Source organism: Aeromonas sp. R7-1 (assembly GCF_040908115.1).
GTDB classification, from domain to species: domain Bacteria; phylum Pseudomonadota; class Gammaproteobacteria; order Enterobacterales; family Aeromonadaceae; genus Aeromonas; species Aeromonas caviae.
Genome location: NZ_JBFODD010000058.1, coordinates 1 through 54,876 on the forward strand (window position 1 = coordinate 1; position 54,876 = coordinate 54,876).

Sequence of the window (54,876 nt, forward strand, 5' to 3'; positions counted from 1 at the left end):
AAGATGGTGGAGGGAGAAGGATTCGAACCTTCGAAGGCAGAGCCGTCAGATTTACAGTCTGATCCCTTTGGCCGCTCGGGAACCCCTCCACGGGGTATTTTCCTGATTTTTCACTTACTTGACGCACTTGAATGGTGGAGGGAGAAGGATTCGAACCTTCGAAGGCAGAGCCGTCAGATTTACAGTCTGATCCCTTTGGCCGCTCGGGAACCCCTCCCCAAGTGCGAGGCCGCATACTACCAGATCCGGCAAGGTTGTGAACCCCTTGGCCGCATTCTGACGACAAAAAAGTGTCAAGTGGTCATTTTTTGATATGTTTCGCTCAAAATTCACACTTTTCAATGACTTTTATGTCGCTGCCGAAACGGCGAGGGGGCGTGGTGGGGCTGGCAGCCAGGAGCCACGGGGCTCCTGGCGGATCATGGGGAGCGGGCGCTCGCTCAGGCGTCGGCGGGGCGGGCCTGCTGGCAACCCTGCACCGCATGGGCGATGAGTTCGAGGGCGCTCTGCTCGCAGGGGGGCAGCACCTCGTCGCAACTCGCGATCGGGGTGACGCGATCCCCCCACTTGATGAGGGCGGCGCCCCAGGTCAGCCCGGCCCCGAAGGCGGCGGTCAGCAGGTAGCTGTTCGGCTTGACCCGACCCTGCTCCAGCGCCTCGCACAGGGCGATGGGCACAGTGGCGGCGGAGGTGTTGCCGTACTGCTCTATGTTGACCATCACCTTCTCCATGGGGGCGTTCATCCGCTTGGCCAGGGTCTCGATGATGCGCACGTTCGCCTGGTGCGGCACGATGAGGTCGACCTGCTCGGGGGCGATGCCCGCCTGGGCCAGTACGGTGCCGGTGGCTTCGCCCATGCCGCGCACGGCGCGCTTGAAGATCTCCTGCCCCTCGAAGTTGAAGGTGAAGAGGCCGTCAATGTCGTCGAAACGCACCCGATCCGTACCGAAGTTCGGCACGTGCAGTATCTCCCGCGCTTCGCTGTCACAACCGAGCTTGCTGGCAATCAGGCCGCTCTCCTGCTTGCTCGCCTCGATGATGACGGCGCCGGCGCCATCCCCGAACAGCACGGCGGTGTCGCGCTTGGCCCAGTCCAGCAACTGGGTCAATCGCTCGGCACCGATCACCAGCACCCTTTGCATCATGCCGGTCTGCACCAGGGAGGTGGCGACCGAGAGGGCATAGACGAAGCCGGTGCAGGCGGCGTTGAGGTCGAACACCGCTGCCTTGTGGGCGCCGAGGGCCTGCTGCACGGCGGAGGCACCATTGGGGACCAGCGTGCCCGGTGTGGCGGTCGCGAGGATGATGCCATCGAGGGCGGCGGCGTCCAGACCTGCGCACGCCAGGGCGCGACGGGCGGCCAGGGTGGCGAGCGCCTGGGTGCTGACATGGGAGACCCGGCGGGCCTTGATGCCGGTGCGCGGGTAGATCCACTCGTCCGAGGTATCCATGATGGTGCCGAGGTCATCGTTGGTCAGCGAGGCGGGGGGCAGGCATTTTCCCCACCCGGTGATAGTGGCGTATGTCATCTTGTCGTCGCTTGTCGTGATGGCCGCCCTGGGGCGGAAAGTGGCGAAATTATGCCGCACGGGGCGTTCACTGTCATCCTGCGGTCCCCCCAGTGTAAGGGGAGTGGCGGGAGCAAGACCGTGATTTTGCTTAAATTTCCGCTTCTCCTTGCCGTAAGATGAAGGCCCGATCCCGGCGACCCCTTCCCGAGGTGACTCCTGTGCACAAAGCGAATCTCAATCTCTTGCCCACCCTCAAGGTGCTGCTGGAGACCCGCAATATCAGCCGGGCGGCGGAGCTGCTGAACCTGAGCCAGCCCTCCATCAGCAAGCAGCTCGGCCAGCTTCGCAGCGAGTTTGGCGACGAGCTGCTGGTGCGGGAAGGGCAGCGCTGGCTGCTGACCCCGCGGGCCGAGGCCCTGGCGGCCCAGCTTGCCGATTCCCTCGGTGCCCTGGAGCGGCTCTACGAGGCGCCGGAATTTGCCCCCGAGCGCTGCGAGCGGGTGTTTCGGCTCGCCTCCTCCGACTACGTGGCCCAGCACATCCTGCCGGACATCTGTGCGGCCCTGGCGAGGGCCGCCCCCCGGGCGGCACTGGAGTACAGCCTGTGGGACAAGCGCCAGTTGCCCCAGCTCTGGCAATCGGAGCTGGACATGGTCTCCACCATCACGGAGCTGGTGCCGGACCAGATCCGCGGCCTGCATCAGGGGGAGGACAGGCTGGTGGTGCTGATGGGGCGCCATCACCCGCTCTCTGGCATGGCGCTCAGCCTGGAGGATTACCTTGCATGGCCCCACCTGCAGGTGAGCGGGGGCGGGGACAAGGACAGCCCGGTGGAGCAGGTGCTGGCCCCCCGCGGGCTCTCCCGGCGCTGGTTTGCCCGGGTGCCTTTCTTCCAGGCCGCGGTGGAGGTGCTGCTGCGCACAGACTGTCTGATGACCACCCCGGCCCATATCGCCTGGCAGCTCTCCCGGGAACATGCCCTGAGTTTTTGCGATCTCCCCTTCGCCACCCGGGTCCAGCAGTATCATCTGCTGTGGCACCAGCGCCACCACCTGGATCCGGCTCACCGCTGGTTCCGCGAGCTGGCCTATCCCTTCCTGCGGGATCACCTGCAATTCACCCTGGGGGAGAGTCGCAAGCAGTTGGCCCGAGGGCCGCAGGTGAGCCGCTGATGGCAGCGGGTTGTGCCACTCTATAACCACTGGCTATGGGCTCTATTCATAACTTTCACTTCTGGCATAGCGAGCCACCCCCTACCCTGCTCCCGGGTGACAACAATCGACACGAAGGAAGAGAAGGTATGGAGCTGACGAGTTGGCTGGCGCTGGCCGCCATTTGCGTGATGGGGGCCATCAGCCCGGGGCCGAGCCTGGCACTGATCATCCGCAATACGGTGCAGGGAGGGCAGGGCCACGGGGTCGCCACGGCGCTGGGACACGGCCTGGGAGTCGGTATCTATGCGCTGATCACGGCCCTCGGCCTCGCCATCCTGATCACCCAGACCCCACTGCTGTTCGATCTCATCCGCTACGGCGGCGCGGCGTTCCTCGCCTGGCTCGGGATCAAGGCGTTGCTGGCCAGGCCCGCAGGGGGTGAGGCGGGCAAGGAGGAGGGGCACCCGCCACGGGGACGTCAAGGGGCGTTCGAGGGCTTTATGGTGGCCTTCTTGAACCCCCAGCTCGCCATCTTCTTTATCGCCCTGTTCAGCCAGTTCGTGCATGCCGACACCGGCTGGCGTGAGGGGGGCATCATGATGCTGACCGCAGGCGGCATCGATGCGCTCTGGTATGTGCTGGTGGCCCTGGTGCTCTCTCGCGGGCCCGTACTCGCCTGGCTCAAGGCCAAATCCACCGTGATCGACAAGGTGAGCGGCCTGGTGCTGCTGGGGCTGGCCCTCAAGGTCGTTATCTAGCTCCGCGTCGGGTGCCTGCGTAGTCGGCACACTCTCAGGGCCGGGGGATGAGGGGGCCGCCAGATGTCTTTGTACCGGGTCAATCCTGCATTCTGCGGTGATCTTAAGCGGGATCAAGGCGGGGGGCGGGGAGTCTGGCTAGAGTGGCGGCCATTTGCAGCCCTTCGAACCGGACGTTATGCGCGATCAGAACCATCACAACCGCCTGGAGTTGCTGGCCCCGGCCAAGAACCTCGCCTATGGCATCGAGGCCATCAACCACGGCGCCGATGCCGTCTACATGGGGGGTCCCGCCTTCGGTGCCCGCAGCGCAGCGGGCAACAGCCTTGAGGATATCGAGGCTCTTGCCCGCCATGCCCACCGCTTCGGCGCCCAGGTCTTCGTCGCCTTCAATACCCTGCTGCACGACCACGAGCTGGAGCAGGCCCGGCGCCTGACCCACCAGATCTACCAGGCGGGCGCCGATGCGCTGATCGTGCAGGACATGGGGCTGCTAGCGCTTGATTTGCCCCCCATCGCGCTGCACGCCAGCACCCAGACCGACAACCGCACCCCGGAAAAGGTGACGTTTCTGCAGGACGTGGGCTTCTCCCAGGTGGTGCTGGCCCGCGAGCTCTCCCTTGCGCAGATCCGCGAGATAAGCGCCGCCACGAGCGTGCAGCTGGAGTTCTTCATCCACGGCGCCTTGTGCGTCTCCTACAGCGGCCAGTGCAACATCAGCCACGCCCGCACCGGCCGCAGCGCGAACCGCGGCGAGTGCGCCCAGCTCTGTCGGCTGCCCTGTTCCCTGCAAACGCCAGGGGGGGAGGTGCTGGTGGAAAACAGCCACCTGCTCTCCTTGAAAGACATGGATCAGACCGACAACCTGGAGGCGCTGATCGCCGCAGGGATCCGCTCCTTCAAGATTGAAGGGCGCCTCAAGGGGCTCGACTACGTCAAGAACGTCACCGCCTGGTATCGCCAGAAGCTGGACACCATCTTGGCGAGCCGCCCCGATCTGGTGGCCGCTTCCGCCGGTCGTTGCAGCTACACCTTTACGCCGGATCCCAAGAAGAGTTTCAACCGGGGCAGCACCGACTACTTCCTCCATGGCCGACAGCCAGGCATCGACTCGCCGCGCAGCCCGAAATACGTCGGGGAGCCGCTCGGGCGCGTCACCAGCGTGACCCGCGATGGCATCGAGATCGACGGCCAGGCCGTTGCCCTCAACAACGGCGATGGCCTCGGCTTCTTCAAGCCGGGGGGCGAGCTGGTGGGGATGCGCCTCAATAAAGTGGAAGAGAAGGCACAGAGCAAGCGGTTACTCCTGTCGGAACCCATGCCCGGTCTCAAGGTGGGCACCGAGATCTTTCGCAACCACGATCAGGCCTTCAGCAAGCAGCTCGAAAAAGGGAGCGCGGATCGCCGCATCCGGGTCGATATGCGGCTATCGGAGTGCGACGAGGGACTGCGGCTCGAACTTGTGGACGAGCAGGGCATTGGTGCCGCCGTCACGCTCCCCTGCGACCAGCAGCCGGCCGACAACCCGGAACGGGCGCTGCAACAGGCCAGGGAGCAGCTCGGCAAACTCGGCAACACCCTGTTTGTGGCGCGCCAGATTGAGTTGGCATTCACTCGCCCGCTATTTATTGCGGCTTCACAGCTTAACGGCTTGCGCCGGGAGGGGATCGCCGCCCTGGAAGCGGCCCGTCTGGCTGCCTACCGGCGACCCGAGCGGCGCATTCCCCTGCGAGGCGCCGTTTATCCCCAGCATCGGCTCTCCTACCTCGGCAACGTGCTGAACAGCGCGGCGGAGCAGTTCTTTCGCGAACACGGGGTGGGGAGCATCGCCCCCGCGTATGAGGCGAACAAGGAGGAGCGGGAAGTGGTGCTGATGACAACGAAGCACTGCATCCGCTACAGCCAGCAGCTCTGTCCCAAGGAGGTGCCCGGTCTCAAGGCCGAGCCCCTGGAGCTCAAGATGGGCAAGGAGAGTTTCCGCCTGCGTTTTGACTGCCATCGCTGCGAGATGCAGGTGATGGGCAGCCTGAAGAGAGGATGATTGCCCGAGTGGGCATGGGGCTGGAGCGGATTTGATGGCAGTATGGGGCGCGGCCTTGTCACGGATATCCCGTGGTGAGGCGCCTTCCCCCAGCCTTCTTCTGACAAAGGATCCGTCATGAACATCCATGCACTGCCGTTTTGCACCACGAACTGGGCCGAGGTCCCGCCGACCGAACACAAGGGAGAGCGCGGCGTCGCACGCTGGCATACCCGGCAGTTCGGGGAGCTGCGGGTGCGAATGGTGGAGTACTCCCCCGGGTATCTGGCGGATCACTGGTGCAGCAAGGGCCATGTGCTGCTCTGCCTCGAAGGGGAGCTGCACACCGAGTTGCAGGATGGCCGCGTCTTCACCCTGACGCCGGGCATGAGCTACCAGGTGGCGGACAACGCCGAACCCCATCGCTCCTACACCGAACTGGGCGCTCGCCTCTTTATCGTCGACTGAGCCGCCCTCTTTCCCGCTTTCCCCTTGCGCTTCAGGAACTTGCCATGCTTGAACTCAGACCCAACTGCGAGTGCTGTGACCGGGATCTGCCCGCCGACACGGCGACGGCCTACATCTGCTCCTTCGAGTGCACCTTCTGCGCCGAGTGCAACGATCAGTATCTGCACCTGACCTGCCCCAACTGTGGCGGCGAGCTGGTCAGGCGCCCGCGCCGCCCGGCGGCCAAGCTGGTGAACAATCCCGCCTCCCTCCAGCGTGTCTTCAATCCGGCTCTGAAAGCGGCGCTGGGCAAGGGGGGCTAGGGCCCTCCCTTCATGGGAAGGGCTGGGCTGGCAACTGGCTCGCCCCGGTGGCTCTTGACCTTCTCCCGGCGGCAGCCCCTATCAAGGGGGCTCACACCAAAGGAGCAAAAGATGACGGAGCGATTCGAAGGAGAAGGGGCGAAGGCCTATGACAGCCGCATCCCCCTGCTGGTGCCAGGCTACGAGCTGCTGCACCAGCTTTGTGCCTCCCGGCTGATGGCCGCGCTGGGCCAGGAGGCCCGGGTGCTGCTGGTGGGGGTGGGCACGGGCAGCGAGTTGCTGCTGCTTGGCCGTCTCTGCCCCCGCTGGACCTTTGTGGCCCAAGATATCTCGGCGGACATGCTGGCCCAGGCCAGGGTGCGGGCCGAGCAGGCGGGCATGGGGGAGAGGGTGTGCTGGCACCTGGGCGCATTGCCTGTGGTGAATAAGCCTTGCGATGGTGCACTCTGTCTGCTGGTGCTGCATTTTCTGGCGCAAGATGCCAAAGCCGCGCTATTGGGTGATATTTATAGCCAGCTCAATCCTGGCGCTCCCCTGCTGCTGGCGGATCTGATGGCACCAACGGACCCGCTCGAGCGCAAGGCCATGGGGTTGCAAGCCGCCCTCGCCGGTTTGCCGCTTCCTGCCTGCGAGCAGATGGTGCGCCGCCTCGGAGAGGACTTCACCTCCCTGGACGAGGGACAGACCCGGCGCCTCTTGCAAGGGGCCGGTTTCGCGGCGGCGCACCGCTTCTTTCAGGCGCTGGGGTTTCACGGCTGGCTGGCGCAGCGGCAGTGAGCCCTGGCCGGGTGGCGCCGGATCAACGAGAGGCCCTCTCCAGCGTCAGCAGTGCCTGCTTGATGGGCAGGCCTCCCGCATAGCCGGTGAGGCTGCCATTCTGGCCGATCACCCGGTGGCAGGGGATGATGATGGAGAGCGGATTGCGACCGTTCGCGGCACCCACCGCCCGCACCGCGTTTGGCTTGCCGATGGTGCGGGCGATGTCGCCGTAGCTGCGGGTCTCCCCGTAGGGGATGTCGCACAGCGCCTGCCACACCGCTTGCTGAAACGCCGTGCCCCTGGGGGCGAGCGGCAGGGTGAAGCGCTGCAACCGGCCCGCGAAGTAGTCCCGAAACTCGGCGAGGAAGGGGGCGAGCGCCTCGCCGTCCTGCTGCCAGTCCTGCATGTCGGGCAGCGGCCGCAGTCCGGCCAGGAAATCCACATGGACCAGGCCGCGCTCGTCGATGGCGACCAGCAGTTCGCCCTGGTCGGTGGGCATCATGTCATAGCGGATCATGGGCTCTTCTCCTCGTCTTGAGTCTGTGTTGGCCGGGTGAGCAGCTCTGGTTGTTCACTCATGGCGTGCCACAGCCAGCTCGCGGCATAGGCGCGCCACGGTTGCCAGGGGGCGCTGCGCGCTGTCACCTCTTTCACCGGCAGCTTGTCACCGCCCCCCAGCGCCTTTTGCAGCACGAGATCCGAGGCGGGGAAGGCGTCCGTGTCGAGCCCGCAGCGCAGCCGCCAGTAAGCGACCGTCCAGGGACCTATGCCCGGCAGCGCGAGCAGTTGCTCGTCGCTTGCCGTGGCGAGGGTGAGTGCGCCGCTTGCGAGCGCCGAGGCCAGCCCTTGCAGGGTGCGGATGCGGCTGCCCGGCATGCCGATGCCGTCGAGATCCAGCTCGCACAGCTGGGTCGGGGTGGGCAGCTGCGCGGTGCCGAACTGCGCCAGGGTGCGCGCCACCAGGCGCCCCATGATGGTGATGGCACCCTTGACCGACACCTGCTGGCCGACGATGGCGCGCAGCATCACCTCGTATTCATCCCACCCCCCCGGCAGCCGCACTCCGGGCCATCGTCCCTGGATGCCGGCGAGCAGCGGATCCTGCCCCAGGTGTTCGCCGATGCGGCTCATGTCGGCGTCGAGATCCCACATGCGGCGCACGCGGTACAGGATGTCCGGCAGCGCACCCGGCGGCAGATCCCGCACCGTGAGTCTGAGCCTCTCCCCCTCGACGGGCTCGATGCGGATGAGCCCCTCCTGCTCGCCGACCCGGTGACGGCGTTCGTAACCGTGCTCATCCACCCGCTCCAGCCCCGGAATGGCGCGCAACCGGTAGAACGCGAGCATGGCCTGGACGTCGAACGGCGGGCGATACAGCAGGTGCAGTTGCAGGCTCGATTGCGGCGCCGCCTCGCCAGTCCCCCCTTCCTGCTTGCGCAGGGCGCCCGGTGTCATCCCATACGCCTGCAGCCAGGCGTCGTTGAAGCGACGAATGCTCGCAAAGCCTGCGGCAAACGCCACGTCCGTGATGGGCAGGCGCGTTTCCGTCAGCAGCCGTTTCGCAAGCAGCAGGCGGCGCGTCTGCTCCACCTGTTTCGGCGAGGCACCGAGGTGTTGCTCGAACTGGCGCCTCAGGGTGCGCTCCGTGATCCCGGCCTGCGTTGCAAGGGAACCCAGGCTGTGCTCCGCCAGCTCGCCGCGCTCGATGCGCGCCAGCACCTGGGCGACGAGCGGTGGCAGATCGCCGCTCTGGGCCGGTGCGAGCTCGGGGCGACAGCGCAGGCAGGGGCGTAGCCCGTGCTGCTCCGCCGCCGCCGCGAAACGAAAATAGCGCACATTGTGCTCATGCGGTGCCCGCGCCGGACACACGGGGCGGCAATAGATGCCGGTGGAGAGCACCCCGGTGAAGAAGCGACCATCGAAGCGCGCGTCTCGCGCGAGGCGTGCGGCGTGGCACTGCTCCCGGGTGAGACCCGGGATGATCTCGTCCCGTTGGGATGAATGCGGGGGCTCTGTGGTCATGGCATGGCTCGGGTTGCTGTGGGCATGTCCCAGAGACTAAGCGGGGGCGAGAGGGGTGACTAGCCAAAAACGGACAGGAATAGCAAAAATAGTTGGGCAGGGGAAAAACGGGCGCGAGATGAGTCGCGCCCGGGAGCGGTTATTTCAGATAGCGCTGTTCGAGGTGTTTGCGCAGCCACTGGGGATTGAGCGCCTCACCGGTCGCGCGGCGAATGAGCTCGTCCGTGCCGTGCAGGCTGCCCTGGGACCAGATATGGCGACCGAGCCAGCCAAAGATCTCCGGCAGGCGGCCGGATTCTACGAGCGTGCCCATGTCGCCGAGCTCACGCTCGAGTGCAAAGCGCAGCTGCGCCGCGTACATGGCGCCGAGCGTGTAGCTCGGGAAGTAGCCAAACGAGCCGTCCGTCCAGTGGATGTCCTGCATGCAGCCGTTCTGGTAATTGCCCTTCGTGGACAAGCCGAGCCACTGCTGCATCTTCGCGTCCCACAGCTCGGGGATGTCCGCGACCTCGATGCGCCCTTCCATCAAGTCCCGCTCCAGCTCGTAGCGCAGGATGACGTGGGCCGGGTAGGTGACTTCGTCCGCATCGACGCGGATAAAGCCGGGCTCGACCCTGTTGTACAGCTTCTCGAGGTTCGCCGGTGCGAGCGCATCCTCTGCCCCGAAGTGTGCGCGGATGCGCGGTGCAATCTGTGCAAGGAACGCGGGGTGATGGCCGAGTTGCATCTCGCAGAACAGGCTCTGGCTCTCGTGAATGCCCATGGAGCGCGCCTCGGCCACCGGCTGGCCGAGCAGTGCGCGCGGCAGGCCCTGCTCGTAACGCGCGTGGCCCGTCTCGTGGATGATGCCCATCAGGCTGGAGACGAACTCCTGCTCGTTGTAGCGCGTGGTGATGCGCACGTCCGTCGGCACGCCGCCGCAGAACGGGTGGCTGCTCACGTCGAGCCGGCCGTGGGCGAAATCAAAGCCGAGCAGTCCCATCACCTCCTGACCGAGCGCCTGCTGCGTTGGGATCGGGAAGGGGCCTTGCGGGGTGAGGATGGTCTCGATTTTCTGCCGCTCGCTCACGGTCTGGATGAGGCCGGGCAGCCAGCTCGTCAGATCGCCGAAGATCTGATCCAGCCTCGCGCTCGTCATGCCGGGCTCGTACAGCGCCAGCATGGCGTCATAGGGGCGCACCCCGAGCGCGTCGGCGCGCAGGCGAGCCGCCTCCCGCGACAGCCGCACCACCTCATCGAGGTTCGGGGCAAAACCTGCCCAGTCGTTCTCCTTGCGCTGGCGACGCCAGGCGTGCTCGCATTTGCTGCCGGCCAGGGAAAGCGCTTCCACCAGCGCCCCCGGCAGCAGGCTTGCATCCTGCCACTGGCGCTTGATCTCCCGCAGGTTCGCACGCTGGTGCTCGTCCAGCGGCTCGCTCTCTGCCTTGGCAATCCACTCCCCAAGCTCGGGGGCGGTGCGCTTGCCGTGGATCAGCACGCCGAGCTCCGCCATCGCTTCGGCGCGGGCCTCGTTGCCCCCCTCCGGCATCATGGCGGCCTGATCCCAGCCGCAGATGGCGGAGAGGTGGGAGAGGCGGTGCAGTTGTTGCTGATGTTGTTCGAGTTTCTGGTATGACATGGGATTGTCCTTGTTATCGTCCCTGATGATATGCACCCCGTACCTGGCATGATCGGGGCCGCCCGATGCTAGCACTGCCATCCACCCTGGTGCCACCCTCAGGCAGTCAGCCGAGGCGCTTCTGGTGCCGTTCGCGGTTTTCCGCCTTCTTGCGCTCGCTCTTGCGCAGCAATACGTAGAGCGCACCGCTGCCGCCGTGGCGGCGCTCGGCGCTGTGCATGGCCATCACCGAAGGCAACTGTGGCAGCCAGGCGCTGACATGGCTCTTGAGCAGGGCACGCGGGGTGCTGCGCTCCCCCTTGCCGTGCAGGATCAGCAGGCAGCGGATATCCCGCACTTCGCATTCGGCAATGAACTGTACCAAGGCGATACGGGCCTCGTTGAGCGTCTTGTGGTGCAGGTCGAGGGAGCCTTGCAGCTCGTATTTGCCAAGGCGCAGCTTCTTGTAGACCCCCTCCTGCACGCCGTCACGCTTGAAGCCGACGATGGCATGGGGGTCCAGCATCTCGACTGCTTCCGTGCCAAGGTGATCCAGGGTGAGTTGTTCGGCGGTGGCGGCTTCCCGGCGCGCGAGTTGCGCCTCGGTGGGCTGGCTGTTGCCCGCAACAGGGGCGATATGGTCGCTGCGAAGGGGCCGCACGTCGGCCACTTCCTGCAGGAACAGTGAGAGTTCGTCGTTATGAGACACGGCAGGCTCCCCGCATGAAAATGAGGGAGCCAGTATAGCGGGCCTTGGTGGGCCTTAGAATGGCAACGCTCGCGGGCCCCGGCCCTGCCGGGGAGGGCGGTCTGAGCGAGCCTGGTTATTGCCCCTCTTTGGGCGGCTCTGCGTGCATCACCTTGTAGATGAAATAGACCGCATAGGCGCTGATGAGCAGGAAGGTGCCGAAAATCACCAGCATGGACATCAGCCCCACGCTGTTGCCAAACATCAGGTTCATCCAGAATTCCATCTCGTTCACTCCTGTCACTGGGCGGTGACAGGCATGATAGATACCTCTTCAGGAGGGAGGAGATGATCTCGATCAACTCCCTCTCTGGTTATTTAATCGACAGTAAATTCTGTGAGCCGACGCGCATCCGGCGCGTCAGGTCGCCGGACTGGACGCTATTTTGCCTTCTCCAGGGTCGGTTCGGTGAGGGGCGTGATGCGCCAGCCCTGCTGCTCCAGCAGGGCGAGCAGCCCGTGCTCGCCGTAAAGATGCAGGGCCCCTACCACGATAAAGCTCTCGTTCGGCAGGCTGGGCCACTTCTTGACCCAGTTGCGGTTGCGCTCCGCCAGCAGGGTCTGTTCCAGCCAGGCTTGCAGCTTGGGCGGCGCCATCTCCTCCCTGAGCAGATTGATGAGGGTGGCCTCGTCCCCGTTCTGCCAGGCGGTCATCACGGCGTCGAACCCCTGCTGGATGTCGGGCAGCTCGTCCAGGGTGCTCTCCAGCATCAGGGTCTGGTTGTCGCCGACGCTCGCGAGATAGCCGAGTTGCTCCAGCAGGGTCTCCAGCCCGACGATGGGCTTGCCGCCGTCGTTCGCCCGCTTGGCGAAGTGTTGGTCGATACCGTATTCACCGCGATAGCCGGTGCGCTCCAGGGCCGCCTGGGTCAGGGTAATGGCCGCAAACCAGGGACGCAGCGGGGCCAGCATGCTCTCGTTCAGACCGTTCTGGCCCGCGGCGATGAGGGTGCGACGGTAGAGGTCGATGGGCAGGTGATCCTTGAGGGTCTTGCCGTCGACGAGCCGGGTGATGGCGCCCATCTCCTGCCACTGCTCCTGGCTGATGTGGGTCATGTCCACCTCCATCACCAGGGCGCGGCTCTGCTGCCAGGCGCGCTCCACCGGGTCCGGCAGGGGATAGAGAGAGGGTTTGCCCGCATGGATGGACCCCAGCAGCCAGTGCTGTTCGTTGCCCTTGTTGATGCGGTAGAAGGCCGGATCGGCCATGGCATGGAGCGGCAGCAGCAGGCAGAGCAGGAAGGAGAGCAGCGTGGGATGGAATCTCATGAGGCACCTTATGTGAGCGGGATGAGTGCTCTATGATAAGTCCTCATTTGTCACAGCCAAGAGGTTTCCCATGCCCCACCTTCGTTTTCGGGCAGTTTCTGTCGACACCCTGCAGCGGATAAGCGCCCCCCTGATGGCGGACCTCTGCGCCCTGACCGGTGGCAAGCCGGAGTTCGTCACCCTGGAGTGCGTGCCGAGCCAGTGGGTACGAGATGGCCAGCCCGAAGCCGGTTTTCCCTTCGTGGAGCTGGTCTGGTTCGAGCGACCGCAGGAGATGCAGGATGCCGCCGCCGCCCTCATCACCCGCCACCTGAAAGGGGTGCTGGGGGAGCAGACCTATGTGGTGGTGCAGGTGCTGCCCATCGTCAAGAGTCACTACTACAGCAACGGCCAGCACTATTGAGCGGGCATCGTTGCTAAGACAGGTGCATGTCAAGAGGAGGGCCGCCGAGGGCCCCTTTTATCAGGCGGATTTGATCAGCAGCTTGTCAAGCCAGCGGCTTGGCAGCAGGCGGCGCAGCACGGTAAACAATTTGGTCGGGAAGGTGACCGGGTAGCGGTGCCTGGGACGCTTGCTCGTGAGCGCATGCAGTAACGGCGGGATGCAGGCCTCGCTTGGCAGGGTGTAGCCCCGGGCACCCCCTTCACGCTCCAGCCTGGCCAGCGTCTGGGCATAGGCGTCCTGATGGCGGCTGGTGGCGGGATCTATGTGGCGCAGGAAGGCCTCCCGGGCATTGGCGCGAAACCGGGTGTCGATGGGGCCAGGTTCGATCAGGCTGATGTGCACGCCGCTGCCCGCGAGTTCCAGGCGCAGGGTGTCGGTATAGCCTTCCAGCGCGAACTTGCTGGCGTTGTAGGCGCCACGATACTTCATGGCCACCAGGCCAAGCACCGAGCTGTTCTGCACGATGCGCCCCTCGCCTGCCGCCAGCATGGGGGGCAATATCTGGCGAATGAGATGATGCCAGCCAAAGAGGTTGGTCTCGAACTGCTCGCGCAGCGCCTCGGTGGGCAGATCTTCCAGCGCACCGGGCTGGCCGTAGGCACCGTTGTTGAAGAGGCCGTAGAGGCGCCCTTCTGCCAGGGCCAGCGCCTCTGCCGCCCCTCGCTCTATGCTGGCGCTGTCCGCCAGATCCAGTTGCACCGCCAACAGACTCTGCTGCTGCAGCAGGGCCACATCCTCGGCCTTGCGGGCGGAAGCGATGACGGTGAAGCCCCGGGCGCCGAGCTTTCTTGCGGCGGCGAGGCCGATGCCGCTGGAGCAGCCGGTGACGAGCACGAAGGGATGGGGCATGAGCATGGTCCTGATTGACGGCCGGCAGGTGGCCCGAAGTTGGCATGGTAGCGTGGTGCCACCAAAAACAAAACCGGGCCAGAGGCCCGGTTTTCGGTCACGTCAGATGCCTGATTACATGATGGTGAACGGCATGATGATGTGGAACTTGACGTCATGCTCGGAGCTGAACATGTTCGGGTAGTACCAGCTGCCCTTGTCGTCCTGTTCGTTGTTGTAGTCGGTGTAGTGCAGCTTGAACAGGGTGCCCTTCAGCTTGCCATCCTGCACTGTGTACATGACGTCGAAGTTGGCTGCCCACTCTTTGCCGCCTTCCAGGGACTTGTCGCCGTTGTTGGCATCCCAGCCGTAGGCACCGGAGACACCCACGCCCCAGCCCGGTGCACCCACCAGATCATCCAGGGAACGAGTCACGCCGAAGAACAGGGCTTTCTCGTCGTTGTGGTTCCAGTCGGAGCGGGAATCCCACCAGATTTCGTTCGCGCCCTGGGAGTTGCCGTAGCCGCGGGTCAGACGGGGCAGGTAGTTGCCCAGATCCCCTTCAGCCTTGGTCCACAGGCCTTCCAGACGGAAGCCATAGGGACCGGCTGCCCAGCTGGCGGTCAGGGCTTGTTGCCAGGCCAGGCCGTCATAGTCGCTGTTCTCGGTGTCGGAACCGTAGAACTGGTAGCTGGTGTTCAGGCCACCCAGTACGTCGAACTTGTGGGCCAGCTTGAAGTGGTAGCTGTCCATGTAGCCTTCGGACTGACCGAAGCCGGCTGTGACGGCAGTGCCGTTCTCGAAGGTGTAGCGAGCGGCCAGACCGTGGATGTAGTCGATCTTGTTCGCATCGGTGAAGGGATCGCTGGCATAGGGGCTGCTCTTGGAGAAGCCGGTGGTGTTCTTGAACCAGGGAGCCTTGTACTCGTCGGCGATGGCGTAGGTCAGGTAGAGGCCGCCGAAGGTGCCTTCGATCTGGCCACCACGGTAGGTACCGGGTTGATAGGACCAGTTGACGCCGAGGATGCCGGGGACATAGAGCTGGGTGTAACCACCCTTGGCGGTGACGGCGTCACCGAACTTGAATTTCAGGGCGGCGTTGGAGAGGCTGAAGCCGTTCTCGGGAACGCCGTCACCACCTGAACCCCACTTGTCGCCCCAGAAGGAGAACTCGTTCTCTTCGTTGACGCCATTGCTCTCGTCAACGGCCAGGTCGTAGGCACCGAAGCCACCCACGTCGACGCCGACCACACCCCATGCATAGCCGGAGTTGAAGTTCAGGGCTGCCTGGGTGGTGGCATGGCTCAGGTTGGAGTGGTATTTGCCATCCTGACCCGGACCGGCCTGGACGCGATCACGCTCACGCTGGAAGTAGAACAGGCCACCGGTGAGCTTGCCTTCGTCGATGAAGGCACTGTAGGACTTGCCGTATTCCGGGCTCATCATGTCTTGAGCGGCGAACGCCATGCCGGGTGCGACCAGTGCCGCGACCACGGCAGCACTCAACGCGGCGCGCTTGAAGATCACTTTTTCCATTTGTTATTGCTCCTGATTTTATGGACTTAGCTTTTTTATCCGGCAGCCGGGTAGGCACCCGCCGCTCGGTATTGGCATTGCAATCAACACCCCGAAGGGCAAAAAAATGGTTCTCTGTCGTGCCCTTGTGCCTGATGCCTTGGCGCATCGGTCGGGGCTATCTGCATCGTTACAGTCGTTATTTTTTGGCTGTCGATCCTTGGCGATCTGACATCACCAAGAGTACGTTCGCGGTGCGAAATATCAATGTAAAGTTCCCGGCAAGTTTCAAAAATATGACCGAGTGCAAATAATCATGATTCTTGGTGTGGGCACTCCCAGGCCACTCATGTCGGCAATGACAGCGCTTTCATGGTGATTTCACCGTTCTCCTGCGCAGATCTTGCCGTCAAGGCAGAACTTTCTTTGTTAACCCGGTGGCAACATATAATTTTGTATCACAAAAAAAGATGGACCCGGCCGGATGCCCACTGTCGTGAGCGTGAGCCGTCGCCCCGACAGACAGGGGGACCTGGGATGTGAAAGGGGTGAGGGAGCCTGTGACTGAATGGATGAGGCAATCCGTCATTGGCCGTGAGGACATGACGGGAGTATCAGGAGAAGGGTTGCGGCAAGGCCGTACTGCGGGCAGGTAGACAGGGAACGCGCCCCGGGTCTGGTGCGAACCAGACCCGGGGGTTATCAGGCTTGGCTCAGGATCCGGGGGATCTGCTGGGCCTGGTGGTGTATGTGCTCCGAGACCTGCACCGAGAGGCGGCTGCCCTGGCGTGCGTGCTGGCTGATGCGACCAATGAGGGCGGCGAAGCTCGCCAGCCTGTGTTCCTGGCTCTTGGCATTGTCGGCGCCCTGCAGGGCGATGACGGCGGTGCTGCGCGCCATCTCCCGCACCGTAAGGGTGGTCTGGCGCAGCTGCTCCGCCTGCTGGCGCTGCTCGGCGGCCTCTGCGGTGATGCGGGCCAGCACGGTGGCGAGCTGATCCCCCGCCTGGGTGAGGCTGGCAAGGATCTCGGTGATCTGGCCGAGGGAGCGCTGGGTGTCGGCGGAGAGGTGGCGCACCTCGTCGGCTACCACCGCGAAGCCGCGTCCCTGCTCCCCGGCCCTGGCCGCCTCGATGGCGGCGTTGAGGGCCAGCAGGTTGGTCTGCTGGGAGATATGGCCGATGACGTCGACGATGGCAGTCACGTCCTCCACCGAGCGGGTCAGCTGGGCCAGGGCGCCGCTGCTCTCGTCGATGGCGAGCCCGGTCTGGGCGGTAGCCGTCAGCATGCCCCCGACCAGCCGCTCGCTCTGGCTCATGGAGTGTTCATTGTGCTGGGCGTGCTGGGCGATTTCGGCGGCGACCTGGTGCACCTCGCTGGCGAGCTGGTTGAGCTCCTGCATCATGGTGTCACTCTCGTCCACCGCCTGCTCCGTGGTGCGGGTGCTGTGATGGATCTCCTGCACCTGGTTGACCATCCCTTGCAGACTTTGCGACACCGCCGATAGCTGGCCCTCTTTCTGCTGCTGATCCTGTTGCAGGCGCTGTATCAGGCGGTTGTAGCTCGCGACGATGTCCGCCAGCTCGTTGCGCTCGCGCCCCGGTGTCAGCAGCTGGGCCTGACCCGTGGCGTCGAGCTGCAGGAAGGCTGCCCGCAGTTGCAGCAGGGGCCTGACCAGCCAGCGACGCTGCACCAGGGCGAACAGCAGGGCCACCACGACCAGGCAGAGCGCCAGCACGCCGAGTACGGTGGCCAGCTCCCGGTTCATGGTCTGACGGGCGGCGGCGAGTTGTTCGCCCAATTGCTCCCCCGCTTGCAGCAGCTGGGTGATGTCCTGCTGCACCATCTGACGAGCGGCCTGCTGCTGTTGCAGCGCCTTGCGGCTGTTTTCCAGCTCCTGGGGATAGCGCTTGAGCAGGGAGGTCAGCTCGGCTTTGGGCTGATCCCCGAGCTCCTTGCGTATCGGCTCTCCCAGGGTGAATTCGTCGGCCGGTGCCTCCTCGAAAAGTGCCAGGCTCGGCAGGGCGGCCAGGGAGTCTGCCTGCTTTTGCAGGGCAGCCAGCTCGAATTGCAGCCCTTCGAGGCGCTTGGCGCTCGCCTGCTCCATGTAGTTCTGGCGCTGGTGGGCGAGGGAGGGGAGGGCGGTCAGGATGTCGGCCGCCCCCTGGCGATACTGCTCGGCAAGGGCCGGATCCCGCCCGGCGGCAGCCCCCTGCTGGCCGTAACGGAGCAAGGCTTTGGCCTGGGTGGTCAACTCGTTCTCGGCATTTTGCAGCAACCACTGGCTGTTGCCGGAGAGCTTGCCCGCTGCCAGATAGTCGCCGTCAATGCGGGTTTTCATCTGCTCAAGCCGGGCGTTTAGCGGCTGGGTCTGGGGATCCTCCAGGCGGGACAGCAGGGCCAGCGCCTGCTGGCGCACTCCCTGGGCCTGGGCCAGCAACAGGGGATCCCCGCTGCCGAGATAGTCGCGAAGCGCCCCCTGCAGCGGACCGCTCAGTTGCTGTTGCAGGCGCTCCTGCAAACGCTGGGCTTGGGCCGAGTGGTTGAATTGTTGCCAGCCATGATAGAGCGCGGTGGCCTGAACACCGGCCACCAGCAGCAAGACGAGGGAAGAGAGGGAGGCAAAATGGGCAATTTTCACATCAGATTCCTGCTTGAATCACGCAATGGGCGCGAGCTTAATCAGGTCTGATGGCGTTTTTATGACAGTGGCCGTGCCAGCTCCCGTTGACTTGGGCTCTTCACCAGCAGGCCGAGCAGGGCGCCGCCCATGATGAGCCCCCCCGCCAGCAGATGGCGCGGGGTGAGCGCCTCGCCGTTGAGCCAGACCAGCAGCAGGGTGCTCAGCAAGGGAGTGAGGTAGGCGAGCGCGCCGATGCGGCGCGGATCCCCGTCCCGCAGCGCCAGATACCAGGTGACGAAGGCCGCCCCCATGGGGCCGAGGGCCAGCCCGATGATGAGGCCCCAGTCACCTGCCGGGATGCGGGCCACCGGCAGCGGTCCCTCCAGCATCCATGCCAGCAGCAGGGCCAGGAGCCCTGCCGGCAGGCAGGCGGCGGCCGTGACCACGGCAGGAGCGGGAGGCAGGCGGCGGGAGAGCACCGAATAGGCGCCCCAGACGATGGCGGCGCCGAGGGCCAGCAGGTAGCCGGGCAGATGGGCCTGTTGCAACTGCAGGTGACCATCGACCATCACCAGTACCGATCCCGCGAGACCCAGGGCCCCGGCCAGCAGATGGTGCAGGCTCAGGGGATGACCCGGCAGCAGCAAGGGGGTGAACAGTATGATGCACAGCGGCCAGAGGTAGTTGATGAGGTTTGCCTCCAGCACGGGGGCGTGGCGAAAGCTTGTGAACAGCAGCAGGTGATAGAGCAGCAGGGCGGTGATGGTCACCAGCCAGGTGAGGGGGCTGGCGCGCCACTGGCGCCAGAATGGCAGGGTGCCCGCCCCGCAGAACAGCAGCACCAGCCCCACCAGCACCAGCGGCGAGACGCTGGTGATCCGGGAGGTGAGCGCGGCGAGGGAGGCCCACAACAAGATGGTGAGCAGGGCAAAACCGGTGGACTTGTCCCACCAGGAAGACGCAGGCATCCAACACTCCTTTGCAAGATGAATGAACGAAAAAGAGGGCCAGTCTAGCAGACTGGCCCTCGTCACACAGCGTTGCCGTGACGGTGCGGGTTATGACTCCCGGCTCGGGACGGCCCCTGCCGACGGAGCCAGGGACTGCCCCTTGACGTACCAGACGATGAGGGCCAGCACCAGCAGCGGCAGCACGGGGTCGAACCAGGTGCCGCCGGAGCCGAACAGCAGGTTCAGCAGAGCGACGCCGGTGCCGCCGATGGCCCAGGCGATGGTGGTCGGGATGGACCAGACGATCATCTGCTGCTTGACGTCGGAGATCCCCATCATGCGGTTGACCACCCAGAACAGGCTGTCGTTGAAGTAGCCGAAGAAGAGCGACCCCATGGTGGCGGCCTGGGCGGCCAGCAGCATGTTGACCCCGGGGATCTGCGCCAGGATGGGGGCGGAGATGGAGGCCGCCGTCACCATGGCCACGGTGCCGGACCCCTGGATGAGGCGCACCAGGGTCGCCACGATGAAGGGGATCAGTATGGGGGAGATGGGCAATTGGGCGATCTGCTCGGCGAGCTGCTGACCTGCGCCGCTGTCGCGCAGCACGGCCCCCAGCGCCCCACCGGCACCGGTCACCAGCAGTATGATGCCGGCGGATTGCAGCCCCTCTTCCAGGCGGGCGGCGGTGGCGTGCCTGTCCATGTGCGGGACCAGGGTATAGACCGCCAGCAGCACGCTGATGGCCAGCGCGATGATGGGGGTGCCGATGAAGTTGATGCCCTGCACCAGGGGGTTCGCCATCAGGCCGTCCATCCCCTCCAGGGTGGCCAGGGTGGTGAAGATGGCCTTGACGAAGATGAGCACAATGGGCACCAGGATTGGCAGCAGCGACAGGGTCAGGCTCGGCAGGGTCTTGCCCTCCTTCTCCTTGAGGTACTGCTCATAGGTGGCTTGCAGCTCGTCCGGGGTCTGAGCGGCCTGGGCACCGAACTCGGGGTACTTCTTGTCGAGCCACTGGGCGTAGAAGACGATGCCGAGCACGCAGGGGATGGCCAGGGCCATGCCGGTCAGCAGCATGGCGCCGATGTCCACGCCAAACAGGCCTGCAACCCCCAGCGGACCTGGGGTCGGCGGCACGGTATGGTGGGTTACCACCAGGCCGCCCGCGAGCGCCACCCCCAGGGTGAGCAGGGAGCGCTTGCCGCTTTTCGCCAGCGCCTTGGCCACCGGATAGAGGATGACGAAGGCGGAATCCACGAAGATGGGGATGCTGACGATGTAGCCCGTGATGGCCAGGGCCCACTCCTCGCGGCGCTTGCCGAGCCACTTGATGAAGCTGTAGGCGATCTGTTCGGCGGCGCCGGAGACCTCAAGCAGGCGACCCATCATGACCCCGAGGCCGATGACGATGCCGATGCTGCCGAGGGTGGAGCCAAAGCCCTGGGTGATCACGGTGAGGGTCTTGTCGATGCTCATGCCGCCGGTGATCCCGGCGATGCAGGCCGCCGCCAGCATGGCGATCAGGGCGTGCACCCGGGTACGGATGACCAGGAACACCAGCACGAAGACCGCGATGATGAGACCGATGATGGGGGTTGGGATGTCGCTCATGATGCCTCCTGCATGTCATGGGTGATGAAACTGTCGATGATGTCGGCAAACGTCCTGTCTGCCGCGAAGCCGAGGGCGCAGGCCCGCTGGTTGTCGATGCGTCCCGGCCAGCTCGCCACGATGCGCTCGATGGCCGGATCGGCGGCAAACTGCACCCGATCCCGGGCCGCCTGGCCACCGACCCGGGCGAGGGCCTCCAGCATCTCGCCGACGGTCACGCTGATGCCGGGCAGGTTGATGCTGCGGGCGTCACCGGTGGCGGGAAGTCTGGCCGCCAGCAGGAAGTTCGCGACCACGGTGGCGGGGCTGGAGAGCCAGAGGCGCAGATCCGGGCTCACCGGGCAGATGGCGCTCTCCCCTTGCAGCGGCTCGCGGATGATGCTGCTGACAAAGGAGGAGGCGGCGCGGTTCGGTTTGCCCGGCCGCACGCAGATGGTGGGCAGGCGCAATACCAGACCGTCGACGAAGCCCTTGCGGCTGTAGTCGTTGACCAGCAGTTCCCCCATGGCCTTCTGGGCGCCGTAGGAGGAGGTGGGGGTGAGCGCCGTGCCGTCATTCACCAGCTCCGGCAGCGGGCCGCCATAGACGGCGAGCGAGCTGGTGAAGACGAAGCGGATGCCCGGCCGGGCATGGCGGCACGCCTCCAGCAGGGTGCGGGTGGTGTCCAGGTTGACCTGCCAGCCCAGATCGAAGTCCTGCTCCGCGTGGCTGCTGACGATGGCGGCCAGGTGGTAGACCACGGCGGTCCGCTCGCTGATGAGGGACTCGGCGACACCGGGTTCGGTGAGGTCGGCCCGGAGACAGCGAACCCTGGGGTCCGGCAGGGGGGATTGCGGCTGCTGGATGTCCACCAGCAGCAGCTCGGTGAAGGGGTGGGGGCCTTGCAGCAGGGCCCGGGCCAGTTTCTGGCCCAGGAAGCCACCGCCGCCGGTGATGATGATCTGCATCTTGTTATCCTCAGACTCGTTCATGTTCAGGGTCGTTATTGTTGTGTCAACCAGCCCAGCCCTTCCCGGGTGCCGGCTCTGGGGTTGTATTCGCAGCCAATCCAGTCGTGGTAGCCCGCCTGCGCCAGCACCTTGAACAGGTGGGGGTAAGCGATCTCCCCCTCGTCAGGCTCGTGGCGATCCGGCACCGAGGCGATCTGGACGTGGCCGATGGCCGGGCCCAGCTTGCCGATGAGACGGGTGAGATCCCCGTCCATGATCTGGGCGTGATAGAGGTCGAGCTGCACCCCCACGTTGGGTCTGTCTATCTCCTGCACCAGGGCCAGGGCGTCGAGCTGGTGGGCCAGGAAGTAGCCGGGTACATCCCGATCGTTGAGCGGCTCCAGCAGTACCTTGATGCCGTCTTCGGCCAGGAAGTCGGCGGCGAAGCGGATGTTGTCGATCAGGGTCTGGCGGTGGGCCGAGAGGCTATGAGCAGGGTCCACGATGCCGCTCATGGCGTGTACCTTGGTGCAGCCGAGCGCCAGGGCATAGTCACGCACGCTTGGCAGGTGGCCGCGAAACTCCGCTTCCCGCCCCGGGATGGCGGCCATGCCGCGCTCCCCTGCCGACCAGTTGCCCGGCGGCATGTTGAACAGGGCCTGGGAGAGCCCCTGCTCGCGCAAGCGGCGGCCCAGCTCTGCGGCCGGCCACTCGTAGGGGAAGAGGAACTCCACCGCTTCGAAGCCTGCGTCGCGGGCGGCGGCGAAGCGCTCCAGGAACGGCACCTCGGTAAACAGCATGGTGAGATTGGCGGCAAACTTGCTCATGGTTTCATCCTCCTCAATTCATCAATTTCGGGTTCGCTCAGGTAGCGGATGGCGTGGCCATGAAGCATCAGTGCCAGGCGCGCCGTCTCCTCCAGCTCTTCCATGTTGTTGACCGCATCCACCAGATCCTTGCCCGTCACCACGGGGCCGTGGTTGGCAAGCAGGAAGGCGTTGCCTTCGGGGGCGCGGCGCCCCAGCTCCTCGGCGATGCGGGCATCCCCCGGTTTGTAGTAGGGGATGAGCGGCAACTGGCCGACCCGCATCACGTAGTAGGGGGTGAAGGGGCGGATGACGTTGGCCGGATCCAGCCCCTCCAGACAGGAGAGGGCGGTCAGGTGGGTGCAGTGCAGGTGCACTACGGCCCGGCAGTCCGGATTGTTGTGGTAGATGGCGAGGTGGAAGGCCACCTCCTTGGAGGGGCGATCACCTCCCAGGTGTTCCCCCTGCAGGTTGACGTGAGAGAGCCTGTCGGCGCTGAGCCGTCCCAGGCAGGAGCCGGTCGGGGTGGCGATCAGGGTACCGTCCGGCAGCAGGGCGGAGAGGTTGCCGGCGCCCCCGGTGGCATAACCGCGCTGGAAGAGGGAGGCCCCCAGCATCACCATGGTGTCGCGCAGTGCCTGTTCAGTCATGGAAGTACTCCTGAGCCTTGTCGAAGAAGTCGTCGCTCCCGAAATTGCCGGACTTGAGGGCCAGCGAGAGGGGGGCGTCGATGGCCCGCACCCAGGGCACACCGGGGGCGATCTGCGGGCCTATGTGGAACGCCTTGACGCCGAGAGCCTGGGTGACCCGGCTCGAGGTCTCGCCACCGGCGATGATGAAGCGGTCCACGCCGGCGCCTTGCAGCAGTTGGGCGAGGCGGGCAAAGCAGTGTTCCACCGCGTCGCTGGCCGTCTGCTGGCCGTGGGTTTCCTGAATGCGGGCCAGCTCAACCGGGCTGGTGGTGGCGTAGACCAGCGGCGCCGGTGTCCGGGGCTGGTCCAGTACCCAGCGCGCCAGCTCGGCCGGGTAGTCGGCATCCTCGAGGCAGCGCACCACATCCAGCGCCAGGGCAGGAGCGTGCTGGCGATAGCGGGCCACCTGACGGTTGGTCATCTCTGAGCAGGAGCCCGACAGCACCGCGGCGCGGGTGCCTCTGGGCCAGCCCGCTTCGCGGGCACCCTGCTGATCGCCGCTGCCAAGCTGACGGGCCAGGCCGATGGCGAGGCCGGATCCGCCGGTCACCAGGGGCATGTCGAGGGCGGCGGTGGCGATGTCCAGCAGGTGCTGCTCGGTCAGGGTGTCGACCACGGCGTAGCGCACGCCAGCTTGTGTTAGCTGCTCAAAGGCATCGGCAATGGCGCCGGGACCCTGTGCGATGGTATTGAACGGCACCAGACCGGCGCGGCCCTGGGCCTGCCCCTCCATCAGCCGCAGCAGGTTGCTGTCGGTCATGGGGGTGATGGGGTGATGGCGCATGCCGGACTCGGCCAGCGGCTGGGTGCCGACGAAGAGGTTGCCCTGATAGACGGTGCGACCGTTCACCGGCAGGGCCGGACAGATCAGGGTAAAGCTCTGGCCAAGCGCCGCCAGCAGGGCGTCGGTGACGGGGCCGATATTACCCGCCGCCGTGCTGTCGAAGGTGGAGCAGTACTTCTGGTAGATGCGCGGGCAGCCGCGGGCCTTGAGCCAGTCGAGGGCCGCCAGGGAGTCGCGCACCGCTTCGTCCGCGGGGCAGGAGCGGCTCTTGAGGCTGATCACCACGGCATCGACCGGGGGCAGATCCCCGTCATGCTCCGGCACGCCGGCGAGTTGCAGGGTGGAGAGGCCGTTCTCCACCAAGAAACCGGCGATGTCGGTGGCGCCGGTGAAGTCGTCTGCGATGACACCGAGTTTCATGCTTGCTCCTCCTGACCCGGCAGCTGGATGCCGGAGAAGATCTTGATGACGGCGCTGTCATCTTCCTGGCCGTACCCTGCGTTGCTGGCGCCGAGGAACATGTTCAGCGCCGTGCTCGCGAGCGGCAGCGGGAAGCGCAGCGCCTTGGCGGTGTCCGCCACCAGGGTGAGATCCTTGACGAAGATGTCCACTGCGGAGCGGGCCTGGTAGTCACCGGCCAGCACCCGGGGCATGCGGTTTTCAAACATCCAGGAGTTGCCGGCGGCATGGGTCACCACGTCATACATGAGATCCAGGGACACGCCGGCCCGACTGGCCAGGGCCATGGCTTCGGCGGCCACCGCGATGTGCACCCCGGCCAGCAGCTGGTGGATGATCTTGACCGTGCTGCCCTGGCCCGGCTCGCTGCCGACCCGGTAGACCTTGCCGGCCACCGCATCCAGCACCGGGGCCAGCTTGTCGAAGGCGGCGTCGGAGCCTGCGGCCATCACCGTCATTTCGCCGGCATCGGCCTTGATGGCACCACCGGATACCGGCGCATCCAGCATCGGCAACCCCATCAGCGCCAGCTCGGCAGCCAGGGCGCTCGCCTCTTCGGCCGCTATGGTGGAAGAGACCATGATGGCAGTGCCCGGTTTGAGGTGGCGAGCCAGCCCCGCTTCGCCGAGCAGGATGCGGCGCACCTGGGTGGCGTTGACCACCAGCAACAGCACGGCATCGAGCGTCTCCGCCAGGGGCCTGGCATCGGCCATGACGGCGGCGGCACCGGCCTGCTGCAACTGGCCGCGGGCCTGTTCGCTGAGGTCGATGCCATAGGTGGTGAGCCCGGCCCGAAGGCAGGAACGGGCGGCGCCCATGCCCATGGCGCCCAGGCCGATGACCGCAACATGATAGGGAGTGCTCATCTCGTGATTCCTCGATTACGACTGATGAGCAGATAGTAGAGGCTTGCGGCGATGAAATATCAGGCAGCCGTCACAAAAAATAACTTACCGCATGTTAATTTTTGTTATTTAAGAGGGTTTGGATTCTTTTGGGTCAAGTTTTGGCGCTAACTTTGTGAATAAATGTGATTTGTGAGCCCGTTTCAGGTTATTTATCATTTTTTCCCAGGTCGCTGGGGTAGAATGGCACCTTCCTTTTCCCGAGGCGCGAGGCAAGATGATTCCCGTAGAGCGACAGCAACGTATCCTGCAACTGCTGGCAGAGCGCGGCGTGGTCAGCATAGTGGAGCTGACCGACTGGCTGCAGGTCTCCCACATGACCATCAGGCGCGACATCCAGAAGCTGGAGGAGCAGGGGCGGGTACTCTCTGTCTCCGGCGGGGTCAGCCTCTCCCAGCGGATCAAGAGCGAGCCCTCACACGCCGCCAAGCGCAGCCTGATGCAGGGGGCCAAGCTGGCCATTGCCCGGCTCGCCGCCGCCCAGGTGAGCGAGGGGAGCACCGTCTATCTGGACGCCGGTACCACCTCCCTGGAGCTGGCCCGGGAGCTGGCGCTTCGGGAAGACTTGATGATAGTGACCAACGACTTCATGGTCTGCGCCTACCTCATCGAGCACGGCCGCTGCCGCCTCTATCACACCGGGGGTCAGGTCATTCGCGAGAACCAGTCCTGTGCCGGGGAGGCCACCGCCCACTTCCTGCGCAACCTCCATCTGGACATCGCCTTCCTGTCAGCCTCCTCCTGGGACAGTCAGGGGATCTCCACCCCGAGCGAACAGAAGGTGCCGGTGAAGCGGGCCGTGGTGGAGTCGGCGGCGACCCGCATCCTCATCTGCGATTCGTCCAAATATGGCAAGGTGGGGACTTTCAACGTGGTGAGCTGGGATGCGATCGATCAGGTGATCACCGACGAGCAACTGCCCCAGAGCGCCCGCGAGGCATTGGCACAGCACGGGGTCAGGGTGACTATGGCGCCGCTGGCCAGTCTGGTGGCCAGCGCCGAACAGGGGTAAGGAAAGGGACGACAGGGGGCGAACCATGGCGCCACCCGGCCGGGATCAGCGACCCTCTGCGGCCGGTGCGTCCGTCAGCTTGGCGGAGCCCTGGATCACCTCCCCCGCCTTCTCGATGTCCCGTCCCATCCCGTGGATGGTGTTGCAGCCCAGCAACCAGAGGCTGGTGCACAGCACCAGCAGCATGCGATTCGTCTTCATCCTTGCTCCTTTCATGCTATGGGGTCAGTTTGAGCAGGCGCCCCTGGCCTGAATCCGTCAACAGGTAGAGGGCGCCGTCGGGGCCCTCCTTGACGGTACGGATCCGCTCCCCCAGATCGGTCAGCAGCCGCTCTGCCGAGACTATCTTGTCTCCGTCGAGGTGCAGGCGCAACAAGGCCTGACCGCGCAGGGCGCCGACCAGCAGATCCCCCTGCCACTCCCTGAACAGGTTCCCCTGATAAAAGGCCATGCCCGAGGGGGCGATGGAGGGCACCCAGATCCAGCGCGGTGCCGTCATGCCCGGCGCGCTCTGGCCCACGCCAATCTTGCCGCCCCCGTACTCCTCGCCAAAGGTCACTCTGGGCCAGCCGTAGTTGTGGCCTGGCAGGATGAGGTTGACCTCGTCCCCGCCCTGGGGGCCGTGCTCGTGAGTCCAGAACTGCTGGCTGCCCGGACGCAGGGCCGCCCCCTGCATGTTGCGATGGCCCAGGCTCCAGATCTCCGGCAGGGCCCCCGGCGTCTTGACGAAGGGGTTGTCGGCGGGGACCCGGCCATCCTTGTGCAGGCGCACCGTCTTGCCGAGGTGGTTGTCCAGCGTCTGGGCCCGCTCCCGCTCGCTGTAGCGATCCCCCAGGGTGATGAAGAGATAGCCATCCTCCGTCAGCACCAGGCGAGAGCCGAAATGGGCGCCGCCAGCCACCTTGGGCTCTTGGCGAAACAGCAGTTGCCAGTCGACGAGGGCCTCTTTTTGCAGCCGGGCCCGGGCCACGGCGGTGCCGGCGCCTCCGTCCCCCGGCTCGCTGTAGCTGAGATAGAGCCAGCCATCGCTGTCCAGGGCGAGATCGAGCAGACCCCCCTGACCCGTGGCGGCGAGGGGCGGCAGGCCGGAGACCACATGGCGGTTGCCACCCGCATCGATGCGCAGCAGGCGCCCAGGGCGCTCGCTGACGAGGTAGCCGCCATCCGGCAGGAAGGCGAGCCCCCAGGGGTGGCGTAGCTCCCCCGCCACCGGGGTCAGGGTCAGCGCCCGCACCGGGAGCACCAGGCAGACAAGCAGCAGGGCAAACAGTCGCAACATGGGGGCCTCCTCGCTCGGCCAGACCTGAATGTCGCTGAAGTATAGGGGAGGCAAACGGGAAAACGTGAGCAACAACAAGCCATTGGATGATACCGGCAGCGCCTGTTGTCCCTTGGGGTTGGAAGGGAAAGGGGGTGAGCCAGGGCTCACCCCGTCTGGCTAGAAGAGGGCTGGCACGATGCGAAGCGGGTGATCCGATGGTTTGACTTTGCCTATCTTGCGCTTGGGCAACTTCACCGGCTCGGCTGGCAGCGCCTCGTAGGGGATGTGTGCCAGCAGGTGGGAGATGATGTTGAGGCGCACCCGTTTCTTGTCCTCGGAGTGGGCCACGAACCAGGGGGCCCAGGCGGTGTCGGTGGCGATGAACATGGCATCCCGCGCCCGGGTGTAATCATCCCAGCGATCGAAGGACTTGATGTCCATGGGGGAGAGCTTCCAGATCTTGCGGCCATCGTCGATGCGATCCCGCAGCCGCCTCTCTTGCTCTTGTGGGGTCACCTCCAGCCAGTACTTCAGCAGAATGATGCCAGAGTCCACCAGGGCTTTTTCCACCATGGGGGTGCCAGCCAGGAATTTGTCGCTCGCCTCCTCGCTGCAAAAGCCCATGATGCGCTCCACCCCGGCCCGGTTGTACCAGCTGCGATCGAAGATGACGATCTCCCCCGCCGCCGGCAGATGGGGGATGTAGCGCTGGAAGTAGAGCTGGCTCTTCTCCCGCTCCGTGGGGGCGGGCAGTGCGACGACCCGAAAGACCCGGGGGCTGACCCGCTCGGTGATCGCCTTGATGGTGCCCCCCTTGCCGGCCCCGTCGCGCCCCTCGAAGACGATGCAGACCTTGAGCCCCTTGTGCACCACCCACTGCTGCAGCCTGACCAGCTCCACGTGCAAGAGGCGCAGCGCCTTTTCGTATGCCTTGTTGCCAAGGGGCTTTTGCGCCTCGGCCACGACCGGTTCTTCCGTTCTGGATTTTCGTTTGCTGCCCATGATGTCCTTCTCTGTGTCTCGGCGAATGGAGGGCCGTCCTGCCGGACGGCGCCCTTCAAGGGTAGATGACGGTGTGCCGCCACCGGGAGTGGCAACTACAGGGGGATGGCCGGGATCATCTTTGGTGGGGCTCGCGGGGTTGTTGGTGGCAGTGAGACATTGAAGAGGGGGGGGCGGGACCTGGCCGCCATGGATGCAGGGGAAATGGCGCAGAAACGCACAAGGGGCTGGCATCATGACGATGCCAGCCCCTTGCTGTGTATGGCGTTCCCGACTGGAGTCGAACCAGTGGCCTGTCCCTTAGGAGGGGACCGCTCTATCCTGCTGAGCTACGGGAACCTTGTGGCGGGCATTATACAAGAAGCATTGTGCTTTTAAACCCTTGATTCCTATTCCAATACGGCCAGATCACCGATTTGGACATTGAACGGCGAATATTTGTTCTGACTGCTGATGATGGCGCCATCCTCGAACACCTGTACCACCTCGAACAGACCGTCTGCGGGGTTGCGCATCACCCTGGACTTGCCATAGGGGTCGACGAAGTCGGCGCTGTGCTGGACCCGGAACTGGTCCCCGAGTTTGACCCCGTTGCGACGGCCCAGGTTGATGTGGGGGCCGCGCTCGTGCTGGGCCACGATCCGGGCGGTGACGGGGGCACAGGCGAGTTCGGCGGCGATGTCCTGGGCCGCCTCCTTCAACTGGTAGCCCACCTCCTGGCCAAAGCTCGACTGCCAGAACTGACCGCCGCTGCTGCCCACCTGCTCCCGCTTGGAGAAGGTCCAGTTGGCGCGGCCCTTGTACTCCTTGCGGCCGAGCAGGCTGCCGTTGATGCCGTCGAACAGGTAGAGCTGCATGGAGAAATTGCGCACGGGATCCTCATACCAGCTGGTGAGGGCGTTGCCCTGGGGCTCGAGGGAGAGGTCGTCGATGCTGCCGAGCACCAGATACTGGCTGTCGGTGCGCATGCTCAGGGCCTTGATCTCCTCGAGGGCGCTGCGATCCCCCTGTTGCAGATGGAGAGGGTCGATGCGCAGGTTCTCGTCCAGCCACTGGCGTGCGACCACCTGGGGCGTCGTCGCCAGGGTTTCAAACAGCCGGCGGGAGAGATCGGCGGGCATGTCGTCCAGGGCACCGGTGCTCGCCTGGTCCGGGTAGCGCATGCGCAGACGCACCAGCGTCAAATCCTTGGCGTAGTGCTGGGTCTGACAGATCTGCCGCTCCGCCTGGATGTCGGCCACGAGGGTGATGTACATGCGGCCGTTGCGCACCTCTTCGCGCTTGAGGCGGTACTGGCGGATGTCGCCGCCGGAGCGGATCTGGATCTGCTCGGAGCGCAGGCTGCCGTTTTCCAGGCGCTGGATGCTGGAGACGGAGGCACCGCTGGCCAGCAGCGCCTGGCGCAGGGCGTCCCGGGTCGCCTGCTCGCGGGCATAGACCTCGTCGCCCCCCAGAATGGCGGCACTGCCCTGGGCCTCGATAAGTTCGGCCCTGGCCGACAGGCTGGCCAGCAGCAGGGTGAACAGCAGCGAAACTTTCATAACAAACACCTTGAGTGGGCGACCCCGCTGCCGCCGGTGGGGCGGGTCAGGGATCCTGGACACAGATCCGGTCTGCACCGGAGCGGGTGACCAAATAAAAGCAAGAACCATGCCTTCTTCCCTGGCCGGAGCTCGCGCGGCGGGCTCCGGTGGCACAGTGCGCGCCTTTGCCCGGGGATCATCGAGGATCCTGCGCGCATTCCCGCCTCAAGTGTTGGCGGTTGCGACCGATAACAGGTCAGGTGCAGATACAGGAAAGGTATCCATGAAGAGAGTTATCACGGTGCTGGCGGTGGCGCTGGCATTGGTCGGTTGCGGGTCGGCCGACCCCATCAATCGGGAGCTGGGAGACCCTCGCCAGGCGGCGAAGGGGATGGAGCTCAACTGGCTGGTGGCCCGCATGACGGATCAGCTGATGGAGCGCAAGTCTCTCACCACCCTGACCGAGCCCATTGCGGTCGCCTCCTTTGTCGATCTCGACACCCTGAAGGACACCAACTGGATGGGACAGCAGATCGAGGAGAGCTTCATCTACGAGCTGAACCGGCGCGGTGAGGTGGTGGTGGACTTCAAGACCACGGGCAACATCCAGGTGACCCCGCAGGGGGACTTCGTGATGAGCCGCAACTACAAGGATCTCTCGTCCCGGCTGCCCATCTCCCGCATCCTGACCGGCACCTTCAGCCGCAATCAGCAGGGGATCCTGGTCAACGCCCGCATCATCGATCTGCGCACCAAGATGGTCGAGACCACGGCCCAGAGCCTGATCCCGAAACAATATTTGTCCGGTGCCAGCAACTCCTTTGGCCGGGCCTCCATCAATCGCGGTTACCTGATGCGGGGGGGCCAGAGCCCGTCCGGTCATCTGGTCAACCTGACCCCTTGAGGTGGCGCGTCATGAAGCGTGAAGCGGGCTGGCTGACATTGAGCCGTGAAACATCGGGTGTGGTGAACAGGAAAACGGGGAAACAGCGATGAAAATCTTGTTGGGTTGCCTGATGGCCATGTTGCTGACGGCGTGCAGTGGCAACCGGGTGGTGAACTATGACGTGGGCGAGAAGCCCGATGACTTCCCGGTGCTCAAGGCGGTGGGGTATGCGGTGATCGACATCCAGCCCGGTCCCTCCCAGTCCGAGAAGATGTTGCAGGCGATCCGCGCCTCCAAGATGGACGCCTACCGGGAGCTGGCGGAGCAGCTCAATGGCCAGCAGGTGCGCGGCCAGAGCAGCTACAAGGACCTGACCCAGACCTCCAATTCCCTGGATGTGTCGGTGGCGGGCATGGTGCGCGGTGCCCGGGTGGTGGCGACCTATCCCCGTGGCAACACCTATGCCACCGAGCTGGAGCTCGACACCCGCAACCTCTATCACCTGAACCAGCTGATGGCGGGCCAGTTCTAGGGCGGGTCCGGGGGGCGCCGGCATGAGCCCGGCGATCATCACGGCACAGACAAAGGCGAGCGCAGGCTCGCCTTTTTGTTTGGTCGGGAAAGGGCTCGGATCTGCGGGGAATAACCGGGCTGGTGCCTTGGACTGCATAGGGCCTGGGGAGGATAAACGGGGTTGGCGTCTTGGACGGGATAGGGCCTGGGGAGGATAAACGGGGATGGCGTCTTGGGGGGGAGCTGGTCTTCGGCAGGAGAAACGGAGTTGATGGGCCGGGCGGGATCCGGCCTGTGGCGAGGAAAAAGGGGGCTGAGGCCGAACAAGAGGTGCCCGGGCGCCGGAATGGCGGCCTTTTTTGTTTAGGGAAATCTAACGATGCTACCATGTCGTTAAATAAATTCAAACGATAGAAAGGCCCGGCAGGCGGCAAAAGGGGGCCGCAACGGGAGGAAGATGGCCTGATGGTGAGTGGAAAGACAGCAGCGCCAGGATCCCGGGTCCACGAGGAAGGCGGTGGAGGGCGGTTTAACGCCGGAAGGGAAGGGCGGGACTGGGCCGCGTCTCACGGGGAGGGAGCAGAGAGCACAAAGGCGAGCCGGGGCTCGCCTTTGTGTGGCAGGGGCGGGATCCGCTTCCCATCAGCTTCCCATCAAGACGGGCGGCACGGCGGTCGGCTTGACGTCTTCGCTCGGGTAGCAGCCCAGCACCTTGATGTAGCGGGTGATCTTGGTCAGCTCCAGCAGGGCGGCCTGCATGGCCGGGGTCTGCAGGTTGGCGGAGACATCCAGGTAGAACATCTCCTCCCAGGGGTTACCCTGCACCGGACGGGATTCGAGCTTGGTCATGTTGATCTCGTGGCTGCGCAGTACCAGCAGCGCCTCCACCAGGGAGCCCGGCTTCTGGGAGGTGGACATGATGAGGGTGGTCTTGGCCGGGATCTGGGGCGCCACGTCGATGGGCTTGCGCGCCACCACGATGAAGCGGCTGTAGTTCTCCTTCTGGTTGGCAAGCTGCTCGGCCAGCACGTCCAGGCCATAGAGCTCGCCGCCGGCGGCGCTGCCGATGGCCGCCGCTTCCGGGCTTGCCAGCTCCTTGACCTTCATCATGGCGCTGGAGGAGGAGTCGCAGATCTCGTGGCGCGCCCCTTCCAGCTTGCTGAGGTAATGGGAGCACTGCTGGAACACCTGGGGATGGGCGTAGAAGGTCTTGATGCGTTCGATCTCAGTGGGCACGGCGGTGAGGATGCAGTGCTCGATGGGATAGGTGAGCTCACCCACGATGGAGAGGGTGGTGTGCTGCATCACGTCGTACACCTCGTTGATGGAGCCCGAGCTGGTGTTCTCGATGGGCAGCACCCCGAAGGCGGCGCGGCCCGACTCCACGGTGTCCAGCACCTCGCGGAAGTTCTGGCAGTTCACCTCGATCACCTGATCCTTGTAGCGGGCCAGGTACTTGCGGGCGGCCAGGCTCGAGTAGGAGCCGCGCGGTCCCAGGTAGGCGACGCTGGTCATGGGCTCCTGCTGCTGGGGATTGAGCAGGCTCTGCAGGTAGGCCTGCTGGGAGAGCACGGAGTCTTCGATGATGGTGTGGTAGATGCGGGTGATGTACTGGGCATCCAGTCCGAGGGCGCGCCCTTTCTGGATCAGGGCGACCAGCAAGTCCTGTTCGCGCTGGTGGTCACGGATGGGACGGGGATTGGCCTGCTTGGCGCGGGCGACCTCGATGCTGAGGGTCTTGCGTTTGGCCAGCAGGGCGAGCAGCTCCTGATCCAACTGGGTGATGTCGTGTCTGATCTCGTCGAGCGTTGCCATGGTGGTTCCCTATCCAGTGATTCTGTGGTGTGTGGTGCAAAAAAAAGCCTCCGCTGGGGAGGCTCGATTCGTCTTTGGTTTCTGTTTACGCGAATGGTTCACGTGACGACGGGCCTTCCCTCATGTGGGCCGGGTAAACGAGAAAACAAAGAAGAATGGTGTGTTCATGGGCGTGTCCTGAATGTAACGCCATAACCATTAAGGGATTTGGCGGTGCGATGCAAGTAAAACTTGCCCGGGGGCGTTGAACGGGGCAGGGTGGTGGCTCGGGTTGCCGGGGGAGAGTGAGTGTCGTTCTGGTCCCTGTTTATGGCAACCGCCGTGACCACATCCGTGGCAACAACACATAGAGGGGACGAGACGATGGCGGTGATCTTCGATCTGGGCAGGGTGGTGGTGCGCTGGGATCCGGTGGCCATAGTGAGTGGGGTGCGCGGACCCGAGGGGGCGACTGCGATCGCGGAGCAGCTGTTCAACCACCCGGACTGGCTGGAGGTGGACAGGGGGACCCTCTCCCTGCACACCATGGCCCGTCAGGCGCAGGGGCGCACTGGCCTGTCGATGGCGGAGAATCTGGCCATCTTGCAGGCGGTGCCGCCCTCCCTTGTGCCGGATCCCGACATGGTGGCGCTCATCGAAGAACTGCACGGTGCAGGCCACACCCTCTATGCCCTCTCCAACATGGGGCACGCCAGCATCGACTGGCTGGAGCAGCATCAGTCCTTCTGGCGCTTCTTCAGCGGCAAGGTGGTGTCGGCCCGGGTGCGGATGCTCAAACCCGAGCCCGACATCTACCGCTATCTGCTGGTGTCGTTCGACCTCAAGGCTGGGGAGTGCCTCTATATCGACGACAGCCCGGCCAACGTGGCGGCGGCCGAGGCGCTCGGTCTGCGGGGGCTGATCTTCACCGATCCGACCCGGTGCCGGGCGCATCTGATCGCTCAGGGGCTGCTGCCTGCCTGAGGGGAGCCAGTTTCGCTTCGCAGCGAAAAAAGTGGGGGAAGCGTTGATTTGGAGCAAATAATGTACAATTTTACCCGTACTCTTTAAGTGTATATTCAGCTTGTGGCGGGCAAAATGGTATCCAGTTCATCATCCGGAGTTGTTGTTATGGATGCCAATGTCGTTGCGCTGAATCGGGGATACGATCAGACCTTTCAAGCCAGGGAACAGAGGCTCATCAACACCCTGGCCGGTTACAGCAAACTGCTTGTCTCCTTCTCCGGCCGACTGGAATCCTGCTACAGCATGGATCTGTGCCGGGCCAGCGGGGTGCGATTTCGCGCCATCACCCTGGACAACCCCACCCTCAGCCGCCAGTCGGTGGCCAGGGCACAGCGCTACTGCCGGCACTACGGCATCCCCCATCAGGTGCTCAAGACCGACGAGATGATCTTCAGCGCCCACCTGGGCCACCTCGCCGAGGTGACCGACCCGGTGCGCTACCTCTGCCAGCAGCTCGAACATGAAGAGGGCCCGCCGCTGCTGATGTCGGCCTCGGTGGAGGAGAAGCGGGAGTACCTGCGCCGATTCCACAGCCTGCCCGCCAACACCCTCTGGATCTTTGCCGAGCAGGGGATGACCAACCGGGATTTTCGCTACGGCTTTCACCAGCGGCAACTGGCGCTCTGGGGAGACGTGGGGGAGGCCTGCCTGAGCCGGCGGTTTGTCGATATGACTTCCCTGGACAGGCGGCACCTGCGGATGGTCGACATGGCCGAGCAGATGCTGGTGGACATGGGGCTGGGGGGCGCCCAGGTCTTCTTCCATACCCTGGGTGACAGGGTCACCACCCTTGCGAGGATCCGGGTGCCCGAACGGCTGCGGGCCCTGGTGTTCGACATGCAGCCCACCATCCAGAAGGCCCTCAGGAGTGCCCAGTTCGATCTGGTGACCCTGGATCTGGCCACGCTGGAGGATCCCCACCCCCTGGTCATCTGAGCCGGGGCGTAACGTGAGGGGGGTCATAGGCAAGGAGGGCACGACTCTTTATACTGCCCCCTTCGCATCCTTTATCGAGTGCCTGCCCATGAAACCCCTCTCCCGACTGCTGGTCGCCCTCTGTCTGTGCCCTCTGCTGGCCGAGGCGGCTCCCCTGCACCAGATCACCTTGCCGGATGGTCGCCAGGTGCAACTCAATGACGATTTCACCTGGGAATACCTGCTGGTCAAGCCGGCAGCCACGGTAGCCGGTCAGGCAGTGACGGCGAGTGTCGCGGCCCCGGTGCTGACCGAGCAGGCCATGGCCCATCCCGACTTGCTCTCCCAGGCGACCCGGGACGGCATCACGGTGAAGCTGGACCAGGTGGCGGGGGACGATCCCCTCAGCCTGCAGTTCGTGGTGAGCAACACCGGCAGTCGCAACGTGGTGCGCGTCAACGGCAGCCTGACCCTGTTCAGCGCCGACGGGGTGCAGCTTTCGACCGAGCCCGTGCGCTTCTGGGTCGGGGAGAACCGCCTGCCTGACTCCTACCTGCGCAAGGGGGAGGCACGCGCCTCCCGGGCCATCGAGCTGGCACGACCCGCCGGCCTCACCGGCAAGCCGCTGGTGCGGGTGCAGATCGACGAGGTGGAGTTCCGCTAGGATGACGGCGGGGGAGCCCTCGCTCCCCCGCAGAGTGTTGCACCGGTAACCGCCAGCAATATCCGCTTACATCTGACATGGTTTGGCAACAGCTTGCTCCTCGGCGTTGCCCCCTTTGCCCGTCACAATGGCTCCATTCCAGTTAGGTCCGCCTAACTCAACCCATGGAGTCAACAAAATGCAAAAGATCGCACTGTCTGTTCTGGTTCTGGCCGGTCTCTCTTCCACCTCCGTCCTGGCGCAAGATGCCTTCAGCTATGCCAAGGGCTCTGCTACCTGGGCCCACACCAAGTCTGACTACATCGGTGGCAAGGATGGGGAGAACCGCGACTTCGGCGGCCTGAGCCTGGATCTCTCCAAGAGCTTCACCAGCAATGTTTATGGCCGGATCGGCAGCGAATACACCTCCCGCAGCAGCGGCAACGACAGCATGGCCATCTCCAGCCTGGGGATGGGTGTCTACACCCCCCTCAGCACCGGCCTGAACCTCTACGGTGAAACCGGCCTGATGGGCTACAGCCTGGAACGGGAGCTGGCCTCCGACGTGAACCATTCCGGTTGGGATACCCTGGCCCGCAAGAAGAGCGGCAGCCTCTACGGAGAAGTGGGCCTGCGCTACGACATCGGCGCCGTCGAGCTCTCCACCGGCTATCGCTACGCCAACATGACCGACGACATGCACGACTTCAAGGCGGGGGCGGCCTACAAGCTGACCCAGAACCTGGCCCTCACCGCCGACTACACCTATCGCAACTGGGATCTGCAAAAAGGCTCCATCTCCAGCCTGGGTGTGAAATACAGCTTCTGATCATCCTTCCTGCAGGGTCTTCACCTTTACCCATGACTTCGGTCATGGGTTTTTTTTATGGGGGCTGATCCGCCCGCCGCCCCCTGGCCGTATCAGTTGGCAATAGTTATACAGCTTCCAATCTTTTGTATAACTGCTATAACTTACTCAAGGCTTATACAAGGGGCTTCATCATGTACAAGATAAAGGTCGGTATCAGTGCCTGTCTGCTCGGCCAGGAAGTGCGCTTCGACGGGGGCCACAAACGATCCAGTTTCTGCGAACGGGATCTGGGCGCCCATTTCGACTATCACCCCGTCTGCCCCGAGATGGCCATTGGCCTGGGCGCACCCCGCGCCGCCATCCGGCTGGTGAAGCGCCAGGGCGAGGTGCGGGCCGAGGCAAGCAACGGCAGCTTCGACGTCACCGACAAGCTGATTGCCTTCAGCGAGCAGAAGGCACGCCAGCTCGACTTCCTCTCCGGCTACATCCTCTGCGCCAAGTCCCCCAGCTGCGGCATGGAGCGGGTGCGCATCTATGGCGCCAACAACGAGGGGAGTGCCAAGGAGGGGGTCGGCCTCTTCGCCAAGGCGCTGATGGAAGCCAACCCCCTGCTGCCGGTGGAGGAAGATGGCCGCCTGTGCGACCCCATCCTGCGGGAGAACTTCGTCCTGCGGGTCTTCGCCTACCACGACTGGCAGCAGCTTTGCGCCCGGGGGATCACCGCCTCAGCCCTGATCCGCTTCCATTCACGCTACAAGTACCTGGTGCTCTCCCACGCCACCACCCACTACCGGGCGCTGGGGCGCCTGCTCGCCAACCTTGGCAAGGCCAACTTGCAGGAGGTGGCCGACAGCTACATCCAGGGGTTGATGGCGGCGCTGACTCTTCGCGCCAGCCGCCGCAGCCACACCAATGTGCTGATGCACCTGCAGGGCTACTTCAAGCGGGTGCTGACCCCGGCCCAGAAGCAGGAGCTGTGCGACACCATCGACAAGTACCGCACCGGAGTCTTCCCGTTGCTGGTGCCCCTTACCCTGATCCGCCACTACCTGCGCGAGTACCCGAACCCCTATCTCGCCGAGCAGGTGTACCTCAATCCCCATCCCGACACGCTGAAATTGCGTTACGGGCTGTGAAGGTGTGGCTGGATTTGGCCGATCAGGCCTACCTCGACCTTGATCCCGACACGCTCAAGCTGCGTTACGGGCTCTGAACCCCCTGTGCAGGCCCCGGCGGATGACCGGGGCCTCTTCCCAACGTCTGATGGACTCTCTCATGTCTGATGAATCACAAGCAGCCGCGCCTCTCCCCGACGAGGGCGTCTACCCCATTCGCGAGGTCTCCCGTCTCACCGGCGTCAACGCCGTCACCCTGCGCGCCTGGCAGCGCCGCTACGGGCTGGTGCAACCGGCCCGAACCGAGAAGGGCCATCGCCTCTACAGCGAGCAGGATATCCGCCAGATAGGCGAGATCCTGAGCTGGCTGGAGCGGGGGGTGAGCATAGGTCAGGTGAAGGGGCTGCTGAGCGAGCCCCAGAGTGCGCCAGTGAGCGATCACTGGCAGCAGACCCTGGAGCAGTTCAGCCAGGCGCTGCTCGCCTTCAACCAGCGCAAGGCGGAGGCCGAGCTTGGCGATCTGCTGGCGAGCTACCCCTTCGAGCTGGTGCGCAGCCGGGTGCTGCAGCCCCTGGTGGAGCGGCTGCTGGGGCTGTGGCGCGAGCGCCCCGATGGCGAGCTGCTGCAACAGGTGTGGCTCGGCTGGCTGCATACCCGCTTCGCCCGCCACCTCATCGAGCAGGAGAAGGGCGTCCCCGTCACCCTGGCAAGCTGGGGGCAGGTGGGGCCGCTGGATCTGGTCTGGGCTGCGTATGAGCTCATCGGTCAGGGATATGAGGTGCAACTGCTGGGGGCGGTGGAGCCCCGCCATGCCACCCTGCTGGAGGGGCGCGCCACACCCCCCTGGCTGATCCTGCTGGGGGCCGGGCTCGGCAAGCAGGACCAGGCCGCCGAATGGCCTGCGGGTACCCGCTTCTTTGGCGAGCTGGGACGCCTCTACGATGAGCCGTGGCGGCGTGCCCGCAACTGGCACGCCACCCTGGCAGAGGTCAGTGCGACGCCCCGCACTGCCAAGGCGAAGGGCAAGGGCGGGAGAACACCGTCATGAGGCTGGTCTGGTTTCGCAACGATCTGCGTCTGGCCGACAACCCGGCCCTGCGCCACGCCTGCGCCGGAGATGAACCGGTCGCCGCACTCTTCATCGTCTCGCCGACCCAGTGGCAGCAGCACAAGCTGGCCCCGGTCCGCCAGCGCTTCATGTTGGCACAGGTGGATGCCATGGGCCGCGAGCTGGCGGCCCTCGGCATTCCGCTTCATCTGCTGCGGGTCGAGACCTTTGCCGAGGTGCCGACGGCGCTGACGGCGCTCTGCCGGGAGCTCGGGGTGAGCCAGCTCTACGCCAACCAGGCCATCGAGATCGACGAGCTGCGCCGCGACCACACCGTCAGCGCCGCGCTGGGGGAGCAGGGCCTGACCAGCCACTGGTTCAACGGCTGCTGCGTGCTGCCGCCCGGTCGGGTGCTGACCGGGTCGGGGGAGATGTTCAAGGTCTTCACCCCCTTCAGCCGCGCCTGGCTCAAGGCTCTCGAGGAGGATGGCTTCGTCATTCACCGTGCCCCCGCACCACGCGGCGAGCCGTTGCCGTGGCTGCCCCTGGCCGAGCGGGAGTGGGTGGACGACGGGCTGGGGGATCTGACGCCGGACACCCGCTGGCCGGTGGGGGAGGCCGAGGCGAGCCGCCGATTGCATGCTTTTCTGGATCAGGCGGTGCTCGATTACGGCGAGACCCGGGACTTTCCGGCGCTGGCGGGCACCTCCGTGCTCTCCCCCTATCTGGCGGCGGGCATCATCAGTGCCCGCCAGTGCGTGGGGGCGCTGCAGCAGCGTCTCGGCTACCGGCCCCAGTCGAAGGCTCAACCCGGTTTCGTCTGGCTCAACGAGCTCATCTGGCGCGAGTTCTACCGCCACTTGCTGGTGCTGATCCCGAGCCTCTCCATGAACCGCCCCTTCAAGCCGGAGACGGCGGCCCTGCCGTGGAGCTGGGATCCGGATGCCTTCGCCGCCTGGTGTGAGGGGCGCACCGGCTACCCCGTGGTCGATGCGGCCATGCGTTGCCTCAACGCCACCGGCTGGATGCACAACCGGCTGCGGATGATAGTGGCGAGCTTCCTCACCAAGGATCTCCACATCCACTGGCGGCTTGGGGAGGACTACTTCATGAGTCGGCTCATCGACGGGGATCTGGCGGCCAACAATGGCGGCTGGCAGTGGGCGGCGGGGACCGGGGCCGATGCGGCGCCCTATTTCCGGGTCTTCAATCCCACCACCCAGGGGCAACGGTTTGATCCACAAGGGGAGTTCATTCGTACCTGGGTCACTGAGCTGGCGGATGTGCCTGCTGCCTATCTCCACGAGCCCCACGACTGGTTGCGGCTCAAGGGGCGGCAGGATTATCCGGCCCCCATGGTGGATCATGCCGTTGCACGGGTGAGGGCCATCGAGATGTTCCGCGAACTGGAGAAAAACTAGCATGAATGACGCGCTGGCCCGCTTTGTCATCCTCTACCTGCAACTGGACAAGCATCAGTTGCACCGCTTGCCGGAGGTCTATGCCGATGAGGTGATCTTCATCGATCCTGCGCACCGGATAGAGGGGCTGGCCGCGCTCACCCGTTACTTTTCCTCCCTTTATGAGCGCCTTGCCCAGTGCAGTTTCGAGATAACGAGTCAGCAGCAGTCGGGCAACGAAGCCTGGCTCGCCTGGGTCATGACCTTCTCCCACCCCAGGATTGCCGGTGGCCGGGCCGTCAGGGTGGAGGGGGCCACCCGGCTGACGTTCGACTCCTGGGGCAAGGTGTGCCTGCACCGGGACTACTTCGATCTCGGGGCCATGCTCTACGAGCAGTTGCCGCTGCTGGGGCCCGTGGTACGGGCCATCAAGGGGAGGCTGGGGACATGAGCGGCCGGGTGCTGATCACCGGGGCCACCTCGGGCATCGGCCGCCAGCTGGCGTTGGATTATCGGCGCGCCGGCTGGCAGGTGTGGGGTTGTGGCCGGGACGAGGTGCGCTTGCAGGCACTGGCCGACCTGGGGATCACCCCTTTGCGATTCGATGCGCGAGACAGTGCCGCCATGGCCGGGGTGGCCGCAAGCCTGCCCGTCCTCGACCTGCTCATTCTCAATGCGGGCAACTGTGAATACATGGATCCGGCAGAAGGCTTTGACGGCGCCCTGTTTGCCCGGGTCATCGAGACCAACCTCATCGCCACCGGCAACGCCCTGGCCGCCTTGCTGCCGCGGCTGGGGGCGGGTGGACGGCTTGCCATCGTCAGCTCCTCGGTGAGCTGGCTGCCCCTGCCACGGGCGGAGGCCTATGGCGCCTCCAAGGCGGCCCTCGATTATCTGGCGAATACGCTGCGCCTGGATCTGGCCAGCAAGGGCATCGGGGTGACCCTGATCCGCCCGGGCTTCGTGCAGACGCCGCTCACCGACAAGAATGATTTTCCCATGCCCTGTCTGGTGACGGTGGAAGAGGCTTCCCGCGCCATCATGACGGGGCTTGCCGTCGGTCGCCATCAGATCCACTTTCCCCGTCGCTTCATCTGGCTGCTGCGCCTGCTCGGCGCTCTGCCGACGGGGCTCTGGCTGCGCCTTGGCCGCACACTCGTTTCGAAAGGACGCCCTTCATGAAGAAAAAGATCGCCATCGTCGGCTCCGGTATCTCCGGTCTCACCGCCGGTTTTCTGCTCCACAAGCTGCATGACATCACCCTGTTCGAGGCGGCGCCGACCCTGGGAGGCCACACCGCCACCGTGGAGGTGGAACAGGCTGGGCGCCACTATGCCATCGACACCGGCTTCATCGTCTTCAATGACCGTACCTATCCCAACTTCCTCAAATTGCTGGAGCGCATCGGGGTGGGGCGCCAACCCGCCGAGATGAGCTTCTCGGTCAAGAGTCCCGAGGGGATGGAGTACAACGGCCACAACCTCGATACCCTGTTCGCCCGGCGCCGCAATCTGCTGAGCCCGCGCTTCTATCGCTTCGTCGCCGAGATACTGCGCTTCAACCGGGAGGCGCGGGCCTGGCTGGCCGCGCATCGCCAGCGGGAGCTGACCCCCGAGCTGACCCTGGGGGACTTCCTGCTGGCGGGGAAATTCAGCGACTATTTCGCCCGCCACTACATCCTGCCCATGGGAGCGGCCATCTGGTCCTCCACCCTGGCGGACATGCGTGCCTTCCCCTTGAGCTTCTTCCTGCGGTTTTTCGCCAACCACGGGCTGCTGGAGGTGGCGAACCGGCCCCAGTGGTATGTGATCCCGGGTGGCTCGCGAGAGTACATAGGGCCGCTCACGGCGGGCTGGCAGTCGCGCATCCGCCTCGCTACCCCGGTAGAGGCGGTGCGCCGGGTGGCGGATGGCGTCGTGGTCACCAGCCAGGGGCAGGAGGCCCATTTTGACGAGGTGATCTTCGCCTGTCACAGCGATCAGGCCCTGGCCCTGCTGGCGGATGCGAGCGACGCAGAGAGGGCCATCCTCGGGAACATGCCCTATCAGGCCAACGACGTCTGGCTGCACACCGACGCCTCCTGCCTGCCGATGCGCCGCAAGGCGTGGGCGAGCTGGAACTACCAGCTCGGTGAGGATGACGGGGCGCGCCCCCTGGTGAGCTACAACATGAACATCCTGCAGGGGGTGAGCTCCCCAGCGCCCTTCTGCGTCAGCCTCAATCCCCGTGGACGGGTGGACGAGAGCAAGGTGTTGTGCCGTTTCGTCTATCATCATCCGGTATTCAATCAGGGCTCCATCGCCGCCCAGCAGCGACGGGGCGAGATCTGTGGCCATCAGCGCACCCACTTCTGCGGGGCCTATTGGTACAACGGTTTTCACGAGGACGGGGTGCGCAGCGCCCTGGACGTGGCCAGACGCTTCGGGGCCGAGCTATGAGCGGCGCCGCGGCCTTGACGCAAGGGGACGAGGGAATGGGGGAGGGGATCAGCGCCATCTGGCAAGGCTCGGTGCGCCATCGCCGCTTCGCCCCCAGGGCCCACGCTTTTTCATACAGCCTCTTCATGCTGGGGCTGGATCTGGACGAACTGCCCGGGCTTGAGCAGGGGCGCTGGTTTGCCGTGGAGCGGGCCGGACTGCTCTCGTTTCGCCGCGAGGACTATCTGCGGGGCAGCGAAGGGCCCCTCAAGCAGGCAGTCTGGGACAAGGTGGCGGCCCTTGGGGGGGATGCGGAGCCCGGCGGGCGGGTGCTGCTCCTTGGCAACGTGCGCTGCCTCGGGTTTTATTTCAGCCCGGTCAATTTCTACTTCTGCGATCGGGCGGGGGAGACCCGCTACCTGCTGGCGGAGGTCTCCAATACCCCCTGGAACGAGCGCCACTACTACCTGCTGGATCTGGCGGCGCTCTCCCCCCATGACAAGGATTTTCATGTCTCCCCCTTCATGGGACTGGGGATGCGCTACCACTGGCGCATCCGGGCACCGAAAGAGGAGGCGCTGATCCATATCGAGAGCCACCCCGTATCCGGTGAGAACAAGCTGTTTGACGCCACCCTGGCCCTGCGCCGCGCGCCCTGGTGCCGCAGCGGGCTGGCGGCGCTGCTGGCTCGCTGGCCCTGGATGACCCTGAAGGTGCTGCTCGGGATCTACTGGCAGGCCCTGCGCCTTTTTATCAAACGCACCCCCGTCTTCACCCATCCGGAGAGCCGCCCGTGACGCTGACACACCCGTTTAATTCCGCTTCCTGGTGTTGTCAGCAGCCCATGGCGCGGGTTCATCCCAACCGAACGACCCCACTCTTGACCCATTCGGAGAGCCGCTAATGGAACTTGCTCAATCAACCCTCTCTGCCTCTTTTATCGACAAGGGGGCCAAGCAACTGCTGCTCAAATTGCTGGCGCGCCTTGAGCAGGGCCAGCTGGTGCTCCACGACGGCAGCGAGTGCCACCGTTTCGGCAAGGCGGGCAGCGACCTGCATGCCGAGCTGGTGGTGCAGGATCCGGCGTTTTATCGCCGCCTGCTGCTGGGGGGCAGCATCGCCGCAGGAGAGACCTGGGTGGAGGGTCTCTGGACCAGCCCGGAGCCGGTGGCACTGGTGCGCCTGCTGGCCCGCAATCTGCCGCTGCTCGACGCCCTGGAACGGCGCCTCGGCTGGCTCAGCTTCCCGTTCAACAAGGTGCGCCACTGGTTCAATCGCAATACCCTGACCGGTTCGCGCGCCAACATCGCCGCCCACTATGACCTTGGCAACACCCTCTATCAGGGCTTTCTCGACGATCACATGCAGTATTCGAGCGCCATCTATCCCCACCCGGATGCCACCCTGGAGGAGGGGCAGCAGGCCAAGCTGCGCACCATCTGTGAGCGGCTTGAGCTTGGTCCCCATGATCACCTGCTGGAGATAGGCACCGGCTGGGGCGGTCTTGCCGTCTATGCGGCCCGTCACTACGGCTGCCGGGTCACCACCACCACCATCTCCCGGGCCCAGCACGACTATGCCAAGGCGTGGATCGAGCGGGAGGGGCTGGGGGATCGCATCACCTTGCTGCTGGAGGATTACCGCAAGCTGGAGGGACGCTATGACAAGCTGGTCTCCATCGAGATGATCGAGGCGGTGGGGCACGCCTTCCTGCCCGACTATTTCCGCCAGTTGTCGCGCCTGCTCAAGCCCGGCGGACGCCTGCTGATCCAGGCCATCACCATCGCCGATCAGCGTCACGCCCAGTATCTGCGCGGGGTGGACTTCATCCAGCGCTACATCTTCCCGGGAGGCTGCCTGCCCTGCGTCTCCCAGATGGCGGGTCTGCTGGCGCGGGAGACCGACATGCAGCTGGTACGGCTGCACGATCACGGCCACCACTATGCCCGTACCCTGGCCCACTGGTGCGAACGCTTCCTGGCGCTGGCCCCAGAGCTGCCCAAGCTCGGTTACAGCCAGGATTTCATCCGGCTCTGGCACTTCTATTTCGCCTACTGTGAAGGGGGATTCTGGGAGCGGGCCATCAGCCTGGTGCAACTGGAGGCCGCCAAGCCGGGGCCCCATGGCTGGTCCGGGGACTTGCCGGCACACGGTCGCTGATCATGTGGCAGTGGGCCCACCTGCTGGGATTCAACCTCTACTGGTTGCTGGCGGTGAGATGGCAGCAACCGGGCCCGCTGCTCGGGATGCTGCTGCTCCATTTCATCTTCTCCCCCCGCCGCGGGCAGGACTGGCGCCTCATCCCGGTCGCCCTGGCAGGCTGCCTGCTCGACATCCTGCTCTGGCGCCTCGGCCTGTTTCACTTTCCGTCCGGTTTTCCGCTCTGGCTGTTGCTGCTCTGGTGCGGTTTCGCCCTGACCCTCTCCCACGGCCTTCCCTGGCTTCGCCTCTTGCCGCGCTGGCAACAGGGGCTGTTCGGCATGGTAGGGGGCGCCTCCTCCTATATGGCGGGGGCCGCCATGGGGGCAGTAAACTTACCCTGGGGCATCTGGACAAGCGCAGTGCTGCTGGCGGTGATCTGGATGTGGTGGTTACCCGTACTCCTGTGGGTAACGGTCAAGCTGGAGGGTGAGACGAGATGAACACCTTTTCGACCGACACCTTGTTGTTTTCCAAGTGGACCAGGGATGGCCAGTGCGAGCTGGCCGAGCGTTTCTACCTGGTGGTGGCCTGCCAGCGCGATGCCCAGGGGCATCTAGCGAGCGTGGTGATGCAGGATATCAACACCCTGCAGGAACAGGAGATGGACTGGCATGAACTGGAGGATCCCGCCCGTTGGCACATGGGGTGGAACTAGCCTGCTGCTGGCGGCCTTGAGCCTGCCACTGTTTGCGACCGCCCAGAGCGTTGCCGCCCCCTGGCAGGGGCTGCGTACCGTGGGACAGGGGGAGATGCGCTGGCTCTGGTTCAAGCTCTATGACGCCACCCTCTACAGCGAGAGCGGCCGCTATCAGCCGGGGCGCTACCCGCAGGCCCTCAGCATTACCTACGCGAGGGCCATCGAGCGCCAGGATTTGCTGGAGGCGACCGCCGCCGAGTGGCAGCGGCTCGGCCTTGGCAGCGAGAGTGAGCGCCAACGCTGGCTGGCTCGACTGGCCACGTTCTGGCCGGATGTCGCCCCCGGCGACAAGCTGGTTTTTTATGTGGACGAGCAAGGCACGGGCCACTTCTGGTTGCGAGATCGCCTCCTGGGCTCTCTTGATGATCCCGCCTTCGCCCCCGCGTTTCTTGCTATCTGGCTGACTGACGACAGCCGGGATCCCGCTCTGACCCGCCGTCTGCGCGGCCAATCCTGATGGAGTATTCCATGAAGTTCTCTTCCTGGTGGCGTCTTGCCTGGTTGCTGCCCCTGCTGTGGCTCTCTGGTTGCGGCGCGGGTCTTGACGATTATCGCGGCTCCCGGCCGGGCTGGGATCTCGCCCGTTTCTTCAATGGCAAGCTGGTGGCCCACGGCCTGGTGACGGACCGCAGCGGCGAAGTGACCAGTCGCTTTCGGGTCGAGATGCAGGGGCACTGGCGAGAGGGCAAGGGGGAGCTGTTCGAGCAGTTTTACTTCGATGATGGCCGTCGGCAGACCCGCACCTGGTTTTTGAGCAAGGGGGCGGATGGCCACTGGCGCGGCACGGCTTCAGACGTGGTGGGGGAGGCGGTAGGCAAGACAGAGGGCTTTGCCCTCAATTGGCGTTATCAACTCGATCTGGCACTGCCGGATGAGAGCGTGGTGAGGGTGAGCTTTGATGACTGGATGTATCTGCTGGACGACGATCGCCTGATCAACCGCGCGAAGATCAGCAAGTTCGGCATTCACCTCGGCGAGGTGATCCTCTATATCGAACGGCTTGAGCAATGAAAGCCGGTGCATTTTTGCCGACAATAGCTATTGGCTATGGATCGGCAAGGCACAGACGATTGTCCTTTGAGTCTGCTTCTGGGTAAGCTGACTCCGTTCCCGATAATGCTTACCACCTGGAGGTGAATCATGAAGAGCCCCATTGGTCTTGATACCGTGCAATCACAAGCCCTGGCCGCCGAGCTCAACAAGCTGCTGGCCAGTTACCAGATCCTCTATATGAACGTCCGTGGCTTCCACTGGAACATCCGCGGCAACCAGTTCTTTGAGCTGCACCTGAAATTCGAAGAGATCTACAACGACCTGCTGCTGAAAGTCGATGCCCTGGCCGAACGCATTCTGACCCTGGATGGCGTGCCCCTGCACAGCTTCAGCGACTACATCCAGGTGTCTGCCATCCCCGAGCAGAAGGGGCTGCATGACGGTCGTGCCTGCGTGGAATCCCTGCTGGCGAGCTTCCGCGAACTGCTGGTTGCCCAGCGCCGCATCCTGGGTCAGGCCGCCGATGCCGGTGATGAAGGGACTGCATCCATCCTCTCCGACTATGTGCAGCAGCAGGAGAAACTGGTCTGGATGCTGCGCGCCTATCTGGCCTGATGAACCTGGGGCCGGCTGCCCATGCCCCGGCCCGTATCATTGCCCCTGTTGTTGCAAACCCGAGTTGTCTCTCCTTGATTTCCCACCCGCTTGCCGCCCGATTTGGGCGGCTTTTTTCTATTTGATCTGCATCAATGAAATGTTAATTGGTAAATTGAATGCCTATTAAGTTTTCCAGGAGGGGAATAGAATCGCCACAAAACAGATAACTGAAATGTCCAATTAGGAGAGACATGATGTTTTGTGTGCAATGTGAACAGACAATTCGTACCCCGGCAGGCAACGGCTGCGCCTATGCACAAGGCATGTGCGGCAAGACGGCGGAAACCTCCGACCTGCAGGATGTGCTGATCTATACCCTGCAAGGGCTCAGCGCCTGGGCCCTGGCGGCCCGCGAGCACGGCATCGTCGACAGCGAAATAGACGCTTTCGTGCCCAAGGCGTTCTTTGCCACCCTCACCAACGTCAACTTCGACTCCGCTCGCATCGTCGCCTACGTCAACCAGGCGCTGGCCTATCGTCAGCAGCTGGCCGCCAAGCTGGCACCGCTGGCGGTACAGGCCGACACACTGCCCGCCGCGGCCAGCTTCGAGCCGGGTGCCGATCTGCTGGCCCAGCTTGCCCAGGCGCCGCAGACCGCGGTCAACCGGGGCAAGAACGAGGTCAACGAAGACATCATGGGGCTGCGCTTGCTCTGCCTCTACGGCCTCAAGGGCGCCGCCGCCTACATGGAACACGCCCGGGTGCTGGATCAGCAGGATGCCGGGGTCGCCGCCGAATTCCATCGCATCATGAGCTGGCTCGGCACGGATCCCTGCGATCTGGATCCCCTGTTCAAGTGCGCCATGGAGATCGGCCTGCTGAACTTCAAGATCATGGAGATGCTGGATCTCGGTGAAACCACCGCCTTCGGCCACCCCGAGCCGACCCAGGTACGCGTCACTCCAGTACCGGGCAAGTGCATTCTGGTCTCCGGCCACGACATGGTGGATCTCAAGCTCATCCTGGAGCAGACCAGGGGCACCGGCATCAACGTCTACACCCACGGCGAGATGCTGCCGGCCCTGGCCTACCCCTTCTTCAAGCAGTACCCGCACCTGGTGGGCAACTACGGCTCCGCCTGGCAGAACCAGCAGAAGGAGTTTGCCAATTTCCCGGGCGCCGTGGTGATGACCTCCAACTGCATCATCGACCCGAACGTGGGCAACTACAGCGATCGCATCTTCACCCGCTCCATCGTCGGCTGGCCGGGCGTGACCCACCTGGAAGGGGACGATTTCTCCGCCGTGATCGCCAAGGCGCAAGCGCTGGAAGGCTTCAAGCACGTTGAGCTCGAGCACTTCATCACCATCGGTTTTGCCCGCAACGCCCTGATGCAGGCCGCTCCCGCAGTGATCGACAAGGTCAAGGCTGGCGAAATCAGCCACTTCTTCCTGGTGGGGGGATGTGACGGCGACCGTGCCGAGCGCGCCTACTACACCGAGTTTGCCAAGGCGATCCCGCAGGACAGCCTGCTGCTGACCCTGGGCTGCGGCAAGTACAAGTTCAACAAGCTCGATTTCGGCGACATCGGCGGCATTCCGCGCCTGCTGGACGTGGGTCAGTGCAATGATGCCTACTCCGCCATCCAGCTGGCCCTGGCGCTCGCCGACGCGTTCGAGTGCGGCGTCAACGATCTGCCCCTGACCCTGGTGCTCTCCTGGTTCGAGCAAAAAGCCATCGTCATTTTGCTCACCCTGCTTGCGCTCGGCGTGAAGGACATCCGCACCGGCCCGACCGCCCCGGCCTTCCTCACCCCGGCCCTGCTCAAGGTGCTGGAGGAGCAGTTTGGCCTGAAAGGCACCACCACGGCAGACGCGGATCTCGCCGAGATCCTGGCGGCCTGAGCAAAGATACAGCCTTACACGCTCAGCATGTTGTAAGCCTTTGGCGAGCCTGATGGCTCGCCTTTTTTCAACGCTATTTCCGAGCAAGAGGAGCCTTGCGATGACCTCCACCTCTTTGAGCCTGCGCTGTATAGCCCGCCGGGCAGAGACCCACGACGTGGCGAGCTGGCAATTCGAGCCCCTGGCTGGCGACCTGCCCCCCGTGCTGGCCGGCCAGTGCGTCACCCTGCACACGATGATTGACGGTAAGCCCCACTGCCGTGCCTACACCCTCTCCTCCAGCCCGCAGGATCCTTTCTGGCAGGTCACCATCAAGGATGTGGGGCTGGTCTCTCACCATCTGCACCAGAGCCTGCAAGTGGGGGACGAGATCTGGGTAGACGGCCCCTTCGGCGACTTCCACCTGACTGCTTTGCCCTGCGAGCGGCCGCTGCTGCTCAGCGCCGGCTCCGGTATCACCCCCATGTGGGCCATGCTGCGGGACGAGCTCGCCAAGCGGCCGGACGCCGATATCCGCTTTATTCACAGCGCCAGAACCCCCGGGGATGTGATCTTCGCGAGGGAACTGGCTTCACTGGCCGAGGATCATGCCGGTGTGCGCCATGCTTTAGTGCTGGAGAAAGTAGGGAAAGAGGCGCCAACGGCTCATCCCTGGGTTGGCCGGCTCACACCGGGGATGCTCAAGGAATTGGCGCCGGATCTCTTGAGCCGCCATGTCTATCTGTGCGGGCCCGCCCCCTATATGGCGGTGGTGAGCGAGATGCTGGCCGGGCTCGGGCTGCCCGCCGGGCAGTTGCATCAGGAGTCGTTCGGCCTGCCTGCTGCTACATCGGGCTCGGCGCCAGTTGCGGCCGATAGCGACCACTTCTGGCTGACCCTCAAAAAGAGCGGCAAGAAAGTGAAGATACTGCCTGGCCAGACCCTGCTGGCGGCACTGGAGGGGGCGGGGGAGACCATGATGGCCGCTTGCCGCGCCGGGGTGTGCGGCGCCTGTCGCTGCACCACGGAAGGCGAAATCGAGCGCCAGAGCGTGATGACCCTGAGCGCGCAGGACCTCGAGAACGGGGTGGCGCTGGCCTGTTCCTGCACCGCCAGAGGGGATGTGAGCCTGGAGTATTGACGGGGGTCATTGGTATCCCGAGCTTTTCCCGGGCGGGTCGTGCGGGTAGACTCAACCCCAGTTTCAGCAAAGTACGGGATAAAAAATGACAATTCTGGTGACGGGGGGAGCCGGTTACATCGGTTCCCACACCCTGGTCGAGCTGCTTGGTACAGGGCAGCAGGTCGTAGTACTGGACAACCTCTCCAACGCCTCCCCCGAATCGCTCAAACGGGTCGAGAGGATCACCGGCAAGCCGGTCACCTTCGTGGAAGGGGACATTCTGGACAGAGCCTGCCTGCAGCGGCTGTTTGCCGAACACAAAATAGCATCCGTGATCCACTTCGCCGGCCTCAAGGCGGTGGGTGAATCCGGCCAGATCCCGCTCACCTACTATCAGAACAACGTGACCGGCACCCTGGTGCTGTGCGAAGAGATGGCCAGGGCCGGCGTGTTCCGGCTGGTGTTCAGCTCCTCGGCCACCGTCTATGGGGATCCGGCCTCGGTACCGCTGCGGGAAGATTTCCCCACCAGCGCCACCAACCCCTATGGCCGCTCCAAGCTGATGGTCGAAGAGATCCTGCGTGACCTCTCCAAATCCGATCCTCGCTGGGCCATCGTGCTGCTGCGCTACTTCAACCCGGTGGGGGCTCATGAGAGCGGCCTCATCGGTGAAGATCCCAACGGCATCCCCAACAACCTGTTGCCTTACATCAGTCAGGTCGGCGTGGGCAAGCTCAAGGAGCTGGGGGTCTTTGGCAACGACTATCCGACGCCGGACGGCACCGGGGTGCGCGACTATATCCACGTGGTGGATCTCGCCATCGGTCACCTCAAAGCGTTGGCCCGCATCAAGAGTGATACCGGCGTCTTCACCTATAACCTCGGCACCGGTCAGGGCTATTCCGTGCTGGAGATGGTCAAGGCGTTCGAGGCAGCCAGTGGCCGTGCCATTCCCTACCAGATCAAGCCCCGTCGCCCCGGCGACATCGCCGAGTGCTGGGCTGAACCGGCTCTGGCCCGTGATGAGCTGGGCTGGCAGGCCGAGCGGGGGCTGGAGCAGATGATGATCGATACCTGGCGCTGGCAAAGCCAGAACCCGAACGGTTATGGCCCTGCTGCGAAGCCGTGATCAAGGGTCATGCGCTGCTCTTCGCCTTGCTGACAGCTTCTCGCGACCTGATGGTTTGCAGCCTGAATAGCAAAACGCCCCGGCATGCCGGGGCGTTTTTTCATGAACAACGCGCGGGTTACTGGATGCTCTTGCCGGCGCGGACATCCTTGATGATGGCCTTGAGGCTGGCCAGATCCCGCGGTGCGCCGCGCAGGATCTGATCGCCGATGATGAAGGCCGGGGTGCCGGAAATGCCCATGGCTTCGGCCAGCGCCCGGTTGGTACCCAGATTCTGATCGATGCTGCCGTCCTTGATCTTCGCCTCTACCTTGCTCCAGTCCACGCCGGCGGCCCTGGCGACGTCTTTCACCTGGGCTTCATCGGAGAGGGGCCCCTGATGGGCGTACAGCTTGTCGTGGAAGGCCTGGTATTTGTCGGGCTGGCCGAGCTTCACCGCCAGCGCCGCGCGGGCGGCGTAGTAGGAGGTTTCGCTCAGGATGGGGAACTGCTTGTAGATGTAGCGGATCTCCTTGTCCTCAGAGAGCAGTTGCTGAATGAGGGGATGAGCGCGCTTGCAGTAGCCGCAGTTGTAGTCGAAGAACTCCACCACCGTCAGGCTGCCCTTGGGATTGCCGCTCTCGGGATCCTGGTTGGCGAAGAGCTGCTTGGCATGGGCTTCTATCAGCGTCTTGTCGTTCTCGGCCTGCTGGCTCTCCTGCTTGGCACGTAGGGCGTTGGACATCTCGACCAGGATCTCCGGATTCTTGACCAGATAGTCGCGCACGATCTGCTCGACATCGCTCTTGGTCAGCTCGCTCGCCTGCACGGGCGCCGCAAGCAGGGTCGCGCCGGTCAGGGCGGCGAACAGGGCATGTTTGATTCTCATAAGTCCATCTTGCTGGGGATGTGGTAGTGGTCCCTATAGTGGGTGAGTCTGTTTTCAAGTCAAGCCATCCGCTTGAAAAAGCACGGTTTGCAGAGGTTTTGCCGGTTTTGTGCGCCAGATAGCCCAATAAATGGGCAAACAAACGGAGTGGGGATTTACAAGGGCTGGGGGCATGGGTAATATGCGTCGCACTGCTGCGGAGGGGTGGCAGAGCGGCTGAATGCACCGGTCTTGAAAACCGGCGATGGGCGACCATCCGTGGGTTCAAATCCCACCTCCTCCGCCATCCATATAGCCCAACTGATTTATTCAGTTGGGCTTTTTTGTGTCTTCGGTTTTGGGTATGCCACTGTGTACCCGGATTTAGTTGGCCATCGCGATCACTCCCAGGGCGTCACATTGGCGTACTTGTATTTCGCGTAGACGGGCTGGCCGTTGTAGGAGCTGGGCGGGAAGCTCGGGTTGGCGCTGATCCAGTTATTCACAAACGTCTGCATCCAGCTGGTGACGGGGCGGCTCTCGCGGCGCACGCTCACCCATTTGTTCTGGGTGCGGCTGAAGACCTGCCAGGTGACTCCCGCCTCGTCGATGTTGAAGGCGTAGCGCTCCATGTTCCAGATGGAGATACCGTACTTGCCCAGGTCGATATCCTGGGGATACTGACGCCCCTGGATCCAGACGTTGGTATGGAGCAGGTTGGTGCCCCCCATCAGCTCGATGTCGACTTCATAGTGAGAGCTGGTGCCTGCATCTCCGGTATAGGTAAAGAAGGAGCTGATGGTGCCGGGCACCGATCCTGCCTGCATCTGCACCTCATAACGACCCTTGCGGGTGTAGTTGTAGGTTCGCAGTTCAGCACAGCTCTTGTTTCCTTTGTCGGATTTCGCATGGAGGATGGCCGTGCCGGACTCCATCCAGACGTTGGCGGCGCGCCAGGTACAGTCGAATTCTGACCCGCCATTGCGCCAACCATCAGAGACCTGCCAATCCTGATTGCTCCACCACCATGCCGATGCCTGAGTGGAATATAATCCTCCCGCCATCAGCAATACTGACATCAGTCCAAGTTTACGCATATTATCCACATTCCTGTGTGTTTATTAATGAGTGTTTTATTGATGACTACAAGCAGCATTAGAATAGCCATAAACAGATATTGAAACTTATACTGGTATCGCGTCATGACAGTTTCATATTTTTGAAATTGCCTGAAAAAGGTATGAAAGACATGACGGCTGGCTGGTATAACCAGAATAAAAAAAGCCACCGTATATAACGGTGGCAAAAGCACGGACTCCCGATCCGATGAGTTAAAATCAGCTGGCTTGGCGGCGATAGATCTCGACCAGTTCGGTGGCCAGTTCGCGGCACAGAATGGAGGTCATCAGGTGATCCTGGGCATGTACCATGACCAGTGTCATCTTGGTCTTGCCTTCGCCCTCATCGGCTTCAATCAGTTTGGTTTGTACGGCATGGGCAGCCTTCCCCGCGTCGGTGGCCTGGAGCAGCAAGGCATCCGCTTCGCTGAACTGGCCAGCACGAGCCTGACGCAGGGCTTCGAAACAGAGACTGCGAGATTGGCCGGCATTGACGATGATGCCCATGACTGCTTCTTCAAGATCCATCATTTATGACTCCTTAAAATCCATTATTACGAGAGACGTTGGCGAACCATTCACCACTTTTCTTGACGGTGCGCTGCTGGCTTTCCAAATCAAGGCTGATGAATCCATAACGGTTCTTGTAGGCATTCATCCAGGACCAGTTGTCAATAAAGGTCCACAGGTGATAACCACGGCAATTACTTCCTTCGGCAATGGCGGTATGAATCCACTGGAGGTGGCCGCGAATGAAGTCGATACGATAATCGTCTTTTACCTGACCATCTTCACCAATGAATCTGTGTTCCCCTTCGACACCCATACCATTTTCAGAGATATAGCTTGGGATATTTCCATAGTTGTCGCGCAGGTTGATCAATATGTCATAAATACCGCGCTCATATATTTCCCAGCCGCGATAAGGATTCATTTTGCGGCCTGGCATCTCGTAATTCTCGAAGAACCAGTCAGGCAGGAAAGGGGAATCCGGATTGATGGCCGTCATGCGTGCCTTCACTCGCCGCGGCTGGTAGTAGTTGATGCCGAGCAGATCGATCTTGCCGGCGGCCAGCAGTTCGCAGTCGCCGCTTTGCACCACGGGCATCTGATCGTGCTCGCGCAGGATATCGATCAGCTCCTGGGGATAAACCCCCTTCACCGCAGGATCGAGGAAGGCGCGGTTGAAGAACAGGTCGGCAATGAACGAGGCCTTCAAGTCTGCCGGGTTTGAAGAGCGCGGATAGGAGGGGGTCAGGTTCAGGACGATGCCGATCTGGCCGGGCAGGGAGAGTGTGCGATAACGCTTCACCGCCAGACTGTGGGCCAGCATCATGTGATAGGCCACCTGGGCTGCCCGTTTGAAGTCCATCTGGTTCGGGTAATGGAAGTCATACAGATACCCTCCTTCCACTACCACAACGGGCTCATTGAAGGTCATCCAGCAGGCGACGCGATCACCGAACAGTTTGAAGCAGAGCGCTGCGTACTCGGCATAGGCCGCCACGGTTTCGCGGCTCTCCCAGCCCCCCTGCTCCTGCCAGTACATCGGCATGTCGAAGTGGAACAGGCCGATGAAGGGTTTGATCCCCTTGGCCAGCAGCTCATCGATAACCTTGTTGTAGAAGTCGACGGCCTCCTGGTTGACGGTGTGGCCATCCGGCAGCAACCGGGCCCAGGAGATGGATGTGCGGAAGCTGTTGTGGCCAATCTGTTCCATCAATGCGATGTCTTCACGATAACGATCGTAGAAGGTGGAGGTGT

Annotated in this window: 54 protein-coding genes, 4 tRNA genes, 1 pseudogene and 1 other annotated feature (1 of these 60 only partly in view); of the genes and pseudogenes, 31 read left to right on the plus strand and 28 right to left on the minus strand. The window is 63.9% G+C overall.

Features of this window, described 5'->3' with window-relative positions:
- Positions 1–4: 4 nt before the first annotated feature.
- The 3 genes from AB5Y51_RS17135 to AB5Y51_RS17145 all read right to left on the minus strand — a co-directional run bounded on the left by AB5Y51_RS17135 (position 5) and on the right by AB5Y51_RS17145 (position 1,529).
- Positions 5–89 (minus strand) — tRNA-Tyr (locus AB5Y51_RS17135).
- 43 nt (positions 90–132) lie between these two features.
- Positions 133–217, minus strand: a tRNA-Tyr gene (locus tag AB5Y51_RS17140).
- 223 nt (positions 218–440) lie between these two features.
- Positions 441–1,529 (minus strand): ketoacyl-ACP synthase III, encoded by a 1,089-nt coding sequence (locus tag AB5Y51_RS17145; RefSeq protein ID WP_042864321.1) that lies wholly within the window; start codon positions 1,527–1,529, stop codon positions 441–443.
- 200 nt (positions 1,530–1,729) lie between these two features.
- Between AB5Y51_RS17145 and AB5Y51_RS17150 the strand changes: the two genes are divergently transcribed.
- The 6 genes from AB5Y51_RS17150 (at position 1,730) to AB5Y51_RS17175 (ending at position 6,990) form a co-directional block, all read left to right on the plus strand.
- Positions 1,730–2,683, plus strand: a complete 954-nt coding sequence (locus AB5Y51_RS17150; RefSeq protein WP_042017736.1) for a LysR family transcriptional regulator — start codon at positions 1,730–1,732, stop codon at positions 2,681–2,683.
- Between the two features lie 128 nt (positions 2,684–2,811).
- A complete protein-coding gene (locus tag AB5Y51_RS17155; RefSeq protein ID WP_039041052.1) occupies positions 2,812–3,423 on the plus strand; it encodes a LysE family translocator in 612 nt (203 codons plus the stop codon).
- A 178-nt stretch (positions 3,424–3,601) separates the two neighbouring features.
- Positions 3,602–5,464: a U32 family peptidase gene (locus tag AB5Y51_RS17160; RefSeq protein ID WP_368178785.1), complete on the plus strand. Its 1,863-nt coding sequence runs from the start codon at positions 3,602–3,604 to the stop codon at positions 5,462–5,464.
- 117 nt (positions 5,465–5,581) lie between these two features.
- Positions 5,582–5,911, plus strand: coding sequence for a DHCW motif cupin fold protein (locus tag AB5Y51_RS17165; RefSeq protein ID WP_041214635.1), 330 nt, complete (start codon positions 5,582–5,584; stop codon positions 5,909–5,911).
- A 44-nt stretch (positions 5,912–5,955) separates the two neighbouring features.
- Positions 5,956–6,213 carry a DUF1272 domain-containing protein gene (locus AB5Y51_RS17170; protein WP_010673281.1) on the plus strand — a complete coding sequence of 86 codons (258 nt, stop codon included), beginning with the start codon at positions 5,956–5,958 and terminating at the stop codon, positions 6,211–6,213.
- Between the two features lie 111 nt (positions 6,214–6,324).
- Positions 6,325–6,990, plus strand: coding sequence for a class I SAM-dependent methyltransferase (locus AB5Y51_RS17175; RefSeq protein ID WP_368178786.1), 666 nt, complete (start codon positions 6,325–6,327; stop codon positions 6,988–6,990).
- Positions 6,991–7,012: 22 nt separating this feature from the next.
- On the opposite strand, the gene AB5Y51_RS17180 is transcribed toward AB5Y51_RS17175, so the two are convergent.
- The 6 genes from AB5Y51_RS17180 to AB5Y51_RS17205 form a co-directional block, all read right to left on the minus strand.
- The gene (locus AB5Y51_RS17180; RefSeq protein ID WP_109112810.1) at positions 7,013–7,489 is read right to left on the minus strand and encodes a methylated-DNA--[protein]-cysteine S-methyltransferase; all 477 of its coding nucleotides are present in this window, start codon (positions 7,487–7,489) and stop codon (positions 7,013–7,015) included.
- Positions 7,486–8,994, minus strand: coding sequence for a DNA-3-methyladenine glycosylase 2 (locus AB5Y51_RS17185; protein ID WP_210600435.1), 1,509 nt, complete (start codon positions 8,992–8,994; stop codon positions 7,486–7,488). Before AB5Y51_RS17185 ends, AB5Y51_RS17180 begins: the two co-directional genes overlap by 4 nt.
- Positions 8,995–9,133: 139 nt before the next feature.
- A complete protein-coding gene (locus AB5Y51_RS17190; RefSeq protein WP_368178788.1) occupies positions 9,134–10,612 on the minus strand; it encodes a carboxypeptidase M32 in 1,479 nt (492 codons plus the stop codon).
- A 106-nt stretch (positions 10,613–10,718) separates the two neighbouring features.
- On the minus strand, positions 10,719–11,300 hold the full coding sequence (gene smrA / locus AB5Y51_RS17195) for a DNA endonuclease SmrA (protein ID WP_010673286.1): 582 nt from the start codon (positions 11,298–11,300) through the stop codon (positions 10,719–10,721).
- A gap of 115 nt (positions 11,301–11,415) precedes the next feature.
- A complete protein-coding gene (locus tag AB5Y51_RS17200; protein ID WP_010673287.1) occupies positions 11,416–11,565 on the minus strand; it encodes a DUF3149 domain-containing protein in 150 nt (49 codons plus the stop codon).
- A gap of 155 nt (positions 11,566–11,720) precedes the next feature.
- Positions 11,721–12,608 carry a TraB/GumN family protein gene (locus AB5Y51_RS17205; protein ID WP_202044219.1) on the minus strand — a complete coding sequence of 296 codons (888 nt, stop codon included), beginning with the start codon at positions 12,606–12,608 and terminating at the stop codon, positions 11,721–11,723.
- A gap of 70 nt (positions 12,609–12,678) precedes the next feature.
- On the opposite strand from AB5Y51_RS17205, the gene AB5Y51_RS17210 reads away from it, so the two are divergent.
- Positions 12,679–13,011 (plus strand): DUF1904 family protein, encoded by a 333-nt coding sequence (locus AB5Y51_RS17210; RefSeq protein WP_041214640.1) that lies wholly within the window; start codon positions 12,679–12,681, stop codon positions 13,009–13,011.
- A 60-nt stretch (positions 13,012–13,071) separates the two neighbouring features.
- On the opposite strand, the gene AB5Y51_RS17215 is transcribed toward AB5Y51_RS17210, so the two are convergent.
- The 10 genes from AB5Y51_RS17215 to ltnD form a co-directional block, all read right to left on the minus strand.
- On the minus strand, positions 13,072–13,902 hold the full coding sequence (locus tag AB5Y51_RS17215; RefSeq protein WP_368178790.1) for an SDR family oxidoreductase: 831 nt from the start codon (positions 13,900–13,902) through the stop codon (positions 13,072–13,074).
- 114 nt (positions 13,903–14,016) lie between these two features.
- Positions 14,017–15,417 (minus strand): OprD family outer membrane porin, encoded by a 1,401-nt coding sequence (locus AB5Y51_RS17220; protein WP_010673291.1) that lies wholly within the window; start codon positions 15,415–15,417, stop codon positions 14,017–14,019.
- Positions 15,418–16,098: 681 nt separating this feature from the next.
- Positions 16,099–18,036, minus strand: a complete 1,938-nt coding sequence (locus AB5Y51_RS17225; RefSeq protein WP_042017726.1) for a methyl-accepting chemotaxis protein — start codon at positions 18,034–18,036, stop codon at positions 16,099–16,101.
- A gap of 59 nt (positions 18,037–18,095) precedes the next feature.
- Positions 18,096–18,986: a DMT family transporter gene (locus AB5Y51_RS17230; RefSeq protein WP_042017725.1), complete on the minus strand. Its 891-nt coding sequence runs from the start codon at positions 18,984–18,986 to the stop codon at positions 18,096–18,098.
- Between the two features lie 90 nt (positions 18,987–19,076).
- Entirely contained in the window at positions 19,077–20,582 is a 1,506-nt protein-coding gene (locus AB5Y51_RS17235) for a GntP family permease (protein ID WP_042017724.1), read from the minus strand.
- Positions 20,579–21,553 (minus strand): D-erythronate dehydrogenase, encoded by a 975-nt coding sequence (gene denD, locus AB5Y51_RS17240; protein WP_368178793.1) that lies wholly within the window; start codon positions 21,551–21,553, stop codon positions 20,579–20,581. Before denD ends, AB5Y51_RS17235 begins: the two co-directional genes overlap by 4 nt.
- An 11-nt stretch (positions 21,554–21,564) precedes the next feature.
- The gene (otnI, locus tag AB5Y51_RS17245) at positions 21,565–22,338 is read right to left on the minus strand and encodes a 2-oxo-tetronate isomerase (protein ID WP_368178795.1); all 774 of its coding nucleotides are present in this window, start codon (positions 22,336–22,338) and stop codon (positions 21,565–21,567) included.
- Positions 22,335–22,967 (minus strand): aldolase, encoded by a 633-nt coding sequence (locus AB5Y51_RS17250; RefSeq protein WP_039041066.1) that lies wholly within the window; start codon positions 22,965–22,967, stop codon positions 22,335–22,337. Before AB5Y51_RS17250 ends, otnI begins: the two co-directional genes overlap by 4 nt.
- A complete protein-coding gene (gene otnK, locus AB5Y51_RS17255) occupies positions 22,960–24,213 on the minus strand; it encodes a 3-oxo-tetronate kinase (RefSeq protein ID WP_368178798.1) in 1,254 nt (417 codons plus the stop codon). The genes AB5Y51_RS17250 and otnK overlap by 8 nt, the downstream gene beginning before the upstream one ends.
- Positions 24,210–25,118 carry an L-threonate dehydrogenase gene (gene ltnD, locus AB5Y51_RS17260; protein WP_368178800.1) on the minus strand — a complete coding sequence of 303 codons (909 nt, stop codon included), beginning with the start codon at positions 25,116–25,118 and terminating at the stop codon, positions 24,210–24,212. Before ltnD ends, otnK begins: the two co-directional genes overlap by 4 nt.
- Positions 25,119–25,374: 256 nt before the next feature.
- Between ltnD and AB5Y51_RS17265 the strand changes: the two genes are divergently transcribed.
- Positions 25,375–26,169 carry a DeoR/GlpR family DNA-binding transcription regulator gene (locus AB5Y51_RS17265; protein ID WP_010673300.1) on the plus strand — a complete coding sequence of 265 codons (795 nt, stop codon included), beginning with the start codon at positions 25,375–25,377 and terminating at the stop codon, positions 26,167–26,169.
- Between the two features lie 81 nt (positions 26,170–26,250).
- Here AB5Y51_RS17265 and AB5Y51_RS17270 read toward each other — a convergent pair.
- The 4 genes and pseudogenes from AB5Y51_RS17270 to AB5Y51_RS17285 form a co-directional block, all read right to left on the minus strand.
- A pseudogene (locus tag AB5Y51_RS17270) lies at positions 26,251–27,448 on the minus strand (PQQ-dependent sugar dehydrogenase); the annotation flags it as partial.
- A gap of 159 nt (positions 27,449–27,607) precedes the next feature.
- Positions 27,608–28,432 (minus strand): polyphosphate kinase 2, encoded by an 825-nt coding sequence (ppk2, locus tag AB5Y51_RS17275; protein WP_010673303.1) that lies wholly within the window; start codon positions 28,430–28,432, stop codon positions 27,608–27,610.
- Positions 28,433–28,694: 262 nt separating this feature from the next.
- A tRNA-Arg gene (locus AB5Y51_RS17280) sits at positions 28,695–28,771 on the minus strand.
- A gap of 50 nt (positions 28,772–28,821) precedes the next feature.
- Positions 28,822–29,973 carry a flagellar assembly protein FlgT gene (locus AB5Y51_RS17285; protein ID WP_368178802.1) on the minus strand — a complete coding sequence of 384 codons (1,152 nt, stop codon included), beginning with the start codon at positions 29,971–29,973 and terminating at the stop codon, positions 28,822–28,824.
- A 265-nt stretch (positions 29,974–30,238) separates the two neighbouring features.
- On the opposite strand from AB5Y51_RS17285, the gene AB5Y51_RS17290 reads away from it, so the two are divergent.
- Both AB5Y51_RS17290 and AB5Y51_RS17295 read left to right on the plus strand, forming a co-directional pair.
- Complete coding sequence (locus AB5Y51_RS17290; RefSeq protein ID WP_010673310.1) at positions 30,239–30,859, plus strand: FlgO family outer membrane protein; 621 nt, start codon at positions 30,239–30,241, stop codon at positions 30,857–30,859.
- An 88-nt stretch (positions 30,860–30,947) separates the two neighbouring features.
- The gene (locus AB5Y51_RS17295) at positions 30,948–31,373 is read left to right on the plus strand and encodes an LPP20 family lipoprotein (RefSeq protein WP_010673311.1); all 426 of its coding nucleotides are present in this window, start codon (positions 30,948–30,950) and stop codon (positions 31,371–31,373) included.
- Positions 31,374–31,996: 623 nt separating this feature from the next.
- Here AB5Y51_RS17295 and pheA read toward each other — a convergent pair.
- Entirely contained in the window at positions 31,997–33,169 is a 1,173-nt protein-coding gene (gene pheA / locus AB5Y51_RS17300) for a prephenate dehydratase (RefSeq protein WP_010673312.1), read from the minus strand.
- Positions 33,170–33,207: 38 nt separating this feature from the next.
- Positions 33,208–33,341: a sequence feature (Phe leader region), on the minus strand.
- 191 nt (positions 33,342–33,532) lie between these two features.
- Between pheA and AB5Y51_RS17305 the strand changes: the two genes are divergently transcribed.
- From AB5Y51_RS17305 to galE, 20 genes are all read left to right on the plus strand, one after another.
- Positions 33,533–34,132 (plus strand): HAD family hydrolase, encoded by a 600-nt coding sequence (locus AB5Y51_RS17305; protein WP_368178825.1) that lies wholly within the window; start codon positions 33,533–33,535, stop codon positions 34,130–34,132.
- Between the two features lie 114 nt (positions 34,133–34,246).
- Positions 34,247–35,110, plus strand: a complete 864-nt coding sequence (locus AB5Y51_RS17310; protein ID WP_368178804.1) for a hypothetical protein — start codon at positions 34,247–34,249, stop codon at positions 35,108–35,110.
- Positions 35,111–35,198: 88 nt separating this feature from the next.
- Positions 35,199–35,753, plus strand: a complete 555-nt coding sequence (locus tag AB5Y51_RS17315) for a DUF3157 family protein (RefSeq protein ID WP_042864298.1) — start codon at positions 35,199–35,201, stop codon at positions 35,751–35,753.
- A gap of 178 nt (positions 35,754–35,931) precedes the next feature.
- Positions 35,932–36,561: an outer membrane beta-barrel protein gene (locus AB5Y51_RS17320; RefSeq protein ID WP_039041374.1), complete on the plus strand. Its 630-nt coding sequence runs from the start codon at positions 35,932–35,934 to the stop codon at positions 36,559–36,561.
- Positions 36,562–36,734: 173 nt separating this feature from the next.
- Positions 36,735–37,679, plus strand: a complete 945-nt coding sequence (locus AB5Y51_RS17325) for a YbgA family protein (protein ID WP_368178806.1) — start codon at positions 36,735–36,737, stop codon at positions 37,677–37,679.
- Positions 37,680–37,818: 139 nt separating this feature from the next.
- Positions 37,819–38,706 (plus strand): MerR family transcriptional regulator, encoded by an 888-nt coding sequence (locus AB5Y51_RS17330; RefSeq protein WP_042864296.1) that lies wholly within the window; start codon positions 37,819–37,821, stop codon positions 38,704–38,706.
- The gene (phrB, locus tag AB5Y51_RS17335) at positions 38,703–40,127 is read left to right on the plus strand and encodes a deoxyribodipyrimidine photo-lyase (protein ID WP_323931532.1); all 1,425 of its coding nucleotides are present in this window, start codon (positions 38,703–38,705) and stop codon (positions 40,125–40,127) included. Before AB5Y51_RS17330 ends, phrB begins: the two co-directional genes overlap by 4 nt.
- A 1-nt stretch (position 40,128) precedes the next feature.
- Positions 40,129–40,557: a nuclear transport factor 2 family protein gene (locus AB5Y51_RS17340; RefSeq protein WP_039041377.1), complete on the plus strand. Its 429-nt coding sequence runs from the start codon at positions 40,129–40,131 to the stop codon at positions 40,555–40,557.
- The gene (locus tag AB5Y51_RS17345) at positions 40,554–41,288 is read left to right on the plus strand and encodes an SDR family NAD(P)-dependent oxidoreductase (RefSeq protein ID WP_202042112.1); all 735 of its coding nucleotides are present in this window, start codon (positions 40,554–40,556) and stop codon (positions 41,286–41,288) included. The genes AB5Y51_RS17340 and AB5Y51_RS17345 overlap by 4 nt, the downstream gene beginning before the upstream one ends.
- Positions 41,285–42,544 carry an NAD(P)/FAD-dependent oxidoreductase gene (locus AB5Y51_RS17350; RefSeq protein WP_368178809.1) on the plus strand — a complete coding sequence of 420 codons (1,260 nt, stop codon included), beginning with the start codon at positions 41,285–41,287 and terminating at the stop codon, positions 42,542–42,544. The genes AB5Y51_RS17345 and AB5Y51_RS17350 overlap by 4 nt, the downstream gene beginning before the upstream one ends.
- Positions 42,541–43,320, plus strand: a complete 780-nt coding sequence (locus AB5Y51_RS17355; RefSeq protein ID WP_324051616.1) for a DUF1365 domain-containing protein — start codon at positions 42,541–42,543, stop codon at positions 43,318–43,320. The genes AB5Y51_RS17350 and AB5Y51_RS17355 overlap by 4 nt, the downstream gene beginning before the upstream one ends.
- A gap of 106 nt (positions 43,321–43,426) precedes the next feature.
- A complete protein-coding gene (locus tag AB5Y51_RS17360) occupies positions 43,427–44,683 on the plus strand; it encodes a cyclopropane-fatty-acyl-phospholipid synthase family protein (RefSeq protein WP_113978854.1) in 1,257 nt (418 codons plus the stop codon).
- A gap of 2 nt (positions 44,684–44,685) precedes the next feature.
- Entirely contained in the window at positions 44,686–45,165 is a 480-nt protein-coding gene (locus tag AB5Y51_RS17365) for a DUF2878 domain-containing protein (protein ID WP_052816343.1), read from the plus strand.
- Positions 45,162–45,380: a TIGR02450 family Trp-rich protein gene (locus AB5Y51_RS17370; protein WP_010673326.1), complete on the plus strand. Its 219-nt coding sequence runs from the start codon at positions 45,162–45,164 to the stop codon at positions 45,378–45,380. The genes AB5Y51_RS17365 and AB5Y51_RS17370 overlap by 4 nt, the downstream gene beginning before the upstream one ends.
- A complete protein-coding gene (locus tag AB5Y51_RS17375) occupies positions 45,337–45,879 on the plus strand; it encodes a chalcone isomerase family protein (RefSeq protein ID WP_042017708.1) in 543 nt (180 codons plus the stop codon). Before AB5Y51_RS17370 ends, AB5Y51_RS17375 begins: the two co-directional genes overlap by 44 nt.
- An 11-nt stretch (positions 45,880–45,890) precedes the next feature.
- Positions 45,891–46,433 carry a DUF3833 domain-containing protein gene (locus tag AB5Y51_RS17380; RefSeq protein ID WP_080768134.1) on the plus strand — a complete coding sequence of 181 codons (543 nt, stop codon included), beginning with the start codon at positions 45,891–45,893 and terminating at the stop codon, positions 46,431–46,433.
- A gap of 129 nt (positions 46,434–46,562) precedes the next feature.
- Positions 46,563–47,030, plus strand: a complete 468-nt coding sequence (locus tag AB5Y51_RS17385; RefSeq protein ID WP_010673329.1) for a Dps family protein — start codon at positions 46,563–46,565, stop codon at positions 47,028–47,030.
- 236 nt (positions 47,031–47,266) lie between these two features.
- Positions 47,267–48,916, plus strand: a complete 1,650-nt coding sequence (gene hcp / locus AB5Y51_RS17390) for a hydroxylamine reductase (RefSeq protein ID WP_134997555.1) — start codon at positions 47,267–47,269, stop codon at positions 48,914–48,916.
- A 100-nt stretch (positions 48,917–49,016) separates the two neighbouring features.
- Positions 49,017–50,036, plus strand: a complete 1,020-nt coding sequence (locus AB5Y51_RS17395) for a hybrid-cluster NAD(P)-dependent oxidoreductase (RefSeq protein WP_324033740.1) — start codon at positions 49,017–49,019, stop codon at positions 50,034–50,036.
- A gap of 85 nt (positions 50,037–50,121) precedes the next feature.
- On the plus strand, positions 50,122–51,147 hold the full coding sequence (galE, locus tag AB5Y51_RS17400) for a UDP-glucose 4-epimerase GalE (RefSeq protein ID WP_104454618.1): 1,026 nt from the start codon (positions 50,122–50,124) through the stop codon (positions 51,145–51,147).
- Between the two features lie 118 nt (positions 51,148–51,265).
- On the opposite strand, the gene AB5Y51_RS17405 is transcribed toward galE, so the two are convergent.
- Complete coding sequence (locus AB5Y51_RS17405; RefSeq protein ID WP_368178813.1) at positions 51,266–52,015, minus strand: DsbA family protein; 750 nt, start codon at positions 52,013–52,015, stop codon at positions 51,266–51,268.
- 198 nt (positions 52,016–52,213) lie between these two features.
- Here AB5Y51_RS17405 and AB5Y51_RS17410 point away from each other — a divergent pair.
- Positions 52,214–52,301: transfer RNA gene (locus tag AB5Y51_RS17410), tRNA-Ser, on the plus strand.
- Between the two features lie 94 nt (positions 52,302–52,395).
- Here the strand turns inward: AB5Y51_RS17410 and AB5Y51_RS17415 are convergent.
- The 3 genes from AB5Y51_RS17415 to AB5Y51_RS17425 all read right to left on the minus strand — a co-directional run.
- On the minus strand, positions 52,396–53,091 hold the full coding sequence (locus AB5Y51_RS17415; RefSeq protein ID WP_080560416.1) for a family 16 glycosylhydrolase: 696 nt from the start codon (positions 53,089–53,091) through the stop codon (positions 52,396–52,398).
- Between the two features lie 240 nt (positions 53,092–53,331).
- A complete protein-coding gene (locus tag AB5Y51_RS17420; RefSeq protein WP_010673336.1) occupies positions 53,332–53,643 on the minus strand; it encodes a PTS lactose/cellobiose transporter subunit IIA in 312 nt (103 codons plus the stop codon).
- Positions 53,644–53,653: 10 nt separating this feature from the next.
- Positions 53,654–54,876: the 3' portion of a glycoside hydrolase family 1 protein gene (locus AB5Y51_RS17425; RefSeq protein WP_010673337.1), read on the minus strand. The gene runs 157 nt beyond the window's last position; 1,223 of the gene's 1,380 nt are visible here — the last part of the coding sequence; its start codon lies beyond the right edge, outside the window; the stop codon is at positions 53,654–53,656.

What these genes read in the sequence shown, in the direction of transcription:
- AB5Y51_RS17145 (WP_042864321.1), bottom strand. Translation starts at nt 1,529, where the DNA reads ATGACATACGCCACTATCACCGGGTGGGGAAAATGCCTGCCCCCCGCC.
- AB5Y51_RS17155 (WP_039041052.1), top strand. Translation starts at nt 2,812, where the DNA reads ATGGAGCTGACGAGTTGGCTGGCGCTGGCCGCCATTTGCGTGATGGGG.
- AB5Y51_RS17160 (WP_368178785.1), top strand. Translation starts at nt 3,602, where the DNA reads ATGCGCGATCAGAACCATCACAACCGCCTGGAGTTGCTGGCCCCGGCC.
- AB5Y51_RS17165 (WP_041214635.1), top strand. Translation starts at nt 5,582, where the DNA reads ATGAACATCCATGCACTGCCGTTTTGCACCACGAACTGGGCCGAGGTC.
- AB5Y51_RS17170 (WP_010673281.1), top strand. Translation starts at nt 5,956, where the DNA reads ATGCTTGAACTCAGACCCAACTGCGAGTGCTGTGACCGGGATCTGCCC.
- AB5Y51_RS17175 (WP_368178786.1), top strand. Translation starts at nt 6,325, where the DNA reads ATGACGGAGCGATTCGAAGGAGAAGGGGCGAAGGCCTATGACAGCCGC.
- AB5Y51_RS17180 (WP_109112810.1), bottom strand. Translation starts at nt 7,489, where the DNA reads ATGATCCGCTATGACATGATGCCCACCGACCAGGGCGAACTGCTGGTC.
- AB5Y51_RS17185 (WP_210600435.1), bottom strand. Translation starts at nt 8,994, where the DNA reads ATGACCACAGAGCCCCCGCATTCATCCCAACGGGACGAGATCATCCCG.
- AB5Y51_RS17190 (WP_368178788.1), bottom strand. Translation starts at nt 10,612, where the DNA reads ATGTCATACCAGAAACTCGAACAACATCAGCAACAACTGCACCGCCTC.
- AB5Y51_RS17200 (WP_010673287.1), bottom strand. Translation starts at nt 11,565, where the DNA reads ATGGAATTCTGGATGAACCTGATGTTTGGCAACAGCGTGGGGCTGATG.
- AB5Y51_RS17205 (WP_202044219.1), bottom strand. Translation starts at nt 12,608, where the DNA reads ATGAGATTCCATCCCACGCTGCTCTCCTTCCTGCTCTGCCTGCTGCTG.
- AB5Y51_RS17210 (WP_041214640.1), top strand. Translation starts at nt 12,679, where the DNA reads ATGCCCCACCTTCGTTTTCGGGCAGTTTCTGTCGACACCCTGCAGCGG.
- AB5Y51_RS17215 (WP_368178790.1), bottom strand. Translation starts at nt 13,902, where the DNA reads ATGCCCCATCCCTTCGTGCTCGTCACCGGCTGCTCCAGCGGCATCGGC.
- AB5Y51_RS17220 (WP_010673291.1), bottom strand. Translation starts at nt 15,417, where the DNA reads ATGGAAAAAGTGATCTTCAAGCGCGCCGCGTTGAGTGCTGCCGTGGTC.
- AB5Y51_RS17230 (WP_042017725.1), bottom strand. Translation starts at nt 18,986, where the DNA reads ATGCCTGCGTCTTCCTGGTGGGACAAGTCCACCGGTTTTGCCCTGCTC.
- AB5Y51_RS17235 (WP_042017724.1), bottom strand. Translation starts at nt 20,582, where the DNA reads ATGAGCGACATCCCAACCCCCATCATCGGTCTCATCATCGCGGTCTTC.
- denD (WP_368178793.1), bottom strand. Translation starts at nt 21,553, where the DNA reads ATGAACGAGTCTGAGGATAACAAGATGCAGATCATCATCACCGGCGGC.
- otnI (WP_368178795.1), bottom strand. Translation starts at nt 22,338, where the DNA reads ATGAGCAAGTTTGCCGCCAATCTCACCATGCTGTTTACCGAGGTGCCG.
- AB5Y51_RS17250 (WP_039041066.1), bottom strand. Translation starts at nt 22,967, where the DNA reads ATGACTGAACAGGCACTGCGCGACACCATGGTGATGCTGGGGGCCTCC.
- otnK (WP_368178798.1), bottom strand. Translation starts at nt 24,213, where the DNA reads ATGAAACTCGGTGTCATCGCAGACGACTTCACCGGCGCCACCGACATC.
- ltnD (WP_368178800.1), bottom strand. Translation starts at nt 25,118, where the DNA reads ATGAGCACTCCCTATCATGTTGCGGTCATCGGCCTGGGCGCCATGGGC.
- AB5Y51_RS17265 (WP_010673300.1), top strand. Translation starts at nt 25,375, where the DNA reads ATGATTCCCGTAGAGCGACAGCAACGTATCCTGCAACTGCTGGCAGAG.
- ppk2 (WP_010673303.1), bottom strand. Translation starts at nt 28,432, where the DNA reads ATGGGCAGCAAACGAAAATCCAGAACGGAAGAACCGGTCGTGGCCGAG.
- AB5Y51_RS17285 (WP_368178802.1), bottom strand. Translation starts at nt 29,973, where the DNA reads ATGAAAGTTTCGCTGCTGTTCACCCTGCTGCTGGCCAGCCTGTCGGCC.
- AB5Y51_RS17290 (WP_010673310.1), top strand. Translation starts at nt 30,239, where the DNA reads ATGAAGAGAGTTATCACGGTGCTGGCGGTGGCGCTGGCATTGGTCGGT.
- AB5Y51_RS17295 (WP_010673311.1), top strand. Translation starts at nt 30,948, where the DNA reads ATGAAAATCTTGTTGGGTTGCCTGATGGCCATGTTGCTGACGGCGTGC.
- pheA (WP_010673312.1), bottom strand. Translation starts at nt 33,169, where the DNA reads ATGGCAACGCTCGACGAGATCAGACACGACATCACCCAGTTGGATCAG.
- AB5Y51_RS17305 (WP_368178825.1), top strand. Translation starts at nt 33,533, where the DNA reads ATGGCGGTGATCTTCGATCTGGGCAGGGTGGTGGTGCGCTGGGATCCG.
- AB5Y51_RS17310 (WP_368178804.1), top strand. Translation starts at nt 34,247, where the DNA reads ATGGTATCCAGTTCATCATCCGGAGTTGTTGTTATGGATGCCAATGTC.
- AB5Y51_RS17315 (WP_042864298.1), top strand. Translation starts at nt 35,199, where the DNA reads ATGAAACCCCTCTCCCGACTGCTGGTCGCCCTCTGTCTGTGCCCTCTG.
- AB5Y51_RS17320 (WP_039041374.1), top strand. Translation starts at nt 35,932, where the DNA reads ATGCAAAAGATCGCACTGTCTGTTCTGGTTCTGGCCGGTCTCTCTTCC.
- AB5Y51_RS17325 (WP_368178806.1), top strand. Translation starts at nt 36,735, where the DNA reads ATGTACAAGATAAAGGTCGGTATCAGTGCCTGTCTGCTCGGCCAGGAA.
- AB5Y51_RS17330 (WP_042864296.1), top strand. Translation starts at nt 37,819, where the DNA reads ATGTCTGATGAATCACAAGCAGCCGCGCCTCTCCCCGACGAGGGCGTC.
- phrB (WP_323931532.1), top strand. Translation starts at nt 38,703, where the DNA reads ATGAGGCTGGTCTGGTTTCGCAACGATCTGCGTCTGGCCGACAACCCG.
- AB5Y51_RS17340 (WP_039041377.1), top strand. Translation starts at nt 40,129, where the DNA reads ATGAATGACGCGCTGGCCCGCTTTGTCATCCTCTACCTGCAACTGGAC.
- AB5Y51_RS17345 (WP_202042112.1), top strand. Translation starts at nt 40,554, where the DNA reads ATGAGCGGCCGGGTGCTGATCACCGGGGCCACCTCGGGCATCGGCCGC.
- AB5Y51_RS17350 (WP_368178809.1), top strand. Translation starts at nt 41,285, where the DNA reads ATGAAGAAAAAGATCGCCATCGTCGGCTCCGGTATCTCCGGTCTCACC.
- AB5Y51_RS17355 (WP_324051616.1), top strand. Translation starts at nt 42,541, where the DNA reads ATGAGCGGCGCCGCGGCCTTGACGCAAGGGGACGAGGGAATGGGGGAG.
- AB5Y51_RS17360 (WP_113978854.1), top strand. Translation starts at nt 43,427, where the DNA reads ATGGAACTTGCTCAATCAACCCTCTCTGCCTCTTTTATCGACAAGGGG.
- AB5Y51_RS17365 (WP_052816343.1), top strand. Translation starts at nt 44,686, where the DNA reads ATGTGGCAGTGGGCCCACCTGCTGGGATTCAACCTCTACTGGTTGCTG.
- AB5Y51_RS17370 (WP_010673326.1), top strand. Translation starts at nt 45,162, where the DNA reads ATGAACACCTTTTCGACCGACACCTTGTTGTTTTCCAAGTGGACCAGG.
- AB5Y51_RS17375 (WP_042017708.1), top strand. Translation starts at nt 45,337, where the DNA reads ATGAACTGGAGGATCCCGCCCGTTGGCACATGGGGTGGAACTAGCCTG.
- AB5Y51_RS17380 (WP_080768134.1), top strand. Translation starts at nt 45,891, where the DNA reads ATGAAGTTCTCTTCCTGGTGGCGTCTTGCCTGGTTGCTGCCCCTGCTG.
- AB5Y51_RS17385 (WP_010673329.1), top strand. Translation starts at nt 46,563, where the DNA reads ATGAAGAGCCCCATTGGTCTTGATACCGTGCAATCACAAGCCCTGGCC.
- hcp (WP_134997555.1), top strand. Translation starts at nt 47,267, where the DNA reads ATGTTTTGTGTGCAATGTGAACAGACAATTCGTACCCCGGCAGGCAAC.
- AB5Y51_RS17395 (WP_324033740.1), top strand. Translation starts at nt 49,017, where the DNA reads ATGACCTCCACCTCTTTGAGCCTGCGCTGTATAGCCCGCCGGGCAGAG.
- galE (WP_104454618.1), top strand. Translation starts at nt 50,122, where the DNA reads ATGACAATTCTGGTGACGGGGGGAGCCGGTTACATCGGTTCCCACACC.
- AB5Y51_RS17405 (WP_368178813.1), bottom strand. Translation starts at nt 52,015, where the DNA reads ATGAGAATCAAACATGCCCTGTTCGCCGCCCTGACCGGCGCGACCCTG.
- AB5Y51_RS17415 (WP_080560416.1), bottom strand. Translation starts at nt 53,091, where the DNA reads ATGCGTAAACTTGGACTGATGTCAGTATTGCTGATGGCGGGAGGATTA.
- AB5Y51_RS17420 (WP_010673336.1), bottom strand. Translation starts at nt 53,643, where the DNA reads ATGATGGATCTTGAAGAAGCAGTCATGGGCATCATCGTCAATGCCGGC.